Below are 56,021 nucleotides of genomic sequence, written 5' to 3'. Positions count from 1 at the left end.
GAATTACCTCTGGCGGATCGCCAACCGGATCCGGTGAGCCGTTTGGCGCAATAGGATCGGGATCGCTAACAGGCGGTGGTGGCGGATCCGGATCCACCTCGGGCGGCGTCGGCGTATGAGCCAGGCCGCCGGAATGACCGAACAGATTCGCTATGCGCATGGTGATGTCCTCACGAGTCGGAGATACCTCACGCAGCATATGCCGTGCCGACAGGTTGCCGAGGCGATATCCCCGTCCGTACCGTCACCCAAGCCATGCACGGAATTCATCCTGCTTTAAGCGTATCAAAGCCGCAGCAGTTCATCTTTCATCCACTCGTGGACGGCCCGACTCAGTTCCTGCTGTGACAGGTCCAAAGGAGAGAATGCGGGGCCGACAACCACACGAATTTGTCCACGGCCGCTGGGCCAGCCTTTCGCCGGCCAGACTTTGCCCGCGTTGAGAACCACAGGAACAGCAGGTACGCCAGTCGCGCAAGCCAATCGAACGCCTCCCGATGTCATCCTCAGCGGAGCATCGTGCGGCACCCGGGTCCCCTCCGGGAAAATGACGACGACATCGCCCTTCGCCAGCCTCTCAGCGCTTTCCTGCGTCACCGCCTGATGAGCCTGTCGAGCGGAGCCGCGGTTCAGGCTAACCATATCGAGGCCACGCAGCACCCATCCAAAAAAGGGAATGCGAAGAAGCTCCTCTTTGAAAACAAAACTGATGCGCCGGGGAAAAAGTGCAAGAAATGCGAGTGTTTCCCAGGTCGATTCGTGACGGCACAGTAGTATCGCTGGCCCTTCAGGAATATGTTCAAGCCCTTCTACCGAACATGAGACCCCCGGCAGCCAGCGCATCACCGCCACCAGCGCACGACACCATTGTTTTGCCAACCAGTATCGTCCAGCCCTGCCGACGAAAGGAAACAGGAGCAGTATGGCCATTGAATACAGCGTCCCGCTACCGAGAACGTATACGATGAACAGCCATTTAGTAAAAATCGAGCGCATCGGGGCCTATTCAGATTGGTTTGCGGCGGAGCATTTCACCGTTGACGGGTGAGACTATGCCATGAACGATGCGTTCGTCCCCCAGACCGAAATCGGCAACGCCGCACCGCGATGTCGGCGAGTGAGGCGCGAATGGCAAGACGCACCCGAATAGTGGCAACGAAACCCGACGTTCAACCGAACGCCAACCACCTCCTACCAAGTACGCAATGAACGAACATACCGCGATGGACGACCGATTTGACAGGCGAGAACTTCTGCTTCATCTCGGCGACGTGCTCGAAGCTTTGAACTGTTTAGCCGGGACAAGCAGGCCGACCGCATCGGTGGCGCACCTTATCCAGGAAGAGGATTCATTACAGCACTTCGAGTTTCTCCGGGCGCTGGCGCCAAAAATGACAGTAGCCGAATTCACCAGACACGTCGCCAGCGCGTTCGCCCTCTGGCCAAGGGCGCTGCTCGAGGCGGAGCTCAACCGGGACGCATTGGCGTCAACCGTTGAGCACAACCTTTTCGACGGTAACCCTGACGGCTGGGACGTGTATATCAGCCACGTCCAGAAGAAAGTGAAGTGGTTTGGGACCGGGATTTCGAATGTTAAAAAACACGCGCTGGCTGAGCCGTCGCACGATGCCACCGATAAGGCTAGGCCAGTCGAGGCGCCGGTCGCGGCCGTGCCGCCCGTGAAGGCAGATGTGCGCAACGAGAAGAGAGGCTGGCCTTGGCCGGAGCCGAAGCCGAAGTCGTGACGCTTGCAGCGCGTGCCGAATACAGGGAGAACATCTCCGACTCAGGCTTGACGGTTGCGAAAGTGGCGGAGGCTTCGGATATGTCTAATCGCCGGGCGTCAAATGCGACGTGAGCGACTCCGAAGTCTCCACCGTCAGCATCGTCATCGCCCGGTGCAAAGCCTTTGCCTGGTCAGCCGACAGACATGCACCCGGCTCGCGCGTGATTGACGCGCCACCACTAGTCAATACACGCCGGACACGCTATCGCCTCCGCTGCCACCTTCTGCTCGCGCCGCCCGAAACTCGCGAGTGCCGCGAGTCCCAGCAGCGCCAAACCGCTGCCGAAGCGAAAGTCCGCGGAAATGCCGACATGGTCGACCACAACGCCACCAATGAGCGATCCCAGCGCAATGGCAACCTGAATGATGCTGACAAACAGCGCCGAGCCCGCCTCCGGCGAATCCGGCATTGCGCGTTGAATCCAGATGCTGAAACACAGCGGCAGCGCCCCGAACGACACACCCCACGCGAGTACGAGCGCTGCGACGCCGATCGGCGAATGTTGCAACAACGGCATCGCTAACAGCGCGAACATGAGCAGAGAAACCATCGCGCCAACCGACATTTTCAGGTTACGCGTCACCGTCGATGAAACGGCGAAGTTCGAGAAGAACCCAATAATGCCGAAGCCGAGCAGCAGCCACGTAATCGTCGACATCGTGAAATTCGCGTTACGCAGCAGGAACGGCGTGATGTACGTGTACGATGAGAAATGCGCGCCGAATACGAGCGCCACCATCAACATGCTTCTACGCGGATGCGGGCGGCGCAGCAGCGCCACCAGATCGCGCAGCCGCAATGCGGCGGTCGACGGCAAGGACGGCACGAAGACGAACTGCGCGACGAGCGCAATAGCGACGAGCACGCCGGTTGCCATAAACGAAGCACGCCACGACGCGAAGCTGGCGATGAATGTGCCGAGCGGCACACCGATCACCGTCGCACAAGTCACGCCCGTCAGGATCGTCGCCATGGCTTTGGCCGAATCCTTTGGCTGCACGAGGCGCCCCGATGCAGCCGTCGCCAAGGTCCAGAATCCGCCCAATGCCGCACCGAGCAGCGCGCGCCCGAGCAGCATGAAGAGAAAATCAGGCGCAAAAGCGGAAATCAGATTCGACGCCAGCAGCAAGGCCGTGAGCAACAGAAATACACGCCGGCGATCCATCCGTCCGGCCACCAGCATCAAACCGGGCGCGGAGATGGCGGCAATCACACCCGGCACAGTGACCATCAATCCGGCGGTGCCCGGCATCACGCCCAAATCTGCCGCTATACGCGGCAGCAGTCCAACGGGTAAAAACTCCGTGGTCACGAATGCAAAAGCACCGATTGCAACGGCCACGACAGCGAGCCACGAGCGCAGAGACGACGAGGCGCTATCGACCGGCGAGGCAGCGCTCGCCGGCAGATTATCTTTCATTAACATAGGTTTGTTTGCGAGTAACTAAACAACGGGTGGGATTGGAGCAGCCGCACCGGACTAATTAGTTCACGGACGGCAAATCATGAATAAAAAAGCAGGCGGTATTGGCCTGCTTATGCTTGCGATAGGAAGAGACAGCGGGTGAAAACCTGAACAGAACACACCTTAACATCGTATTAAATCGCCCGCTGACCACTCCGCAAAATTGCAGTTGAGCGTGTGGGTATTCCGACCAGGGTGCCGTGGCGCGAATGGTTAGAGGCGGTGCATGCTGCTCCCCCACCGCCTCCTGAACTGCCGGCCTGCTATTGGCCAAAATAGATCCTGCATTGCGGCCCGGAAGAGCACGGCCGCTCCTGTCGGCCTCCCGCTTCCGTCGCGCCTGCGGCCACACCGCCATAGGAAACGTTCTGCTCCGGTTGAGCGGCCGGCATGATGGTCCGCCCAGTTTCACCAAACGACATGTCGGTGGTGTCTTGCGCTGATTCGTTCGCGTTCTGCATCAACACCTGGCCCGACACGGCTTCGCCTGGGTGGTTGCCCTGTGCGCCGGCTGTATTCGGCGCCAGAAAGAGAGCGGCGCTTGCCAACGCCATCAATAAACGTAGTTTCATGTCCAGACTCCTCGAATCCGGCGCAGCAGTTCTCATCTCCTTCAAAAAGAATTGATCCGCGAAAAAACGTCATGTCACCAAATCGAACTGACGGACGGGCGAATGCCTATGCGGGACTGCTGCGGCGAGTCACCGAACTAAACGAGTAAATAATTGCCAGACCTGAGACCGATGTCGGGCGTGCACGTATGGTTTGCCGGAATCAGTCGCCATCAGGCTGGAAACGCAGATTATTGCTCCGCTGTTTCGTTATAGGTCGGCCACTCAGGATTTCAAACCCAGCGGTGCGGGCTGTCAGCGGCGTCGGTTGCAGCCCGGTCCGGGACGGACGACAACAAAAATCAGCCACGCTGGCGCGTGCTTTACCCGCACAGTGCGCTATGATGCTGGAATAACCCACAAAATCAGCCCTACGCGAGGCACCGGCGAGAGACGGAGCGTGGGCGTGAGACCGGCGATTCGCAATCAGTGCATCGTCATTACCGGTTTTTCCATAGCGGCCGTCAGGCTTACCAGCCATACCTGCCGCGCGACGGAGCGCTTGGGTATTCATTGATTGGCGCGGCTCGCCGTATAGGCAGCCTCGCCGGGTATATGTAGTAACGCAATTTATGAGGCACCGTTTTTTGACGCTGCCAATGGGATTTCCTTCGATCAATCACCTTACCGCGGGCGGACCCCATTCACATGGGCTCAATGCTTTCGTGGCTTCCCCTTGCAATCTGTAACTGGCAGAACGCCAGACGCTTTAGAAGGACGAATATCTTATGGACGAAAGAAAGCGAGATAGCATGATTGCGTATCTCCGCCATCGCATGGAAGAGTTTGGTATCGAACCAGAAGACCTCGCCGCGGTGCTAGCCGCCGAACCGAAGGGGCAAAAGGCTGAGCGCTACCGCAGCGCAACAGGAGATAGCTGGGACGGCCAGGGTGAGATGCCCCAATGGCTTAAACAGGCAATTAGCGCAGGTCAATCAATCGACCACTTTGAATTATCGGCCACGCCGGCACCCGCCCCCCAGCCGAGAAAACAGGTGGATTGGCTAAACGACCCGTTCGCGGGAAGTCCGCTCGCGCGCCCGCAAAACCGCTAAGCCGTCACATCGTTAAACCGCTAGCGTGAAGGCATAACCCTGACGCATCACCCCTTACTTTTCCGGTGGCAACAACAGGTTCGACACGTTGGTCGACGCGGGCGTGCTCGCGCCACTTACGCTGGCGAAGAGCAGTTGCGCGCCAACGGTTTGCATCCAGACGACTGAGCCCACCGTATATCCGGTCAGAGCAACGCAATAACGCGTTGCATCTTAAGGGGCCGGTCATGAAAGGAAAATTGGTTTTTGCTGCGGCTGCTTTGTCGATTGCCACCTCCAGCGTATTCGCTGCAGGTGAAACCGTCGTGGTAGGCGGACAGGCGATGTACCCCAGCAAGGACATCGTCGACAACGCGGTCAACTCCGCGGATCACACTACGCTCGTTGCCGCGGTCAAAGCGGCGGGTCTCGTCGATACGCTCAAGGGTTCGGGCCCGTTCACCGTTTTCGCGCCAACCAACGAAGCGTTTGCGGCATTGCCGGCCGGCACGGTCGACACGCTCGTCAAGCCTGAAAACAAGGCAACGCTCACCAGTATTCTCACCTATCACGTGCTTCCCGGCCGTTACGACTTCAGCAAGCTGGATATGGCGATCAAGGCTGGCGGCGGCAAGGCGTCTATCAAGACGGTCAACGGCGAGCTGCTCACCTTCACGGAAAACGGGCCGCGCAATATCGTCGTCGCCGACGCAGCGGGCCACACCGCGGACATCTCCACCTATGACGTCTACCAAAGCAACGGCGTCATCATGGTGGTCGACAAAGTGCTGATGCCGAAGTGATGGGCAGCGACCCTAATGGACCTAATGGACCCTAATGCCTGATGAGTTCGCAAGGAGAAATATCATGCGCAATTCCACGCTTAAAATCATGCTCGCTAGCGCCGTTCTTTCAATGGCTTGTGGTGGGGCGTTCGCACAAGGTGGCGGCAACGGTCAGGGTGGCACGGGTGGCGGCAATGCGCACAGCGCCGCGACAGCAGGCCTCACGTATCACGGCGACCCGGCCACGAGCCCGATGGCAATGTGGCCCGGAAACCCGTCAAAAATGATGGATTCGGGCAGCACCGACATGCACTCGATGTCGTCCAGCGACGCAATGAATCCCCCGAAAACCGAGCAGTGAATCGCCCCCCATTGCGCGTCAGGCGTCGCTCAGCCGGTTGACGCGCCGGGGCCGCTCACACGCCGCACTGTATGACGGGGCTCGTTGAGCCGCTCATTGATGCGCACGATGCGTCGCGGGTGCAAGCCGGTGCCGCCGCATACTGCGGCAATTCGATAAACGTGCTGACCTGCCGCACGATTTGCCAGAACACCTTTTCAAACAAACGGACTTGCTCCGGCTCGGCTATGCCGTCCGTGAGCGGATCGGCAAAGATCCAGCTAAACGACGACGGCTCTCCGGGAAAGAGCGGCGCATGATGCCCGGCGACGCATTCGTCCATGGCGATGACGAGGTCCATCCGCGGCGCCCATTCGCCGGTGAATTCCAGCCAGCTTTTTGGGCTGAGCACCCCGAGGTCCGATATACCCGGCCGCAATTGCGCGATCGCAATGGGATGAACCCGCGGGGCCGGCTCCGGGCCCGCGCTGAATGCGTCGAACCGGTGTCCAGCCAGTTCGCGCAGTAAAGCTTCGGCGATGATGCTGCGTGCTGAATTCTCGCGACAGAGAAACAGCACCTTGTATTTTCTGGTCACGCTCACCCCGTACCCTTGTTTTTTTAGCTCTTTGTGTCATTTTGCCAGCCTGGTCTTGCGCCCCCGTGACACTACGATGACTTAATTTGTTGCGCCACGAGAATTTTCACCAGGGCGGGCAATCCACGGGCATCGCGCATTGCATTTGCGGCGAAGTGAAGCAGCGCGAAGTCGAATCTTTCATTCTACTGTCAGCCGCGCGCCGACCACGCGGCTTCAGTGGCGCATGGGTGGCGCCTGGGTGCCGCGTGAATAATCGCTTTAGTACCGCGTCAATACCCCTTTAATGCCGCCGCGCTTCATTTCGGCGTTCGGACGACACAGGTCGCGGACGCATGTTTGATTCTGGAAGCGGATATCCACCCACTGAAGGCCGCTCCCCATATCAATTCGGTCTACGTCTCGGGTCTACCGGCCAAATCGTCTATTCAAAACCGCAAACCGTTCAGGAACTGAAACCAGAGTCCCCCCAGTGCGCCGGCCGGGTGGGCATCGCTTGCACTTTCTTCGCGCTTGCTCTGGTTGCCGTGATTAGCCGGCGCGCCACGATTGGCGGCGTCGGCGTTCACGGCAGTCGCCTCGGCCTCGGCTGACACGTCAGGGACGTCCGCCGCTTTTGCAGCCGCCTCCGCAGCAGCCTCCGCCTTCTCCGCCTCGCGCCGCGACGCCTGCAAGGCCGACACACTGTCGGCGATCTGCGCCGCCCGCCGCGCTTCGCATCGACGTCCTAGCAGCACGCCGAACAGCACATCGCGATTGTGACCTTCGTCAGCGAAACGCATAGCGAGCGACACCATTTCGGCGTAAGCCGCTTCGTCCGCAGCGCGCGCCGCCGCCTCGCGTTCGGCTTGGGCCTTTTGCTGGCGCGCACGCTGCGCTTCCCAGCCGCGCATCTGTTCGGTATAGACCGCGTCGTACACCTTGCGCTGCGCGGCGTCGGAGAGGATCGCGTATGCGTCCTTGATTTCCTGGAAGGTGGCGCGCGCCACTTCTTCGGCACCGCTGTTGCGATCCGGATGCCATTTCATCGCGGCCTTGCGGTAGGCCCGCTTGATTTCTTCGTCCGTGGCGTGCATGGGCACACCGAGCGTGTCATATAGAGTTGTCATTGCTTGCTCGACCTCGCCGGGAATTGCTTCGCGGACCATCGTAGCATGCGAAAACCGGCTTTATCGTGAAGCGGCCAGCGCTTACGCCACTGAAAGGCCAGACGAAAAAAAGGCCTCGCCACTGGCGTAGCGAGGCCAAATCCCATGTCAAGGAGATGTCATGGAGGAGACGACTCGATCATAGCCGTGCGTTATCGCGCCCCCAAACAATGGTTCGCCATATGCTTATCCGGCGCGGCTGCAACTGCATTGCACCGGGCAGCGCATCTGCTTCGAAGCCCGCCAGGCAACCCACCGGACCGCCAATAACCCCGCGCGGTTATATCGTTAGAACAAAAAGTCGCTTCGCCCGGGTCGCGGCGGTCATTAAGATGACACTTCAAAGTCCGGTTCGCCCCGGTTCATCTGCGCGCAGCCCCGCGCCAGTGTCCCGTGAGCCGCTACCGAAGGAGCATTTCGTTGACCAGTTTCGATCATCAGCGCCGGCCACTCGTCATCGGCATCGGCGGCACGACACGCGCGGCGTCGTCGACCGAGCGCGCGCTCGGCTTTGCGCTGCGTGGCGCGGAAGCCGCGGGCGCGAACACCCGCCTGTTTGGCGGCACCTTCCTGCATAGCCTGCCCCACTACGCACCGGAAAACCCTCAACGCACCGACGAACAGTTGGAACTGATCGAGGCCGTGCGCCACGCGGACGCGTTGATCATCGCGACGCCCGGCTATCACGGCGGCGTCTCGGGCCTCGTCAAGAACGCGTTGGACACGCTCGAGGAGTTGCGCGCCGACGAGCGGCCGTATCTGGACGGCCGCGCGGTCGGCTGTATCGTCACCGCTTATGGCTGGCAAGCTGCCGGCTCGGTGCTGACGTCACTGCGTTCGATCGTCCACGCGTTGCGCGGCTGGCCGACGCCGTTCGGCGCCGGGATCAACACGCTGGAAACGCGCTTCGACACCGTCGACACCTGTTCCGACGCCAAAGTTGTCGATCAGCTCGCCACGGTCGGCCAGCAGGCCGCGCAATTCGCCCTGGCGTTCAACGCGCATCGCACACCGGCGGCCGCGCCGCTCGGCAATCCAGCCAAGGAAGCGCAACCCGCCCGCTTGCTGCACGCGGTTTAAGCGCGAATCGTATGACATCGTGGACCGCGGCTTGCGGTCCACGACCCCTCCTGACCGGCCGGTTTCCTCGACGCGCCGCGCCTGCTCCGCTCCAAACCGTGCGCCACATAACAGACCATCCACCAACAAGGCTGGATAGTGTTCTTCACGCTCAGCAACTAAGGTCCGATCCGGCCTCCTGAAGACCGTTCCCGAACCTCGCTGATTTGCTTACGACGAAAGATTGGTTCACCCGCTGCGTGGCGCGGCCTACGCTTGATCCTGCCCGCTCACCACCGGTTGCCTGACGCACAGGGTTGCGTCCCGCGTGCCGGCTCTTTAGCAACACACTCGGGCACACTGACTGCCACGACCATGAATTCACATATCCGCTACAAAGGCTACGAAGTCGCACCGGCCGCGCAACGACTGCCCAACGGCCTGTTCGCCGCCAACCTGACCATCGAGAAAACCACTGCAAGCCAGGGTCAGGCCTACTCGTTCGACGCACTCGATTACTTCTTCGACGAAGAACACGCGCTCGCCTATGCGTTCCGCTGGGGACGCATGTGGATCGACAGTCACCAGTAACGTAACGCCGGCAGGCGCATCCGATAGCGCCCAGGCAGTCACCCCAGTCGCGCGCGCAGAACCCGGAAGGCAACGCGCGCTACTGACCGGCACCCCGGCAAACGCATCTCAGGCAAACGCAGGTCACCTTGCGCCATTTGGCGTCGATTTTTAAACGGCTGTGCCAGAATAGGCGACACTTCAGTTCAAGGAGACGCCTGCAATGACATGGCCCGTCGATGAACAGCTGGCCCTAACCGCCACGGAAGCGGTCGCCGCGATCCAGTCCGGGCGCCTCAAAGCCGCCGACTACGTGGCCACGCTGCTGGCGCGCGCGGCATCGCTCTCGAGCCTCAATGCGCTCACCACGCTCGACCTCGATGGCGCGCTGGCCGCGGCGCAGCGCATCGATGCGTTGCCGCCCGAAGCGAAAGCGCAATTGCCGCTTGCCGGTTTGCCCATCGTCGTGAAGGACAACATCAACACGGCCGGCTTGCAGACCTCGGCAGGCACACCCGCTCTCGAGGGCTTCGTGCCGAAGACGAACGCGCCGTCGGTACAACGGCTTCGCGATGCCGGCGCGGTCGTACTCGGCAAAGCCAACATGCACGAACTCGCGTTCGGCATCACCAGCACGAACCTCGCCACGCATGCCGGGCCGGTGCGCAATCCGTACGCCCCCTCCCTGATCCCTGGCGGTTCCTCGGGCGGTACTGCCGCCGCGATCGCCGCGCGCATTGTGCCCGCCGGCCTCGGGACCGACACCGGCGGCTCGACCCGCATTCCGGCCGCATTGACGGGCATCGCGGGGTTTCGTCCGTCGGTTGGTAACGGCGGCGCCGAGCGGCGCTATCACGACCCGAATGCTGTCGTGCCGATCAGCCATACACGCGACACCGTAGGTCCGATGGCGCGCACGGTCGCCGATATCGCTTTGCTCGACGGCGTGATCACCGGAGCTGGACCGTTGCCCGTGCTCACCTTGAACGGCTTGCGCATCGGCTTGCCCGCGCCGCTCTGGGAAGGACTCGAAAGGCAGGTGGAAGATGTCGCGCGCGCCGCCTTGCGCCGGCTCGAAGCAGCGGGCGTCACCTTCGTGCCCGTCGCGATGAACGAACTGGAAAACCTGAACGGCCTGGTGGGTGGTCCAATTGCGATCCATGAGCCGCGCGAAGACGTGCTCGCCTGGCTCATCGTCAATGATGCGCCGGTCAAGAGCGTGGCTGAAATGGCGGCCCGCATCGCGAGTCCGGACGTGCGCGCGATCTACGACGGCGTACTCGCCGACGTGCTCGGCGCCCAATACGACGCGGCACTGCTGCAATGGCGGCCGCGCTTGCAGCAGTATGTCGCGGCGACTTTCGCCGATGAGCGTCTCGACGCGCTGCTGTTCCCGACCACGCGTCTCGTCGCGGTGCCGATCGACGAGCTGAACGGCTCGTCGACGGTATCGATCGATGGCGCCCCGTCGATCGATACGATGGACGCGTTCCTGCGCAATACGGATCCGGCTAGCACGTCCGGCATTCCGGGCTTGTCGCTGGCGGCAGGGATGAGCGCCAGCGGCTTGCCGGTCGGCCTGGAACTGGATGGACCGCTCGGCGAGGACCGGCGGCTACTGGCGATCGGCGTCGCGTTTGAACAATTGCTCGGCGTGCTGCCGGCGCCGGTGCTCTGACGGCTTTAAAGATGCCGTCGAAGGCGTCATTGAAGATGCCGTCGAAACCTCCAATAAAAAAGTACCAATCCGCATGCCGATGACACTGCGAAAACCAACCCGCCTTCGGCAAACCATTCTGCGCACCGCTGCCGCCTTGGCGGTCGCCCTCACCGCCACTGCCTGCGCGCGCCTTGCCGCAGTCGATTCGAACGCGCTCTGGAAGATCGTCGATTTGCGCTGTGTGCCGTCGCAACAGGCCACCGGCACGCCGGGCCAGTGCACGACCGTCGACCTCGAGAAACGCTATGTGATCCTGAAGGACATCGTCGGCCGCTCGCAGCATCTGCTGATTCCAACCGACCGTGTCACCGGCATAGAAAGCCCATTCGTACTGGCGCCGAATGCGCAGGACTACTGGGACGACGCGTGGGCATCGCGGCTTTACGTCGAGAAGTCCGTCAAGCGAACCTTGCCCGACAATCAACTCGGCCTCGAGATCAACTCGCAATACCGTCGCTCGCAAAACCAGCTGCATATCCATATCGATTGCATGCACGGCGACGTGAGCGACGCACTCGCGCGTCACGCGAAGGACACACCAGGCGAATGGCGCTGGGATACGCTCGACGGCCAGCGTTACCGGATCATGCGCGTCACCTCGCTCACTCAGGCGAACAACCCGTTTCGCATCGTCGCGCATGACAACCTGGACAGCCAGGCGATGGCCATGCAAACCATCCTCGTGACCGGTGCGGGGCCATCGGCTGAAAAGGACGGCTGGCTCGTCGTGAATAGTGGCCTGGATATCGACAATGGCAGCGGCACGGCGGAAGGTTTGCTCGATCATGCTTGCCGCGTGGCGGACGGTGGTTGAGCGCCTATTGCGTATTACCCGGATGGGATCCGCGAGGGCCTTGCAAGGCGTTCTGAGTGCCAGGTGATTTTTAGGCGATCGCGGCTTGGCGCTGCGTAAGGGCCGGCGACGTGCCCCCCCGCTTTTGCACATATGCGCAGATGCATTGCTGAACAAAATGGTTCTAGTCGCGTGAATTGGTCCGTAGGATCGGTCTAAACCTGCATTCCGACCGATCCAGCCGATGGCGATTTACCTCGACGACACGCAACGCAACGTACTCGCCCGCGAGGCTGCAAGCTGGACATGGCGCACACAATGGCCGACATGGCTGCTGATCGTCACGATCTATGGCGGATGGTTCGGCGTAGCGACACATGCGCGCTCGCTCGGCCTGCCACTGACCACCGCGCTGCTGGCGTTGCTTGGCACGTGGTACATGTCCCTGCAACACGAACTGCTGCACGGTCATCCGACGCGCTCGCCGCTCTTCAACGCACTGTTGGGATTCGCGCCGCTTGCGGTGTGGTTTCCGTATGGCGTCTACCGTGATTCGCATCTTCAGCATCACGACGATCCGCATCTGACGCGCCCAGAGCGCGATCCCGAAAGCTATTTCGTAAGTCGGCGTGTATGGCAGCGCGCGGGTTTCGCGATTCGCGCGCTGCTGACCTTCCGCAATACGTTTGTCGGCCGCCTGCTGGTTGGGCCGGCTTTTGCCATTGCGGCAACGGGCGTGGATGCGCTCGGCAAAATCAAACGCGGCGATTGGCGCGATGTGCCAATGTGGCTCGCGCATCTGGCCGCACTAGCCGCACTGACGGTGTGGCTTCAACGCGTCTGCGGAGTCCCGGCGTGGGCATTTATCGTCGGCGCGGGTTATGGATCGTTGTCGTTGGGCTCGATCCGCTCGTTTCAGGAACATCGCGCGGCACATGCTCACGAGCATCGCACCGTCATCAACGAGGCCGCGTGGTTCTGGCGGTTGCTGTTTCTGAACAACAACTATCATCTGGTTCATCACGACTTGCCGCATGTGCCGTGGTTTGCGCTTCGGGAAGTTTACGAAACGTCCCGCCAGCAATACATAGAACGCTCCGGAGGCTTTCTCGTAGACGGTTACAGCGAATGGGCGAGGCTCTATGCATTCACTCCAGTGACTCATCCGGTGCACGGCGATCTGTCTGACTTCATCCCAATAGATTCGCCTGCATCTGCCAAACTTGCGGCTAAATAACGGGTAAAACCAAGGGGAATCAGGTGATCTGAAGCCCCCCGTGAAACTCACGCACCCGCTGCCCTGGATCGCGCAGATCCAGGAAGTGATCGATGCCTCTCAACAGGTGCTCGCGACCGACGTGATTAGATAGATTCGGGCGCATCGCCGCCGCCTCTCTCCTCGCGCGTTCACTCACGATCACCGTTTGACTAGTGGTCCGACGGGCTGTCCGCGCCCTTACCCCGCGACTTCTTCACTCGGCGCAGCGCCGCTCCGATCTGCCCGCCGACGCCTCGGATAGACGAGCGCATGTACCAGGGCCACCACGCCAGGTGATAGAACCACACGAACGCTGCGCGATACCCCCGGAGCCACTCCCGGCGCATGCCGGTTGAGGGAAAGCTCTCAAGGGAGCGGTGTCCGAGCGCCATCACGCCGATCGTCATCCAGACAACAGCAATCACAAAGGTTGGAACGGACAACGCGCAGGCAGCAATAAACAGTGCGAGCGGCAAGCAGACGGTAAGTGGCGAGCGATTTTTCATGTCCTTCTCGCGCCAGCATAGTCATTTCGATTTTTCAGCTTACAGCATTTCGCGGGGCGCAACCGACCAGGGTTTTTGCCATTTTTAAACCGCTAGGCGCGGATGTCCTTCGAAGGGCTATTCTGCCCTTCGAAAGCCATAGGCTCATTTACAATTGGCTCTCTAGAACACGGAAGCTTCACGCCGCATGCGATCTATTACGCGCATCACACAGCACGCCATTTCGCGTCCGCCACCACGAGCTTCTTCGGAATCAGCTTCAACTCGGTGAAGATATCCGCGACCTGTTGCTGGTAATCAAGCGTGGCTGCATCGATGGGCTGCACGCTATAACTCGCGCGATTCAATGCCAGTTCGAGCGTCGGCGCGTCGAGGCCGACGAGCGGCGATAACTGGCTGGCAACAGCCGGAATATGGTCGCGGCTCCAGCGATCGACCTGATCGAGTTCGGCAAGCAGTTCCCGCAACAGCTGAGGCTGCGCATCGGCAAACTTGCGCGCGGCGAGATAGTACTGCGTATTGCGCACGAGGCCTTCGCCATTGACGATCACCCTTGCATTGGCCTGTCGCTCGATAGCGGCCAGATACGGATCCCAGATCACCCAGGCATCGATGCTGTTCTGCACGAACGCCGCACGCGCGTCCGCAGGCGTCAGAAAAACCGGGGTGATATCAGCATACGAAAGCCCCGCATGCTGCAAAGCCTTGACCAGCAGAAAATGCACATTCGAGCCCCGATTCAGCGCGACCTTCTTGCCGCGCAAATCCGCGACCGAGCGAATCGGCGAATCATGCGGCACGACGATCGCCTCACCCTTGGGTGCCGGCGGTTCGTTGCCGATGTAGACAAAGTCGACACCTGCGGCTTGCGCAAAGATCGGCGGTGTTTCGCCGACTGTCCCGACGTCCACCGCACCCGCGTTCAGGCCTTCGAGAAGTTGTGGCCCAGCGGGGAATTCCAGCCATTGCACTGAAGCGCCCTGCGCGGCCAGGCGTTTCTCGAGCGTGCCGCGCGCTTTCAGAACCACGAAGTTGCCGTATTTCTGAAAGCCGATTCGCAAGATTTTGCCGTTGGACTGTGTCTGGGCATGAGCCCGCTGTGGGGAGAAGAGCGTGCCAGCGGCGAATGTCGCTGCGCTTGCCGCAGCGGCCCTCAATAGGGTGCGCCGGCGTGGATCAGCCAAGCTGAGGCCTGCCAGTGTGTCCGAAAACTCCGATGCGTCGCGAGAAGCCATAAGCCTGCCAGTAGATGGGTTGAGTGGGCCGAATGCCAAATGGATTGAACTTAACGGGAGGCGCGGTGCACGGCAACCAAGCAAAGCTCATAAGGTTATGAGCCCGTCGCGAGCCCGTGATGAACTCGCAGTGAGCGCGCGCTGAGTCTGGCTCAGCGCGCCGCGCGCCGACGCAACGCGTTGCGCTCCAAATGCACCGCACGGATATGGATAGTCGAGAATCTTGGTTCTGCCACAAAGCAGAAACGGCGACACTGGAAGCTCACTCACGGGTAGGGTCTACTGAGATGAGCAAACTCCACTGGCATTTTTCGCCGCAAACCGCCGCGCGGGCCCCGCACGACATCTCGCCGCCTGAGCGCTCGCGCGCATCGCATGGCCGGCTTGCCGCCGTTTTGCTGATCGCCGCGCTGGGCGCGTGCCTCGAGCGCGAAATCTCCGGTCCGGCAGAGGGCAGCATTCTCCCTGCCGCAGCGAAATATTGGCACGCGGCCAAAGCCGTGATCGCTGCGCCCCCGCGTTAGTCGAGTCGATATTCGCGCGCCTCAAATTGATGCCCTTGATCTATGCTATCGGACCGTTAGTGCTGCACGCCCCAACGCCGAACGGTCACGCGCTCGAGCGTATCGAACACCAGATGCTCGATCAGCAAGCCAATCACGATGACCGCGGCCAGCCCTGCGAAAACGCGATCCGTGTATAACTCGTTGCGATTCTGGAAGATATACCAGCCAAGCCCACCACTGCCGGAACTGGCACCGAATACGAGTTCGGCGGCGATCAGCGTGCGCCACGCAAAAGCCCAGCCCACCCGCAAGCCGGCCAGAATCGCCGGCAACGCCGCCGGCACCAGAATTAGCAGCACATGGCGCAGGCCCGTGAGCCCGTAGTTGCGCCCCGTCATACGTAGCGTCGCCGGCACCGATTGAAAACCGGAGTAGGTATTCAGCGCCAGCGGCCACAGTACCGAATGGACCAGCACGAACAGCAGACTGCCGGTACCGAGTCCGAACCAGAGCAACGCGAGCGGCAACAGCGCGATGGAAGGCAACGGGTTGAACATCGCCGTCAGCATCGACAGGACATCACGGCCCAAGCGCGTCGACACGGCAAGCGATGTCAGCAGGAACGCGAGTGCGGCGCCGAGCAGATAGCCGCGCAACAGTACGGACATGGATACAGCCGTTTTCTGCAGCAGCTCGCCGGACCACACGCCTTGGACGAACGCGCTGAACGTCGCCCCGAACGTCGGCAGCAGGAGATCGTTGTCGATCATGCGCGCGGCGATTTCCCAGATTGCGAGTAACACCAGCGCTATGAGTGTCTTGCGCAACCAGCTTTGCGCGAAGATGCGTTTGCCGAGCGGCAACGGCGCCTCCAGCACGAGTTCGCCCAGTGGTTCGAGCGGACGCTCGTACTCCTCGCGAACCGGCGGCAACAAGGTGGCGGGGGAACTCATTGCACGGCCTCCGTCTGCTCGAACAACAGATGATGAATACGCGCGACGCTGCGCTGAAAATCGCTGCGTCCAAAACTATCCTGCGAATACTGATGGCTGTTCAGCTCGGCACGCACACGTCCCGGATGCGGCGACAACAACAGGATACGGTTGCCGACCACCAGCGCCTCTTCGATCGAGTGCGTCACGAACAGCAACGTGAAGTTGACTTCTTCCCACAGACGCAGCAGTTCTTCGTGCATTTTGCGGCGCGTGAGCGCATCGAGCGCGGCGAACGGCTCATCCATCAGCAGCACGCGCGGCTGCATCGCCAGGGCACGGGCAATCGCGACGCGCTGCTTCATGCCGCCCGATAACGTATGCGGATAGGCCTTGGCAAATGACGCGAGCCCGACCTTCTCCAGATAATGCAGCGCACGCTCGTTGGCTTCCGCGCGCGAAAGCTTCTTCGCAACACGCAACGGAAAGGCGACGTTCTGCAGAACCGTCTTCCACGGCGGCAACTGATCGAATTCCTGAAACACGACAATGCGATCGGCACCGGGGCCTCGCACAGTCTGGCCGTCGAGCGAGATACTGCCGGAGGTCGGTTCGATGAATCCGGCCACGGCTTTGAGCAGGGTCGACTTGCCGCAACCCGACGGTCCCAGCAGCACGAAGCGGTCGCCGCCGTAGACATCGAAACTCACGTCATGGGTCGCGCGAACGATCCGCTCGCGCGTGTGGTATTCGAGGTTGACATTCTGGACCGCGAGCAGCCTTTCGCTGGTCGCCGGCGCGGCCTGCTCAGCACCGTTCGGAAATAGCAAGGTAGGATTGGCCACCATCAGATCGCTCCCTGTAAGCCGGCCGCGCAGGTCGATGAATAGCCGGCGATGCGCGAGAAGAAAATCATGCTCAACTGCCTGCCGCGGTTGCCGGGTCGTCGAAGAAATAATCCTTCCATGACTTGGGCTCGTTTTTGATCGCACCGACGCGATACATGAACTGCGCGAGTCCGAACGTGTTCTGCGGTGCGACCTTGAATTGCACCTGCGGATCCTTGATGACCTTTAGCAGCAGATTACGGTCGATCTTCGACTGATTCGTACGGATGTAGATATCGGCTGCGGCATCGGGATTCGCCGAGATAAAGCGTGCGGCATCCGCCAGCGCATCGACGAAGGCGCGGTAGGTTTTCGGATTGTTGTCGCGGAATTTTTCCGTCGCGTACAGGACGGTTGCCGAGCTCGGACCACCCAGCACGTCGTACGAATTCAGCACGATGTGCGCCTTTGGATTGCCGGCGAGTTCCTGCTCTTGAAACGGCGGATTGCCGAAGTGTCCGGTGATTTCCGTGCCGCCCGCGATGATCGCCGCGGCCGCGTCGGGATGCGGCAGCGCCTGCGTGAACTTGTCGAGGCGGTTGTAATCCTTGTCGCCCCAGCGCTTCGCAGCCGCGTATTGCAGCACGCGCGATTGCACCGACACATTGACAGCCGGCACCGCGATGCGGTCCTTCTCGGTGAAGTCGGCGATCGTCTTGACATTGGGATTGTTGCTGACGAGGTAATACGGCACATTACCGAGCGACGCCACGCCCTTCACGTTCTGCTTGCCGTGCGTGCGGTCCCAGATGGTCAGCAAGGGGCCGACGCCCGCACCGGCGATATCCACCGCGCCGGAGAGCAGCGCATCGTTGACGGCGGCGCCGCCCGAGAGCTTCACCCAGTCGACCTTGATGTCGAGCCCCTGCTTACGCCCTTCTTTCTCGACAAACTGCTGGTCACGCGCCACGTTAAGCAGCAAATAGACGACACCGAACTGTTCGGCAATACGGATCTGGCCTTCGGCATGCGCGGGCACGGCTGCGCCGACGCCGGCCATACCCATCGATAAGGTAAGCAGCGTTGCGGTCAAACGACGAGAAAAAGACGACCGTGCAGCGGTCGGGCGAAACCTGGCAAGCATCGGAACTCCGGTCAGCGTGTGATAGTGGTCAAGGCGGGCGAAGTTGCCGTCAGAACGGCACGTCGCCTTCAATTGTTGTGCGATAGAGTTTGCGGCGCAGATGATCTGGCGTGCCGGCCGCAAGATGCATCAATGAGCGGTTATCCCAGAACACCATGTCGTGTTCGGCCCACTGATGCCGGTACAGATGCTCGGGGCGCACGCTATGCGCGAAAATTTCCTCGAGTAATGACTTGCTCTCGTCTTCCGGCAAGCCGATCACGCGGGTCGTGAAATGCTCGCTGACGAAGAGCGCGCGGCGCCCGGTCTCAGGATGCGTGCGCACGATCGGCTGCACCACCGGCTTCACTTGCGCGATCTGCTCCGCCGACAGATTCGGCCGCCACGGGCTGCGCTTTTGCAATTCCGCGTATTTCGCGAGATACGTATGCTCCGCCGAACGCCCTTGCACCGCGCTGCGCAAGTGCTCTGGCAACGTTTCCCACGCGAGGTGCATGTTGGCGAACAGCGTGTCGCCACCTTCCGAAGGCAGTTCCTGCGCGTGCAGCAGCGAACCGAGGCTCGGTTTCTCCTTGTACGACAGATCGGAATGCCAGTAATGACCGGCGTCGCCGAGACCGATCGGCTGGCCGTTCTCGACGATGTTCGAGACGACCAGCACCTCCGGGTAGCCCGGCAACTGGAACTGATGCAGCACGTGAATCTGCAAAGGGCCGAAGCGGCGGCTGAAGGCAACCTGCTGATCCGGCGTGATGCGTTGATCGCGAAACACCAGCACGTGATGGTCCAGATGCGCACGGTGGATGCGTGCGAAATCGTCCTGGCTCAGCGGCTTGCCGAGATCGAGACCCAAAACTTCCGCGCCGACGGGGCCGTCGAAAGCACGAATCTCGATGGGCTGGGTTTGATTGACATGGCCAGCGGAGCTGGCGGTGGTGGGTGCAGAGGCAATCGTCACAGGAAACTCTTCGTCGAATCTGTTCGAAAGACGCCAGCGAGGGCGCAACCAAAAGAATTTACCGGCGCACGCGCGCGACGACAACGAAGCAAATCCGATACAGTTATCTGCTGGAGTGATAAACCCGATGTTTTAACGCGTTGCGGGCAGCGGAGGCACCTTCAACGCCTCCGCTGCGCTGCCTCGCGATGGCTCTGTCACATTGTGGTTTACGCGTTCCTGACAACGCCGATCAAACTCCCACACCACGCCCCAGCGCACGCCCCAGCGTTGCGCCGGCATGCGCCTCCGGCAATTTCGCCCGGCCCTGGCCAAACAACTTCTCGCGCAACGTTCCTTCAGCATAGGCCGTCTTGTACGCGCCCCTTTCCTGCAGCACCGGAATCACCAGATCGATGAAGTCGCTATAGCATTCAGGCGTCACCGTGCGCGCCAGGTTGAAGCCGTCGATATCGGTTTGTTCGATCCAGCCGATCAGTTGATCCGCCACCTGCTCGGGTGTGCCGACGATGGCCGGATATCGTCCGCCCAATTGCAGTTCTTCCCGCAGAATCTGCGCGACCGTGCGTTCTTTACCGGCACCCGTGAGATTCTTCATCACCGATTCGATCGCATTGTTCTTTGCGTAGCGAATCGGTTCGTCCGGGGCATAGCGGGAGAAATCGATGCCACTGGAGCTGGCGTAATGCGCGAGGCCGGCTTCCGGATTGGCGTAGCGGGCGTATTCGGCGTATTTCTCACGTGCCTGCGCTTCGGTCGGCGCGACGACCACGGACAGGCCCATGAAAAACTTGATGTCCGACGGATCGCGCCCCTCGTTGCGCACGGCAGCACGCACGTCGCTGACCAGTTGCCGCAAGGCAGCCGGCTTCTGCTGGGAGACGAACACGCACTCCGCATGGCGCGCCGCGAACTGTTGGCCACGTCCGGATGAACCCGCCTGAAACAGTACCGGCGTGCGTTGCGGCGACGGCTCGGACAGGTGATATCCCTCGACGTCGTAGTACTGCCCACGATGCTCAATCCGGTGCACCTTCGCGGGGTCAGCATAGACGCGCGCCGCGCGATCGGCGCGCACGGCGCCCTCTTCCCAACTGCCTTCCCACAGCTTATAGGCGACTTCCAGGAACTCGTCGGCGCGATCGTAGCGCTCGTCATGCGCGATCTGTTCGCCGAGTCCCATCGCCCGCGCCGCGCTTTCGAGGTAGCCCGTGACGATGTTCCAGCCGATCCGGCCGTCCGTCAGATGATCGAGCGTGGAAAAGCGCCGCGCGAGCAGATACGGCAAGTCATACGTCAGATTGACGGTCACCCCGAAGCCGAGGTGCTGAGTCACGGCGGCCATGGCCGGCACGGTCAGCAACGGGTCGTTGACGGGCAACTGGATCGACTCTTTCAGCGGCAGTTCGACCGATTGCTGGTAGACGTCGTACACGCCGACGATATCCGCAATGAACAGGCCGTCGAACAAACCGCGCTCGAGCAGCTTCGCGAGATCGGTCCAATACGAGAGTTTTTTGTAGTCCACGGAGCGGTCGCGCGGATGCGTCCACAAACCATGGTTGATATGGCCCACGCAATTCATGTTGAATGCGTTGAGCAGAATCTGTTTCGTCATGACGGTAGGGATTCCGGTGTTGCCAAGGGGCGCTGAAGATTCAGGTCGTGCCGCTCTGCGTGGGCAAGCGGCCGTTCAGGTAGTAGTCACCGACCGCGGCGATTTTCCAGCGCACCGGGTCATGCAGCGTATGCACACGAGCGTTGCGCCAGTAACGGTCGAGATCGAGTTCACCCGCCGCCGCTCGTGTACCGGCGAGTTCGAATAGCTTTGTCGACGCAGCGAGCGCGATTTCCGTGGTCAGGGCACGCGCCTCGGCGACGGCAACCACCGCTTCGGCGACCTTGCCCGGTTGCGGATCGACACGCGCGGCATCGAGCTGATCCGCGGCGCGCTCGACCAATGCATCGGCGGCCTCCAGACGCACGGCGAGACGCCCAAACTCGCTGATCGTCAACGGATCGTGCGCGGCTCGCTCGACGTTCGCCTCGATCCACGGCCGTGACTGCGTGGTGACGAAGGCCCGCGTCGCATCATGCGCGCCTCGCGCGAGACCCTGGTCGATCGCCGCATGAATCAATTGAGCGTAGGGCTTGATGGTGGTCCGTGGCTGGTGGGGATCGGCGAGCAGCAGTACCTGGTCCGCCGCGACGCGCACGTTGTCGAACTTCACCGTGCCGCTCGCGGTGCCTCGCTGGCCGAAGCCCGACCAGTCGTCGATCACCTCGACGCCCTGCGCATCGCGCGCGACGATCACCAGATAGGCGTTGCCATCCTCGCCGACCACCGCGGTTGGAATCCATTGTGCGTACAGCGCGCCAGTTGCGTAGAACTTCTCGCCGCTGATGCGAAACGCCCCCTCGCCGTCTGGCACGAGTTGCATCGTGCGTTCGGAGGCGGTGGCGCTGCGGCGCTCCACGAGTGCGTTGCCAAAGCGCTCGCCTGCCAGCGCCCTTGCGAACAGGTCGCGCTTCTGAGCCTCGCTGCCCTGCACGCGGATCACCTCAAGCGTGTAATAGTGGTTTTGCGGAATCTGGCCGAGCGAGCCGTCGGCCGCCGAAATCAGCGCCACGACCTCCGCGAGCGTTGCGCTCGAGACGCCCGCGCCGCCGAATTCGCGCGGCACGGTGATACCCCACAAACCCGACTGGGAAAAACGCGTCAGCTCTTCATACGGGGCACGCCGTTGAGCATCGCGCTGCGCCGCTTCACGAGCAAATGCCTGCGCAAGCGTGCGCGCCACGTCGAGCGCTTCTGCGTCGGAACCGATGATGGTGGCCAGATGAGCGGCCTGCTTATGGATCGTTTGGGTCATGTGATGGTTGGCTATGCCGGCGTCAGATCCACGCATGTCGCTGCGGCAACACGTCGTTAAGCAAATAGTTGCCGATCGCGAAATATTTCCAGCGCACCGGGTCGTGCAGCGTATGTACCCGTGCATTGCGCCAGTGACGATCGAGATTGAGTTCCTCGAGCACCGCGCGCGAGCCGGACAGTTCGAAGAGTTTTTCCGCGCCATTCAGTGCGGCTTCGGTTGTCAGCACTTTGGCTTTGGCGACGGCGATCGACGCTTCAGCTTGCGTCTGCGCCGTGACACCGGCCACGCGAATCCGGTCGAGCGTGCGCGCCGCGCGCTCCAGCACCGCTTCGGCGGCGTGCAGCTCCACGTGCAGCAGGCCTGTGTCGCGAATCACGTAGGGATCGTCGGTCGCTCGCTCGACACCGGCGTCGAGCCATGGCCGCGCCTGCTCCTTCACGAAGCGCACGGTCTCACGCACCGCGGCGCGCGCGATTCCCGCGTCGATCGCGGCCTGGATGATCTGCGAGACGGGGCCGACCAGCGAAGGCTCGCCGGCGGTTTGCCACAGCGGCAATATCGCTTCCGGGTCCACCAACACGTTATTGAACACCACCGAACCGCTGGCCGTGGTGCGCTGCCCAAAGCCCGACCAATCGTCGATGACAGTCAGCCCTGGGCTGTCCCGTTCGATGATCGCGGCGATCAGGCGACCTTGTTCATCGAGCAGCTTGGTGGGTACCCAGTGAGCGAACAGCGCACCGGTCGAATAGAATTTTCGGCCGCTCACACGCAGTTCTCCGTCCGCTGTCGCCAGCCGTGTTTGCACGTCAGTCGTATTGCGCGACCCGCGTTCGGGTCCGGCGTTGCCGAGCCGTTTGCCCGCCAGCACGCCAGAAAAATAGCGCTGCTTCTGCGACGCGGACCCAAGCGTGCGGATCACGTTTAAAAACCCGAAATGATTCTGAGGAATCTGCCCGAGCGAAGGATCAGCCTCGCACAGAATCGCGAACACGCGTGCAAGCGTGACGAAAGAAACGTCTGCCCCACCGTATTCGCGCGGCACGGTGATGCCACCCAAACCGCTTGCGCTGAAGCGGGCAAGTTCATCATACGGAAGACGCCGCTGACGGTCGCGTTCAGCGGCGCCCACAGCGAATTCCAGGGCGAGTTGTTCGGCGACCGCGAGGGCCTCGGCGTCGTCTGCGATGACATGGGCGTCGGCTTGTGGCCGCGCGTGCAAAACACCGGTGTTGGAGATGTCGTTCATGCTACCTCGGCAGAATTGTTCGAGGTTAAAGCGTTGGCGTGCGGCACAGAACTATTCATTTTTCATTTACTTATCTGCTGCAACGCCGCTAACGCCCAAACGACGGCAAAAGCGATCACTCTGCGCTTTGCATGGTCGAATTGCCTGGTTTGCACATGAAGCGGCACCACCCGCGGTGGTGCCCTGTAGGTTTCGCGATGTCGATGCGGTTGCGGAATAACGATGTGAGAATAAATCGGTTCAGTCGCCCTGTTCGAGCCAATAAAGTGATCCGGCATCGCCAGGGGCCTTCGCGGCCCTTCAGCTTGAGCGTCGAATTCTTTCTTTTCAGGAGCAGTCAATGACAGCATCAAATGCACGCACAGCCGAACATCCCATCGACAGGCAATTCCTCAACCGCTGGTCGCCGCGCGCTTTCACGTCCGACCCGATCCCGGAAGCAACCCTGCTGACGCTTCTCGAAGCAGCCCGCTGGGCGCCGTCCTCCTATAACTCCCAACCGTGGCGTTTCGTCTATGCAAGACGGGATACGCCCCACTGGGAACAATTCCTCGGCTTCCTCAACGAATTCAATCGAAGCTGGGCCAGCCAGGCAGCGGCCATTGTCATCGTTCTGTCCAAGAGCACGTTCACGCCGCCCGGCGGAGCGGCTGAAGTCCCTGCTCCCACCCATTCGTTCGATACCGGCGCCGCGTGGGCATACCTCGCGCTACAGGCCAGCCTCTCCGGATGGCATGCGCACGGCCTTGCCGGCATCGAACGCGAGACGATCCGCCAGGCGCTCGCCGTTCCGGACGTCTACTCCATAGAAGCCGCTATCGCAATCGGCCGCGCGGGTGACAAGGCGTCGCTGCCGGAAGCGCTACAAGCGCGCGAAGTACAGAGCCAGCGCAACTCGCTGACCACCATCGCATCGGAAGGGCGCCTCGTTCTCTAACGGTTTCCCGCAAACACCATACGCTGCGTGACGTGCCCCTGGAAAAGCACTTCACGCAGACACGCGCTCAGGATCAGGAATTAGTCGGCCGCTCCCGCTACCGCGCCAGATTTCCCCTAAGGTAACGAGCCGATTGCTTGACGACGTGGAATGGTCAGCGTTCGCCCTGCCAGGCCGTGAGCCGCCTTTCCACCAGCAATACAGCATGATTGAATGCGAGACCGAGTAGCGCGAGCGTGACAATGCCTGCATACATTTTCGGAATCTCGAACGTGAATTGCGAGTAGTTCACGAGGTACCCCAGTCCCGCTTTCGCCCCCACCATTTCAGCCGCGATCAGCACGAGAATAGAGTAAGCACCGGCGACACGAATGCCCGTGAAAACAGTCGGTACCGACGCAGGCAAGACGACCTTGCGACAAAGCTGCAGCGGGGTCAGCCCCATTGAAAGCGCAGAGCGGATCAGCAACGGATCGACGTTGCGCACACCGCTCACGGTATTGAGTACGACAGGCCAGATGCATGAGTAAACAACCATCGAGACCTTCGAGGTCTCGCCCATGCCTAGCACCAGCACAAAGACGGGAAGCAGCGCGAGTGGCGCGGTGTTGCGAAACAACTCGAGGAGCGGATTGAGAATCTCGGCCAGCGTTCGATACCAGCCGATGACAAGGTACTCATGACTCAGACTCCTGCGTTAAGCCGCATGCGCGACCTCCAGACGCGAGGTCGCCCGGCGCTGATGCGTCAATTGCCAGATGTCGTGTCTTAGCCGCACGAATTCCGGTGTCGAGCGCAGGTCTTCGGAGAGGTCATCACGCTTGAGATGCACATCGAGCGCATGGGTGATGCGGCCGGGCGCCGCCGCCATCACCAGGACTCGTTGGCCAAGATAGATGGCTTCGTCGATAGAGTGCGTGATAAACACGATAGTCGTGCCGGTGCGTTGCCAGATGCGCAGCAATTCATCCTGCAACGTCTCCCGGGTCTGTGCATCGAGCGCGGCAAAGGGTTCGTCCATCAACAACACGTCAGGGTCGAAGGAAAGTGCACGAGCGATCGCGTCGAGTTGCTTCTGCTTGAGCAGCTGCGCGAGATTGACCGGCGGCGCTGCGACGAACACCACCTTTTGAATCTCGTCTTTGGACAGGCCGGCCTTCTCGAGATACGCGGTCAGCAGATACTGCTCGTACGCGCCCGGGGTGTTGACGCCGACCTTGCGGCCGATCAGATCGCGTGCGCTGTGGATCGGACTGCCTTGCAGCACAAACAGCCCGCCGTTGGTCTCCTTCTCAGAACACGCCGTCGTGTTCGAGCGTGATGCGATGAATACGGCGGCGGGCCGCGCCGTAGTCTCGCGCCGCGTAATGCTGGACCTGGCGGTTGTCCCAGATCGCGACATCGCCGGCACGCCATTCGAAGCGGGCCTGGACTTCCGGCGTCTTGATCAGGTCATAGAGGTAGTTCAGCAAACTCTGACTGGCCGTCTTCGACACACCGAGTAAATGGCTCGTGTGGCCTTCATTGACGAACACCAGCTTGCGGCCGTTTTCGGGGTGTGTCTTGATGACGGGCACCTCGATGGGCGGATATTTTTGCGAGGCATCGCGCACCCGTGCAAGGCCGGCCTCCACACTCTGCTCGCTCGTGCCTTCCGGTATGTCGTAACCGCTCAACAGGTCGGAAAGTGCGTTCTTCTTGGGCGAAGCAATGAACGTATTCACGGCCTTCAGCTTCTCGAAGTAGCGTGCCAGATCGGGATCCAGCAAGTCGTAGACTGCCGGCGACGAGGCCCAGATCGTGTCGCCGCCGCCCCCCTCAGGAATCTCCTGCGCGTGGAGGACGGTGGCCTTGGGCGGCTGCGGCTGCCACGAAACGTCGACGTGCCAGTTGTCCGTGCCGCCCGATTGGGTTTTGTCGCTGTGGGCAATGACCTCGATCTCCGGGAAGCCCGCAACGGCCGGCAGGTAGATATTCTTGCGGACCGGGTTTCCGAAGATGCGCGCGAGCGCGACATGCTGCTCGGGCGTAAGCGTCTGTTCACGAAAAAAAATTACGCCATGGTCGACCAGCGCCTGCCTCAGCGTTTGCCGGTTTTCTTCGCTAAGCGGCCTCGCGAGATCGACATTCTCGACCACCGCGCCGATCAACGGCTTGTATCGGCGTACGCGAAGCTCCTGATGAGCGGTGGATGGCGACTGCTGATGTTCGAGCACTGCACTCATGGCGTCCTCCAGAGGGTCGATAGCGTGGACCATGAGAGCAGCAGGGGTGAGGTGTCGGCAACCAAGCTTTTAGCGCATGGTTAGTCAGCACTGGGCGATTCGTTTAGTCGCCATCGTGGCAAAAAGAGCCCACAAAACAAGTACTTTGGTTCGAACAAAGGATTATTTCGACGCCCGTTGCGACTTGCCTATAGTCGAAGGTTAGCCGGTTCACGGTGTCACGTTCGCTGCGAGCCGGCCCTGTTCGAGGACGGCAGGTGGTGCCAATGCGGCGCCTCAAAACCACTTCTGAGCATAAGCTTCCCACAATAAGTTCGTAGCGCCGCTGCGCGATGCGCTTAACGTATTGTGCCTACGCGGGATTTCTCGCCCGGAACCTGTTATCGAAGCGATGTTGCCCAATGCCGACAAGCTGGCCCACTGGCTGCTTTCCAGTCTCGAACTGAAAAGCACGATATTTCACGTCGGCCAATATTGTGGGACCTGGCAGGCGTCTACCGCGGGACGCCTGCGGGCGAGCTTCCATCTCGTGCTGCACGGCGAATGCTGGCTGCACCTGCCCGCAGACGCGCACCGCGCGGCTCGCAGCGTGCGCCTCGTCGAAGGCGACGCGGTGTTCCTGCTGCGCGACCTCCCGCACTGCCTGTCACCCGATCCGCACCCGCCCGCGCGCGGTCAGGAAGCCGCGCGCATCGGTACGATGATGCCGCTGACGGCTGAGCCCGACGTCACCACCGCGGCTGACGCCGGGGTCGGCATCGCCTGCGGTTTTTTCGAGTTCGGCTCGACGCTCGACGACATGCTATTGAGCCTGTTGCCCGATCACATCGTCGCGCGCCGCGAACACCCCTCCCTGCAAGGCGCGCGCGCCATCTTCGACCTGATCCAGGCCGAGGCCAGGCTTGACGCCGACAAGCCTTCTCCGCTGCTCGCACGCCTGACCGATCTGCTGTTCATTTACGCGCTCCGTGCCCTGGATGGCCCTCATGACATGGCGCCCTGCTTCTGGGCGCTGCTGTTGCGGGCCGAGTTCGCGCCACTCGTGAGCGCGATTGTCGAGTCGCCCGGCAAGCGCTGGACGACCGACTCGATGGCGGATTTCGTCCATATGTCCCGCGCGCGCTTTTGCAAGCAGTTCGTCACGATTTCCGGCCAGCCGCCCGCCCAGTTTGTCACGCTGATTCGTATGAATCTTGCCGCCACCATGCTGCGCGACGGCGCCCGTACGCCGGATACCGCCGAACATGTCGGCTACCAGTCGGAATCCGCGTTTGCTCACGCGTTCAAACGCATCACCGGCATGCAGCCGGGCGCATGGCGACGCGCGCGAGCGGCCACTGAAGAGCGAAGCGAAGCGGCGCCGGAAGACGCGTACGGCGTCGCCTGATTGCATCCTGATTGCATCGAGCGTCGCTGCGCCTCGCCAACGCGAGACAAACCCGCAGAAATCGCAGACAGCCGCGCATTGTCCGGTCACCCCCGCATGTCCAGAATGAGGGCTTCTTCGTAAGGGATCGATATGAGCCGTCTACCTTTGCTCACCCCCAACAGCGCGCCCGAAGCGAGCCGTCCTTATCTCGAACGCGCGCAGGCCGCCAACGGCTTCCTGCCGAACCTGGTCGCATCGCTAGCCAACGCGCCGACCGCGCTCGAAACCTATCTCACCGTCGCGGAAATCAACGGCCGCAGCGGTTTGACACTAGCCGAACGCGAGACGGTGCAGATCACCGCCGCCGCCATTCACGGCTGCGGCTTTTGCGTTGCGGGCCACACGGCGGTTGCGCTGAAAAAAGCGCAACTCGATGCCCCTCTCGTCGAAGCAATCCGCGCGCAACGCACTCTCACCGACACCCGCCTGAACGCAGTTGCCGTGTTCACCCGGGCGGTGATCGCCACGCGCGGCGCGGTAGCCGATGAGGCGCTGAGCGCGTTCCACGCGGCGGGCTTCAGCGACGCCAACGCGCTCGAAGTCGTGCTCGGCGTGAGCCTCGCGACCCTGTGCAACTTCGCGAACAATCTCGCACAAAACCCGCTCAATCCTGAACTGGCCGCCTACCGCTGGGACGCCGGTCAGTTCGCCGCATGACTACCGTGCCACTGGTCGCGACGACGCCCGAGCTGGCCGCGTGGCTCGACGCGAACGCCGAGGCCATCGACACCACTCAGACTCACGCGCCGGATATCCTGCCGCGCCTCGCACAGGCGGGATTGTTGCGCATCGGTGTCCCGGCGGAATCGGGCGGCAGCGGCGGCACCACGGTCGACGCGATCCGCGCCGTGGCCGGCGTCGCGGCCCATTCGCTCGCGGCTTCGTTCGTATTCTGGGGTCAGCGCACGTTCATCGAATACTTGCTGCACAGTCCCAACCGGGGGTTGCGCGCGCGCTGGCTGCCCGCGCTGCTCGCCGGCGAGATGGCCGGCGCAACAGGTCTGTCGAATGCGATGAAGTATCTGTCGAATATCGAGCCGCTGCAGATGAACGCCGCGCCCCTCGCGCACGACGATACCGGCGCGGTCACCCGTTGGACACTGAACGGCAGTTTGCCGTGGATCACCAATCTGCGGCACGAGGGCTTTATCGCGGCGGCGATGTTCGATCACAACGACGGCGCCGCGCCCTCGATCTTCGCGATTCCGCACGACGCTGACGGCGTCGAACGCAGCGACGATCTCGACCTGATTGCGCTGCGCTCGAGCAATACGGCAGCCCTCAAACTGGCCGGCACGGTACTCGATACCCACTGGCAGATCGCCGTCGACGCACCTGCGTTCATCGCGCAAGTCCGGCCGGCTTTTCTGGGGCTCCAATGCGGGATGTCGATCGGACTCGCGCGACGGGCGCTCGACGCAGTGGCGACCAGCAGCGCCGCGGCGCGCGACGCCGTCTCGGACGAAACCGCCGAACTCTCGCATGAGCTTGACCTGTTGTCTGGCCGCCTCTTCGACGGCGTCGAACACGGCACCTTCCTGAGTGCGCCGACAGCGCTGTTCGAGGTTAGGATCAAACTCGCGGCACTGGTCGACGCCGCGGTACGGCTCGAGGTGCTGAGCGCGGGCGGACGCGGCTATCTGCGCGGCCAGGGCGGATCGCCGCGCCGCACACGCGAGGCCGCGTTCATACCGATCGTGACCCCGAGCATCGTGCAACTGAAAACCCAGCTTGCACAGCATCGACGAGTGCAAGCCGCATGAGCCAGTTCGCACCGGAACACGCATTGCACGGCATGCCGCGCATCGATATTCGCAGTATCGGTCTCGGCTACGGCACGCGGCGCGTCCTGAACGGCGTCGATATGAGCGTACGCCGCGGCGAACTGGTGGCTGTGCTCGGACCGAGCGGCTCAGGGAAATCGACCTTGCTGCGCATCGTCGCCGGCCTGCTTAAGCCCGATGCCGGGTCCGTGATGATCGATGGTCAGGCATTAGCGGGACCGCGCCCCGATATCGCCCTTGCGTTTCAGGATCCATGCCTGCTGCCGTGGCTGTCGGTCGAGAAGAATGTGGCATTCGGGCTCGGCTTCAAACGTCAGCCGCTGCTGTCGCGCAGCGCGAGGCGCGAACGCGTCACCGCTGCGCTCGATGAAGTCGGACTGGCCCATGCGCGCCACCTCGCCCCATCCCAACTGTCGGGCGGAATGGCGCAGCGCGCAGCGCTGGCACGCTGCCTCGCACGGCAACCCAACAGCTTGCTGCTCGACGAGCCGTTTGGCGCACTCGACGAAGTCACGCGCGCCGACATGCAGCGCCTGCTCGTCAAGGTGGTGCGAGACACGCAGGCCGCCACCCTGCTCGTCACGCACGACATCGACGAGGCTTTGCTCGTGTCCGATCGGGTCGTCGTGCTCGGCAACCAGGGAGCGTTGATTCTCGAGCTCCCGGTACGCGTGCCGGCGCCGCGAGAGGCTCAGGTTCAGGCGCTCGGCGCGCTGCGTGTCCAGATTCTCGAGGCGTTGCAAGATTCGATGTCACGCGCGCCGCGTCCCGTTCACGCTTAACAAGGCAAACCGTATGTGCCAGCTTCCGATGTCCCGCCGAGAGTGGCTGAAACTCGCTTCGATGTTTACCGTGGCCGGCGCCGCGCCACTTCTGAGCGCCCTGAACGCCCGCGCCGCGACCGAGCCTGACGCACCGGTGCGCATAGGCTATCTGCCGATCACCGACGCCACGCCGTTGCTCGTCGCGCACAACAACGGCTATTTCGAAGCGGCCGGCCTTAACGCGGAAAAACCCACGCTGCTGCGCAGCTGGGCGCAGCTCGTTGAAGCCTTCCTTTCCGGCCAGGTCAACGTGGTGCATCTGCTCGCGCCCATGACAGTCTGGGCGCGCTATGGCGGCCACGCGCCGGCCAAGGTCGTCGCGTGGAATCACGTGAACGGTTCCGCGCTGACCGTCGCGCCCGAGATCAATTCGCTCGCCGATCTGGGCGGGAAAACGCTCGCCGTGCCGTTCTGGTATTCGATCCATAACGTCGTCGTACAGGACATGCTGCGCGCGCAACAGCTGACGCCGGTGCTAAAGAAAGAAGGCGATCTTCGGCCGAACGAAGTCCGCCTGATCGTGATGGCGCCATCCGATATGCCGCCTGCGCTCGCCTCGAAGCAGATCGCCGGCTTTATCGTCGCCGAACCTTTCAATGCGGCCGCTGAAGGACTGAAGGTCGGCAAAGTGCTGCGCTTTACGGGCGACGTCTGGAAAAACCACGCCTGCTGCGTGGTGTTCATGCACGAACGCGATCTGACCGAACGGGCCGTGTGGTCGCAGCAGGTCGTCGATGCCGTGGTGAAGGCGCAAGTATGGACGCGCGCGCATCCCACGGACGCGGCGCAGTTGCTGTCGAAGAGCGGCCAGAACCACTACACGCCACATGCGGCCGACCTGCTAACCCGTGTGCTGGCTCCATCGGCCGATGACGAGGGCCGCTATCTGGCCGATCGCGCGATCGTGCATGCGGATTGGCATGCGAAGCGGATCGATTTCCAGCCCTATCCCTATCCGGCATACACGGAGGAACTCGTGAAGCGGCTGAAGACGACCCAGTTGGAAGGCAATGCGTCGTTCCTGCGTGATCTCGATCCGGCCTTTGCCGCGCGCGACCTGGTCGACGATCGGTTCGTGAAAAAGAGCATCGATGCAGAAGGCGGCATGAAGACGTTCGGGCTGGCAGAGGGCTTTTCCCGCAAGGAGACGATTCTTGTCTAGCGTTTCTGTGCGCCCCTCTCCATCGTCTGTATCGTCTGATCCCGCCAGTGCCGCCACACGCGGCGCACGCGGATCTGCCGGATGGTTGGCTCGCACCACCTTGGGACTCCTCGGCATTGCGGCCGTGGTTGGGCTCTGGTGGTTCACGATTCGGATCGTCGCCGCACCTGACAGCATGGCCGCCCAGTTCTCGCCGGTGCGTGCGATAGCGACGCTGCCGTCGCTGATCACGGACGACCGCTTGTTCGTCCACATCGCGACCAGCTTGCGCCGCATTGCAGTCGGGCTCGCGTGGGCGCTGCTGGTCGGCGTGCCGCTCGGCTTTCTGATCGGCCGGGTGCGCGTGCTCCACACCGTGTTGTCGCCAACGCTGCAGTTCCTGCGGATGATTTCGCCGCTATCGTGGATGCCGATCGCCGTGATGTCGCTCGGCGTCGGCGATCGTGCCGTGTATTTTCTCCTGGCGTTCGCCGCAGTATGGCCGCTCGTGATGAGCACGGCCGCAGGTGTCGCACAAATCGACCGCCGTTGGCTTCTGCTCGGCGAGAGCCTCGCTGCGACCCAGGCGGAAATCCTATGGCACGTCTATATCCCTGCGCTGGCCGCTCACGTGCTAACCGGAGTACGACTCGCCATCGGCCTTCTGTGGATCGTTCTCGTGCCAGCTGAAATGCTCGGGGTCAGTTCGGGTCTCGGGTACCTGATTCTCGATACACGCGACCGTCTGGCCTATTCGGAATTGACCGCAGTGATTCTGATTATCGGCATACTCGGCTTTCTGCTCGACTATGCCGCCCGGCTCGTTTATCGGCGTTTTGGTGCAGCCGCATAGGGCGGGATGTTCGAAGGTCGCGCGATCTGATGCAATCGCTCATTCACGGCAACGCGACGGTTACCGGTGATCGAATTCCGCCCTATCCACCGGAAGCGGTGCTCGAAGTGGCCGCCGCTTCGGCACGCTTCGCGGTGAAGTTCCAGCGTAGCGCCGTAGCCGTATCGACCGGCGCCGGCAGAAGCCCCGCTCGATAGAAGGTGTCGGCGATCTTTTGCTGCTCGCGGAAATTCTGCGCGTCAACGGCGCGTACCGCATAGCTGCGGCGTGCGTTCGCACGCTCGATTGTCGCAGCGTCCAAGCCCCAGATCGGCGCGAGCAGCTTCGCCGCATCGTCGGGATGGGTGCGAACCCACACACCCGCCGACGTCAACTGCGCGAACACCGTGCTGATCACATCGGGATGAGCGGCGGCGAAGCTGCTGGACGCCAGGTAGTACCGTTGATAGGAGGCGAGGCCCTCGCCGTCGGCGAGGATGCGCACGTCCGGCGCCTTGTCGACCGAAGCGACATACGGGTCCCAGGTAATCCACGCATCCACGCTGCCGCGCTCGAATGCGGCCCGCCCATCGGCCGGCGTCAGATAGCTGATGTGCACGTCAGCAGGTGCGAGACCCGCTTTGGCGAGCGCGGCGAGCAGCAGATAATGGCTGCCTGCGGCCTTGGTCACCGCGATGCGCTGGCCTTTCAGGTCAGCAAGCGTATGCAGCGGCCCGTCGCGCTTAACGATGATGGCCTGGGCGCCAGGCGACGGTGCTTCCTGCGCGACATACACAAAACGCGCATGAGCGGCCTGAGCGAACACCGGGACCGTATCGGCAACATCGGCGCTAAAGTCGACGGCGTCGGCGTTGAGCGCTTCGGTCAGCGGCAAGCCGCTGGCAAACTCGTTCCAGGTAATGCTCACGCCCAGTGGCGCCAGCGCCTGCTCGAGCGAGCCACGCGCTTTCAGGACCGTGATGAGCGTTGAGGACTTTTGATAGCCGATCCGCAGTTTCACCGGCGCCGAAGCATTGGCGGCGGTCTGCGCGTGAGCGGCACTCACGACGAGCAGCGAAGTCAGCGCCGCGCGGGAGAGCAAACGAAAGATAGAAAGGGTCACGGTTCAATATTCCAGTTAGTGCACGTCCAGGTCGACGATCATCGGCAACGTGGGATCGACGGTCCATTCGTTTAACGACCCGTCGTAGATCGTCACGTTGTGAAAGCCACAGACTGCCAATGCCAACGCGAGTCCCGCTGCCGTGATCCCGCCACCGCAATAGGTCACGATGCGAGCGCCACTCGCCACCGGAGCCGCCAGCCGTTCCCGCAACACCTCGACCGGCAACAGCCCATTGGTCGCGGGATCGATCAGTTCGTCGAAGGGCACGCTGAGACTGGAAGGAATCCGCCCAGGTCGCGGATAAGCCTGCTCGGCACCGGAAAACACCGGACGGCGCAACGCATTGCACAGCACGCCGTGCCCGGCGGCATCGAGCATGCGGGACACATAGGCCTTGTCGACGAATGCATCGGGATCGAATTGCGGCTCGAACGGCGCGCCTGTACGCGTCACGGGCTGCCCGGCGCCTTGTTCGAGCGCCCTGCCTTCACTGCGCCATTTTTTCAGGCCACCGTCGAGCACGGCCACCTGATCGTGTCCAAAGGCGCGCAGTACCCACCAGACGCGGGCGGCCCAGATACCGTCAAGCGAGTCGTAGACGACCACCAGGCTGTCCCGTGTGATCCCGTGCGCCGCGGCCGCGTAGGCGATTTGCTGCGATGTTGGCCGCGTAAACGGAAACGCTGCCTGCGGGTCTGAAAACTGATTCACCAGGTCAGCAAAGGTAGCGCCAGGGATATGCCCTTCTGCTTCGAATTCGCGCAACGCCGGGCGCCGCACGAAGCGCAGCTCGCCTAGCGCTTCCTTGATGACCGTGGCGTCGAGCACAACCAGATTCGCGGCGCCAAGATGCGCGGCTAACCACGTGGTCGATACCAGCGGTCCAAAAGAGGATCGGTTCGTCATAGTGTTGAATCGAAACAAGCCGCCACGTTACGGTTGAGTATCACGCCGCTGGACGCGACAGGTTCAGATGGTCGCGCAAGGTAGCGCCGGTGTACTCGGTGCGGAACAACCCACGGGCCTGCAAACGCGGCACAGCGAGACGGACGAAATCTTCCAGACCGCCCGGCAGGAACGGGGCCTGAATCATGAAGCCGTCGCACGCGCCGCTCTCGAACCATAGCTGCAGCCTGTCGACCACCTCGTCCGCTGCGCCGACAAATTCGCGCAGTGGCCCCACGCCGTAACGCGTCCCCAGTTGCCGCAGAGACAGGCCATGCTTGTGCGTCAGTTCGGCGACTTCCTTGTAGTGTCCCTGCACGCCCGGTACGTCGACCTGCGGCAGGACGTCGTCCTGAGGATACTGGCTGAGATCGATATCCAGATGGTAGGACAACGTCGACAGTCCCGCTTCGGGCACAACGAGGCTATTCAGCAGCCGTTCGGTCTCCTCGGCAATCAGGCGCGTTTCACCGACGATCGGCACGATCCCCGGCAACACTTTGAGCTCGTCCGGATTGCGGCCGAATTTCGCGGCGCGCTGCTTCATGTCGCGATAGAACTCCTGCGCGGATTCGAGCGACGAATGCGTGACGAAGATGACCTCGGCCCAACGCGCGGCGAAATCGCGCCCACGCCCGGAGGCGCCGGCCTGAATGAAAACCGGCCGACCTTGCGGCGAACGGCTCACATTGAGCGGCCCCTTGACGCGAAAGTACTGGCCCGCGTGATCGATCGCGGCGACCTTCGACGGGTCGGCGAACTGTGGCGTCTCACGGTCGAGCGTCAAGGCGCCGTCACGCCAGCTGTCCCACAACTTGCAGGCCACTTCGACAAATTCGTCGGCTCGGTCGTAACGCTGATCGCGCGAGAGCTGCGCTTCGAGCCCGAAGTTCGCGGCTTCGGCTGCCTGGAACGACGTCACGATATTCCATGCTGCACGCCCGTCGCTCAGATGGTCGAGTGTCGCGAGCGCGCGCGCGACTGCAAACGGTTCGAAGTACGACGTCGAAATCGTGCTGGCGAGACCAAGGCGCTCAGTTGCCGCGGCGACTGTCGCCAACACGGCAAGCGGCTCGAGCCGCAATGCACCCAGCGCGCCATAACGCAGCTGACTGTCGGTGCTACCCTCATAACGGCTCGGCACGGCCAGGATATCGGCGAGGAACAGCAGATCGAACTTGCCGTCCTCCAGCAATCGTCCAAGTTTCTTGTAGTAACTGCCCGAAAGGAAGTTGGTGTCGGCGGAGGGGTAGCGCCAGCCGCCGTGATTGCCGGACACTGGACCGGCAAGCGCGAACGCTGCGAGGTGCATCTGATCGTTACGTGGGGTCGTCATTCTGTTCGCGATGAGGTGCGCCGTGTGCCGGTGGGCAGCAAGCCAGGCACATAACGCCAATGTGGCGCTCGCCAGACCAACCCTGCGAGCGTCGAGAGAAGAGGTTAATCATAGCTCGAAGCCTACCGGCGGTATAAGCCGAGTCCAGATAACCAATTCAGGAATCGAGATATAGGAAACGAATGCGCGCGGCATAGAATTCGCGCTTATTTTGCGCACCGGTATGGGTGACGTCTTCATGTGCCGGCGCTGCGCAAATTTCATTTCTCGGGGACCCGGATGAGATTCGCTGTCCGATCATTGCCTGGCGCAGCGCTTGCCGCGCTTCTGTTCACATCCTCATTGCCCGCGCTGGCCGACGATTTCAAGGTCGGCACCATTTTGTCGACCACCGGCCCATCGGCGTTTCTCGGCGGGGATATGAAAGACGGCATGGCCATCGCCGTGGACGAAATCAACGCGCGCGGCGGCATCGACGGCAAGCCGATCAACTGGACTTTCTATGACGCGCAGAGCCAGACCGCGACGGCCATCGCGTCGACCCGCCGGCTGATCGCGCAGGACCACGTCGATATCATCGTGGGGGGCGGCAACATGAGCGGCATTGCCCAGGCGATGGTGCCGCTCGCGGAGCAGGCAAAGATTCCGTTCATGTCGACCGAAGGCGCCACCTCGATCGTCAATCCGGTCGCGCAGCGCCAATGGATCTTCAAGAGCACGGTCGACGACAGCGTCGTGTTCGAGCGGCTCGCCGATTACTTCAGGAAGAAGGGCATCACGAAGATCGCGCTGCTGCACGACACCAGCGGCTTCGGTCAGGCCGCCGTGCAGGAGTTGGCCAAAGTTGCGCCGGAGCGTGGCCTGACTACTATCGATGAAGCATTCAATCCGACCGACACGGATCTCACGCCGCAACTCACGCGCATCAAGAGTAGCGGCGCACAGGCGATCGTCTGCTGGACGACAACGCCCGCGGGCGTCATCTTCATCAAGCAGGCGAAGCAACTTGGCCTCGGTGACCGCACTCTGATTCACAGCTACGGTTTCGTGTCGCAGCGTTATATGGAACTGGCCGGTAAAGATGCCGACGGCGTGCTGCTCGTATCGGTGAAGTTTCCGGTCGGTGCTGACTTGCCGGACACCGATCCGCTCAAGCCGAGGATCGCGACACTGACAGCCGCATTTCAGAAGCGCTTCGGCCGCGCGCCGAACCAGTTCGTCGCACAGAGTTACGACGCGGTCTATCTCGCGGCACAAGCGCTCAAAGCCGGCCATGGCGAACGCGGCGCGACGCGCGATGCGCTGGAGAAAATTTCGAAGTACGACGGTGTGGAAGGCACCTTCAACTTTTCGCCGACGCACCATTCCGGGCTATCAAAGGACGATCTCGTGCTGATCGCCTGGAAGGACAATCGCTTTCGCCTCGTCGACTACCGATGAGCCGGCCGCAATCGAGCGCCTCACGTCAGGCCGCCTCACGTCATGCATAGTGCAGCGCTTCTGCAGATCGTGCTGTCCGGTCTCGGCACCGGCAGTATCTACAGTTTGATCGCGATCGGTTTCAACATCACCTACAAGAGCACCGGCGCATTGAGTTTCGTGCAAGGCGAATGGGTCATGCTCGGCGGTCTCGTCGCGGCCACCGGCGTGACGCATTGGCATCTGCCGGTCTGGGCCGCGTGCATCGCCGCGACGCTCATCGTCGTCGCGTTGGGCTTCCTGTCGGAGCGCATCGTGATTGCGCCGATCCGGCATCCGTCGCCGCTCAAACTGACCCTGGTGACGGTCGGACTGGCCCTCGCCTGTAAAGGCCTCGCCATGCTCGTGCTCGGCCGCTCGCCGCAAGGTTACCCCGGCCTGTCCGGCGACGCGATGGTGCACTTCGGGGGGGCCGCGATTAACCGGCAGACGCTCTGGATCATCGGCGTCGCCGTGGCGTCGATGTGTGCGATTCACCTGTTCTTCAACCACACCACCACGGGGATCGCCATGCGGGCAGCCGCGGCCAATCGCGATGCCGCCGATCTGATGGGTGTGCGCCGTGGGCGGATGGTCTCGCTGTCGTTCGCGTTGGCGGCAGGCTTCGGTGGACTCGCCGGCACATTGATCACGCCACTCACGCTGATGTCGTTCGACAGCGGCGCAACAATCGGCTTCAAGGCATTCAGCGCGGCGATGCTGGGCGGCCTCGGCAACCTCTACGGCGCGGGTCTCGGCGGCCTCGTACTGGGTTTGATCGAAGCCCTTGCAGGCGGCTATCTGAGTTCGCAGTTCAAGGACGCGGTGTCGTTCGTGATCCTGTTGCTGGTGTTGATCGTGCGTCCGCAGGGTCTGTTCGGCAAACCCGATATCGTGAAGATCTGACATGCGCGCCTTCCTCCGCCGCGTGCTCGCCAGCGAGTCGCGCATGCTTGCCGTGCTGTGGCTGGTGCTCGCCGCATGGCCGTTCGCGGCGTCGAACGATTATCTGGTGAGTCTCGGCAGCACCTTCCTGATCAATCTGCTGCTGATCGCCAGTTTGAACCTGCTGGTGGGCAATGCCGGACAGATCGGCCTTTCACACGGTGCCTTTTTCGGTATCGGTGCGTACACCAGCGGCATTCTGTCGACCACGCTGGGATGGTCGCCGTGGCTCGGCACATTGGCCGCGCTCGGTGCCGGCGCGTGCGCGGCAATCCTGCTCGGTCTGCCGACGCTGCGCTTGCGCGGCCATTCGTTCGCTATGGCTACACTTGGCTTCAATGCCATCGTCTCGGTGCTGCTCGTCGGCTGCGTGGGTATCACGGGCGGCCCCAACGGGTTGATCGGCGTACCTTCGTACGCGCTCGGCTCGCACCCGCTCGACACGCCCGCGGCCTTCTATCCGGTGGCGTGGATTGTGACCGGCATTGTGATGCTGGGGTTGCTGAATCTCGGACGCTCGCGTGCCGGCCGTGCACTTCGTGCGCTCTCAGCCAGTGATGTTGCCGCGGCCTGCAGCGGTGTGCCGGTGTTCCGCTACAAGCTGATCGCCTTCACGCTCGCATCGACTTTCGCCGCGCTGGCCGGCGCGCTCTACGTGCATCAGAACAATTTTGCATCGCCTGACACGTTCTCGTTTTCCACCTCGGTCCTGCTGCTGGTCATGGTGACGGTAGGCGGTGCCGGGCGTTTTTTCGGACCTGTGTTCGGCGCGTTGATGGTCACCGCGCTGCCCGAATTGATGCGTAGCTTCGACGATATTGAAACACTCGTAATCGGTGTGGCGATGATCGCGGTGGTCGGCTTTCTGCCCGGCGGCATCGTCGCGAGCGTGGCGCGCATTGCTGCGCGTCTGCGCGGGAACACCCCCCTCAGCGACCGGCGGGCCCCATGAGCGATTTCCAACTCGCGGTGCACAGCATTGGACGGCACTTCGGCGGCTTGCGCGCGCTGCACGATGTGTCGTTCGTCGTGCCGCCGGGCCAGATATGTTCCGTGATCGGCCCCAACGGCGCCGGCAAATCTACCCTACTGAACATTCTGAGCGGTGTAACGCCACCGTCTGCGGGCACGATCACGCTCGGAGGCCGGCGCCTTGACCGGCTTCCCGCGCATCGGCGTGTTGTGGCCGGCATAGCGCGCACGTTTCAGAACCTGCAACTGTTCGATGAACTGACGGTGCTCGAGAACGTGATGATCGGGGCGCATACGCGCAGCCGTTCAGGCTTCGTCGCCGGCCTGATCGGCTCGCCCGGTGCCCGACGCGATACCGCCAGCGCGCGGCACACCGCCTTGCAACTGCTGGATCGGCTCGGGCTGGCGGATCGTGCTCAGGCATCCGCACAATCGCTGAGCTACGGCGAAGCGAAGATCATGGAAATCGCCCGCGCGATGGCGTCCGAGCCCCGCATCCTGCTGCTCGACGAGCCGCTTGCCGGACTACCTGGCGGCGCGGTCGAGCGAGTTGCCCAGGTCGTAGTGGATCTCAATCGCAGCGGGACCTCGATCATCCTGGTCGAACATAACGTGCGAGTCGTCATGCAACTCTCTCATCACATCGTCGTGCTCAGCAACGGCGAGCTCATCAGCGAAGGCACACCCCAGCACGTGCAAGCCGACCCTGCTGTGATCGAAGCCTATCTCGGAGAGCCCGCCGATGCTGCTTGAAGTGACGGATCTGCATGCATCGCGCGGGGCGGCGAACGTTCTTAAGGGGATCGACCTCGCCGTCGGCGAGCATGAAGCCGTGTGCCTGATCGGCGCCAACGGCGCCGGCAAATCGACCATCATGCGCGCGATTACCGGCCTGTTGCGGCCGGTTCGGGGAACCGTCCGCTTCAACGGCGCCGAGATTCAGTCCCTTGCCGCTGACGCGATCGTGCGGCGTGGCATAGCGCTGGTTCCCGAAGGACGGCAGGTGTTTGCACCCTTGACCGTTCTCGACAATCTACGCATGGGCGCATACAGCCGAGACAGTTCGGGCAAAAGCGAATCCGAAGCCGATTTAGCCCGCGTGCTCGCGATCTTTCCGAAACTCGCGGATCGGCTGAAACAGCAGGCGGGCACCCTGTCCGGTGGTGAACAACAAATGGTCGCGATCGCGCGTGCCTTGATGAGCCGGCCGCGCATGCTGCTGCTCGATGAGCCATCGCTCGGACTCGCGCCGAAGATCGTCGCCAGCATTTTCGATGTGATTGCGCGACTGGCGCACGAAGGCACCGCGATCCTGCTCGCCGAGCAGAATGCGCACATGGCGTTCAAAGTGTGCTCAAGAGGTTATCTGCTCAGCGAGGGCCGCTGCGTTTTGAGCGGAGCCACAACGGCGCTCGCCACCCACGAGCGCGTCAAGGAAGCCTATCTCGGTGGGTGACGGGTCCAGCTTAGAGCGGTTTGATGTCGGCCGCCTGCTTGCCTTTCGGCCCCTGCTTGACCTCGAAACTCACCTTCTGATTTTCCTGCAGCGACTTGAACCCTTCCGTGCGGACTTCAGAGAAGTGCGCGAACAGATCGTCGCCACCGTCATCCGGCTTGATGAAGCCAAATCCCTTCGCGTCGTTGAACCACTTGACCGTCCCTGTTGCCATGAGCCTTCTTCCTTACGGGTTGTTGGGCTGGACCTCGGCGAAGGCGTTTCGCGCCTGAGGCGCTCCGTTGCTGCCGGGTCCAGGTTGCGTCACGGGATGTTTCACCCGCGTGGCGCAATTTAAACAATACGGCAAGTATTGGGTATTTGAAACAAATGTTTTCTTCGATGTTTATCAGGAGGCTCCGGGCGCGCGAGCATGGCGAGAATGCGCTACACGAGGTAATAGAGCTCCGTGTCGCGCTGCTGTGCCGGCAAACGCTCCGCACAGTGCAGACAGGTGTTGCCCTCGCCCAGTTGCGTGTAGGCGTAACGTACGGCCCGCACGGTCGCCGACCAGCTTTCGTCCTCTTCCGGGAAAAAACGATCTGCCGGATACCATGCAGCAAAGCGCAGATTGTCGAGCACACTGCGCAACGCCGGCCGCAGTCCTGCGAGCAGGACGACAAGCCCACTCTTCTGCGCGTCGCGAAGGAAATGCTCAAGCCGTTCGATACACACCACATCAGGATTGCGGACTCGCTTAAGGCGCAGCACGAGATACCGGACCCCTTGCTGCTGTGCGCGCGCCTTGAGCGTCGCGAAATGACGGTCGAGCTCCGGGGCCGCACCAAAGAAAAATTCTCCTTCGAAGTCCCACACCGCCACAGCGGCACACGACGGATCGCTCGGCAGCCGCTCTCTCACGACGCCTTCCGGGCTCACGACCAGTTCAGTTGCCTTCAACTTTGCCGCACGCGGTACGAACAGGAGAATCGACAGCGCCACACCAATCAGGATCGCGAATTCGACACCGATCAGCAATGCAGCCAGCGTCGTCAACACGATCAGGCCGGCATCGTATCGCGACGCCCGTAGTGTGTAACGCAGGCGCGGTACATCGATCAGGCGCACGGCTGTCACCAGCAACAGTCCCGCCAGCGCCGCCTTCGGGATGTAGCGGGTCAGCGGTGCAAGCGCCAGCATCGCCAGTGCAACTGCCACCGCGGTCACCACCCCCGAGAAGCGCGTCGCCGCCCCGGCCTGATAGTTGATCGCGGAACGCGAGAGCGAACCGGAGCCGGGCAGGCAGCGAAAGAAGCCCCCCACCAGGTTGGCGACGCCTTCGGCCAGACATTGCCGGTTGTAGTCGAGCGGCTGGTGCGTGTGATGTGCGATCGACTTTGCGATGGAGAGCGCCTCGAGCAGACCAAGAAACGCAATCGCCACCGCGCTCGACGACAACTGACCGATCCAGCTCCAGTGAATTTCCGGAATATGCGGCGACGGGAGCCCTGCTTTCAGCGCGCCGATGACGGCAACCGCCGTGCGGCCGCCCTCGCCCGGTTGCGACCAACCCAGCGCATAGGTGGCGCCCGCCACGATCAACAGCACGACGAACATGTCCAGTTGAGGCAGTCGGTAACGCCGCACGGCTCGGCGCAGCAGCAACGCCAGCACCACCGAGGCCGCACTGATCGCCAAAGCCTTCAGATTGACGGGATCGCCATGCACCAACGTCAGCCAGAGCCGGTACAGCACATGCTGGTGACCGGTGCCCTTCTCACGCACGCCAAGCGCATTGCCGATCTGGCCAATCGCCAGCAGCACCGCCGCGCCCGCCATGAATCCGAGGATGACCGACTCGGAGATGTAACGCGTCAGATCGCCTAGCTTGAAGACCGCAATGCCAATCTGGACGATACCGACCATCACGCCGAGGAGGAACATCGCCTCGTAGATATCGGACGTGGCATTCGGATCGAGAAACGCGAGCGCACTGAAGACGACCAGAGAAATCGCACTGGTCGGCCCGTTGATCAAATGTGAAGACGAGCCGAGCAGCGACGCGACCAACGTCACCACCACCGCCGAATACAGCCCGAAGCGAGGATCGACGCCCGCGATCAGCGCGTACGCCATACCCTGCGGCAGCGAAATGGCGGCAACCGTCAGACCTGCGAGCAAATCGCGTTTGCCCTTGCCCCAGTCATATGAGAAGTTACTGGCGAGCGCCATGATGTTATCCCCTGCTTCTTGTATCGCGGGCGGACGAATTCGCCACGCCGTCAGCCGGCCTGAGGACCGTGTCGATGATGCCGTTTTCGTCGAAGAACCGATGGTTCGCGTCGTCCCAGTCGTGGGCGATCGCGGTAACCGGGAACAGCTTGAGCGCAGGCAGGCGTGCCGCGAAGCGCTGCGCGATCGCCGGATTGAACGGCCGGTAGCCGGCTAATGCGATCGTCTGCTGGGCCGCGTCGCTGAACAGAAACGTCAGGTACGCCCGCGCATAACGGTCGCTGTGATGCCGGGCCACATTTGTATCGACCCATGCTACGTAGGGTTCGGCAAGAATGCTGACGGGTGGGTAGACGATCTCGAGTTCGTCGCGTGCGTCGGCCACTTCGCGCAGTGCTTCGTTTTCCCACGCAAGTTGCACATCGCCGACCTTCTCGACGGTGAACCCAATAGCCGCCCCGCGCGCGCCGCTATCGAGCCGGACCGCATGCTGATATAGCGCGCGCAGATAGTCGCCCGCCGCACTCTCGCTGCCACCGCGCGTGGTCACCGCGCCCCAGGCAGCGAGGGCGCTGAGCTTGCCGTTGCCGGAACTGCGCGGGTCGGGTGTCACGATGTCCACGCCCGGTGCGATCAGGTCCGGCCAATCGTGGATATGCTTCGGATTGCCCTTGCGGACCACAAATACGATCGTCGAATAATACGGCTGCGAGTGGTGCGGCAAGCGTTCGGCCCAGTTGGCGGCAATCAGTCCCTGCTTGCGCAGCGCGTCGACATCTGAATAGAGTCCGAGCGTGACGACATCGGCCTGCTGCTCGCCCGCCACCACCGCGCGCGCCTGGCGGGACGAGCCGCCGTGCGACTGCACCACGCGCAGCCGAATCCCGGTTTCCTGCTGGTATGCCGCAACGAACTGGTCGTTCAGGCTGCGATACAGTTCGCGCGTGGGGTCGTACGATACGTTGAGGATCTCATTGCTGGTATTCCCCTGAACATTCTTCACGCCAATCAGCGCCACGGCGATTACGACACCGGCCACGGCGGCAAGGTTGAGCAACGGCAGACGTTTCATTGTTCCTCCGGCGGGCCCGGCAAACCGAACCCACTGCAGCACCGGAACGCTCCGGCAAAGGCGGTGTATTGCGTACCGTCATCCGGAGACGATTGTCTGCCCGTGCGGGACTCGCGGAAAACCAATTTGTTCTGATATGCAAAGCGACGCTAACGAGGAACTGTAGGGTTTTCGCAAGCAGCCGCCTTGACTCGCTGGAATGGTCGCTGCGCGCTATGGCTGGATATACAGGTCAGCAAAATTGCCGCGCAGACCTTCGCCAGTCGGAGCGTAATCCTTCACCTTCTTCGAGACGATTGTGATGTTGGGATTCGCACCGAACTCGACTGACGGAATGTCGTCGTGGACGATTTGCTGGAACTGGATGAATAGCTGACGACGCTTCGCTTCGTCGGTTTCCACCGAGGCCGCTTCCAGCAGACGATCGACCTCCGGGTTTGAATAGTGCGCCGCGTTGGAGAATGGCAGTCCGATCTTGAAGTTTTTCGACCAGAAAACGCGCTGCACGCCGACGGTCGGATCGAACGCGTTGGAGAGCGCTTCGAGCGTGATGTCGAAAGCGCGATCCGTGTAGGCCTTCTTCACATAGGTCGCGAAGTCATAGCTCTCGATCTCACCGTCAATACCGATACGCGCCAGAGACTGGCGGACGAAGTCGGCAGCACGAGGGTCCTGAAACGGGTTGAAGAGCAGTCGCAGCTTGAACCGCTTGCCGTCCTGGCCACGTTTCAATCCGGCGGCATCGAGCGCGGCATTGGCCTCGGCGACGTCATTCGGAAAGTAATGGATGTCGGCATCGTGATACTTCGTATTCGCAGCGCCGATCGCAGCGGCGGAGACCTGGCCGTAGCCGTACCAGACAACCCGGTTCAATGCATTGACGTCGATCGCCTGGGAGATCGCTTTGCGCACCGCCTTGTCTTTCAGGACAGGGGTGTCCAGGTTGAATATCAATTGCTGGTGGTTGCTGACGTAGGGCCAGTTGGTCGTATCCACATTGAAGTTCGGCAGCGCCGTGAACCGCTTCACATCCGATAAGGGGATCGCCTGGTCACCGAGGTTGGCGGCGCCCGATTCGAGCGCCGCTGCGCGAGCCGCGCCGTCAGGGAGGAAGCGCACGATGATCTTGTCGATGTACGGCTTGGGTTTGTCCCAGTAGTCCGGATTGCGCTCGAGAAGAATGTAGCTGCCGTGCACGAACGATTTAAAAATGAACGGGCCAGTGCCGACCGGCGCGCTGTTATACGGATTGGAAGCGATATCCGTTCCTTCGTACAAATGCTTCGGGATGATCGGCGACTCCGAACCCGAAAGCGCCGTCAGGAGAAAAGGTGCCGGCTTCGACAACTCAACGATCGCTGTGTAAGGGTCCGGTGTCTTGACATCGATCACGTTCGCGAACGTGCTGCGTCCGCGCGGATGAACCTGCTTTAACGTCAAGATCGAGAACGCGACATCGGCAGAGGTAAAGGGCTTGCCGTCGTGCCACTTAACACCCTTGCGCAAGGTGAAGCGATACTGCAGTCCGTCTTTGCTGACAGACCATGCTGTAGCCAGCAGTGGCTCGGGATTGAGATCCTTATCGTAGGTCAGCAAGCCTTCCACCACCTTGGGACCGATTTCCGCGTTACCGCCGGCGGTGGTGGTCAAAGGAATGATTGAAGCAGGTTCCGGCGTGACAAGCCATGTCAAGGTTCCCCCGCGGTTGGGGGCCTCTACAGCGGTTACCGGAGTCGTGCCAATCAGTGTGGTCGCGAACAACGCGCCGACAAGGTATGCGCGCAGCCTGTTATGCACGTTCATATCTGCCCTGTTTATTGTAAGAATCGCAGATACTAAGGTGCTTTGACAGGACGGGAAAACAAGCAAAAGAGATTAGCTTTGCACCCTGCCGAGAAGTTCGAAAGGTGCGAGCCAACCTCGCATGCTCAATGCTTCGCCAGCCGCTGGACCACGGCGATCATCCGGTCGACTTCGTCCGGCGTGTTATAGAACGCCAGTGACGGCCGCACCGTAGCCTCCAGACCAAAGCGTCGCAGAATAGGCTGGGCGCAATGATGGCCGGCCCGCACGGCGATGCCCTCTTCACTGAGCGCGCGGCCCACCTCTTCGGGTGTATAGCCGTTCAGAACGAACGACAGCACACTCGCCTTGTCCTGCGCCGTGCCGATCAGACGCACGCCAGGAATCGGCTTCATCAGTTGCGTCGCATAGCTGAGCAATTCGTGTTCGTAACGCGCGATATTCTCAATACCGACGCGCGTAACATAGTCGAGCGCAGCGCCAAGGCCGACCGCATCCGCGATATTCCCTGTGCCAGCTTCGAACCGATGCGGTGCAGGTTGAAACGACGTACGCTCGAACGTCACGTCGGAGATCATGTTGCCGCCGCCCTGCCACGGCGGCATCGCGTCGAGCAGCGCCCGCTTGCCATAGACGACGCCGATGCCGGTGGGCCCGAACACCTTATGCCCCGAGAAGACGAAGAAATCCGCGTCGAGCGCCTGCACATCCACGCGCATGTGAGACACCGACTGCGCACCGTCGATCAGCGCGACGGCGCCGGCCCGATGCGCCAATTCAATGATTTCCTTGACCGGCACCACGGTGCCGAGTGCGTTCGATACCTGCGTGACCGAGACGATCCTGGTCCTGTCGTTCAATAAGCGGCTGTACTCTTCGAGCAGCACCTGCCCCGAATCGTCGACGGGAATCACCCGCAGCTTCGCGCCGGTCAGCGAGGCGAGTTGCTGCCACGGCACGATGTTCGCGTGGTGCTCGAGATGCGACACGATAATTTCGTCGCCTGCGCCGACGTTCTGCACGCCCCACGACTTCGCGACCAGGTTGATCGCTTCCGTGGTGCCGCGTACGAATACGATCTCCTCAGACTGTGATGCGCCGATATAACGCTGCACCTTGCTGCGCGCCGCCTCGTAAGCGTCCGTCGCGCGGCCCGCGAGCGCGTGGGCCGCGCGGTGAATATTCGAGTTCTCGTGACGGTAGAAATATGCAAGACGATCGATCATCGATTGCGGTTTTTGCGTCGTGGCGGCATTGTCGAACCACACGAGCTGCCGCCCGTTCACACGCTCCTGCAGAATCGGAAAGTCGCGCCGGATTGCGTTGACATCGAACGGCGGATGGGCGGACTGAGCCGGTACCACAGGCTCACTCGCACGGCCTGAAGCTGGCGTTCCAGGCGAGCGGATATCGTCGAGAAAGTAGCGCCCGGTTGTGTCTGGCTGCGCTGACGCCGTGTCCGTCATGCCACGCGGCAAGCCGAATGGCGTCGCGTGCGGTGGCGTGGCGCTTTCGGGAACGTCACCCGGCACCGTCGACGGAACCGCGAACAGGTCGAGAGCCGATATCGCGGACGGTGACGCGCCTTCGGGGCTGTACGCGGGCGGCGTAGCCAGATTGAGGAAATAGTAAGGCGATGCATTGCTGCGCCCTGGCAAGCCCTCGGTTGGGACATTAGCCGCCGTGGCTTGGGGCACACCCAGCGCCGTACCGCCATAACGGCTGTCGAGTGCGGGCGCGACCGTCACCAGATTGTCGGGCAAGCCGTTCTGCGCCGTCGCATGAGGCAACAATCCGGGCGCTCGGTTACCGAGCGACAACACGTGTGTCGGCGCAGACGGCGCGAGATTGGCGCCAGGAATTTTGCCTTGTGGAATCGCTACACCAGGCACACCAGTACCGGCGCCGCCCGGCCCTGCCAACGGCGAGCCCGGTGGCACGGGGTTTGTCGAGGAGGGCAACGCGGGCGCTGCCGCCGCGAACTCGGAGGGCGCGCTGCCGGGTACGCCGCTCGTCGGCGCGCTTCCGGGCAACGCCGCAAAGAACTCGTTCGCAAGACGCGTCAGCATCGCTGGATCCGGCAAACCGGCAGGAAGCGCTGAACTCGGATCGGGATAAGCTGACGGCGAACTAGAGGTATTTATCGGCATAGTCATGGTACTTGCCAATCTCAACGTCCTCGAGGACTGCCAGCGCGTCCGGTGTGTGCACGGCGAGCGAGCAGTACAGCGACACCAGGTACGAAGCAATCGCCTGGTTGTTGATTCCCATGAAACGCACCGATAATCCGGGCCCCTGCTCGCCTGCCACGCCCGGCTGATAGAGACCGACTACACCCTGGCGTTTGTCGCCCACCCGCAGCAGCAGGATTTTGGTCTTGCCATCTTCGATCGCCACCTTGTCTGACGGAATCAGCGGAATGCCGCGCCACGTGATGAATTGCGAACCGAACAGGCTGACGGTTGGAGGTGGCACGCCACGGCGCGTGCACTCGCGGCCGAACGCCGCGATCGCCCATGGATGCGTCAGGAAAAACGCCGGTTCCTTCCAGACCTTGGTCAACAGCTCGTCGAGGTCATCCGGGGTCGGCGCCCCGGTGAGCGGCACCTGGCGCTGCTCATCCGCGACGTTCGCCAGCAAGCCGTAATCCGGGTTGTTGATCAACTGGCTCTCCTGCAACTCCTTGATCGTTTCGATCGTCAGGCGCAGTTGCTCCTTGATCTGGTCGTGCGGGCTGCTGTAAAGATCGGAGATGCGCGTGTGCACCTCGACAACTGTGCTCACCGCGTTCAGGAAATATTCGCGCGGCTCTTCTTCGTAAGGCACATAGGTAGTCGGCAACTGGCTTTCGTCTTCGCGCGCGGTGCAAGCCGCGATCACGGCCTCCGGATTCTTCACCTGGTTCAGACGGTAGATACCTGCCTCGACGGGCACCCACTGCAACAGATGCGTGAGCCAGCGAGGGGTAATCGTTGCGAGTTGCGGGACGGTTTTGGTGGCGTTCGCTAACTGTCTTGCTGCCTGGTCGCCGAGCGCGCTGTGGCCTGCTGTTGCCATTGCAATACCCCTTTTTCATGAGAGAAATACGGGACTGCTTATAAGCAAAAGGAATTTACGGAGCGCGTTCAAGATACTGCGACTTTATGGCAGTTGCAAGTCTTCGATAACGTCGGTTACCGCCGCCGAAGGAGGCTGGAATGGAATTGTCGCCTTGCAGCGTCTTCCCGAAGGCATGTCCGTAGAAGAAGCTGAATGAGTGATGGCTGGCCGTCTTCCAGGTCGCGCCGATGGTCGCCTGGTCCTGCACCCCACCCCGCGCAAGCACATTCAGGAAGGTCTCGCGCCCGGCAAACTAACTATGCCAAGGTAGTTCAAGCACGCCGCAACGGCCTGTTATCGATCCACATGCGCGCCCAGCGAGCCGCATAGGCCAGGGCAAGTTCCGACTCGAAGAAGTAGTCGAGTGCGTCGAATACGAAAGCCGGCTTCAACAGCGACACCTCGTCCTGAATGACAAGATTGGCTGCGAACAGTCCGCCGGTTAACGCTTGCGCTGCCGGTGAGACTTCATAACCTTTGTAATGCATTGCCGATTGACCTCCGATACATGACACAGCTAAAAGCAACGAGTCGAGGTTAGTCGGCTTACCGAGGCAGGAGAAATAAGCATTTGGCAAATGCAAATCTGGATCTGCTGGTCGTTGGATATGATCGCTTGCGCGATGCGTTGACCGTGCTGGGTTTCGAGTTGCGTTGATGGCCACCGCCGCGCTCGAGCCAGGTGCGTGGGGCATATTTGCTATCACGAATAAGTCATTTGACTTCCCTACTCGCGGCACCAAGAATGGGCTTCATGTTGCGACGCATCACGTTCGCACCATGTGTTCGAAGTCGCCGCCAATGCACGTCTACCCCGGAGCATAGAGATGACCCAGTTTTCTCAGGAACAGTTTGCCGCAGCACAAAAAAACCATGTCGACGCGTTCTTCGGCCTGGCAAATAAGGTGTTCGATGGTGTCGAAAAGCTGACCGCACTCAACCTGCAAGCCGCTAAGTCGATAATTGCCGAAACTCAGGAAACCACCGAGCAAGCGCTGTCCGGCAGAGACCCGCAGGATCTGCTCAAGCTTCAGAACTCGCTGACGCAGCCGACCGCCGAAAAGACCCGGGCATACAGCCGTCACGCCTATGAGATCCTCACGGCAACTCATGCGGAATTCGTTAAGTTTGCCGAAACGCAATTTGCCGAATACAGCCGGAACGCGCAAACCTTTCTCGATAGTCTGGCAAAGAACGCGCCGGCTGGTTCGGAAAGCGCAGTGGCCCTGCTGAAGTCGACAATCACCGCCGCCTTTACCGCTTACGACACCGCTAACAAGGCCACCCAGCAGGTAGTCGAAATTGCGGAAAGCAATTTCGACGCAGCGACTGCCGCTGCGTCGAAAGCGACCAAAGACAACGCTGCACACGCGTCGCGAGCCACCGCGAAGGCCGCCTGACGAAACAATGCCCGGCGCACGGTTAGGCACCGCGCGCCGGGATCGGTTGTTCCAGGTCACCGTCAAGCGCGCCTTTGAGTGCCGCCCTTGCGGCCCTCAGCAGACCCGACGGAATAAAACGCCGAATGCCTGCTGAGGCACAAACCTCGAATGATGAAGCAATCAGATTTTGCCCACCAGGTCGAGCGACGGCGTCAGCGTTTCAGCACCGGGTGTCCACTTCGCCGGGCAGACTTCGCCGGGATGTGACGCAACGTACTGAGCGGCCTGCACCTTGCGAAGCAGTTCCTTCGCATCGCGGCCGATACCGTTGTCATGCACTTCGTAAAGTTTGATCTGGCCTTCGGGGTTGATCACAAAGGTACCGCGCAAAGCCAATCCCTCTTCCTCAATCAACACGTCGAAGTGACGGGCAAGCGTCGCTGTCGGGTCAGCGACGAGCGGGTACTGCACCTTCGCGATCGTGTCCGACGTATCGTGCCAGGCTTTATGTGTGAAATGAGTATCTGTGGACACGCCATAAATCTCGACGCCAAGCTTCTGGAACTCGGCATAGTGATCGGCGAGGTCACCCAGTTCGGTCGGGCACACGAATGTGAAGTCAGCCGGATAGAACACCACCACCGACCATTTGCCCTTGAAGTTCTCGTCGCTGACCGGCACAAACTTGCCGCCATGGTATGCCGTTGCTTCGAATGGTTTGACCTGTGTGTTGATGAGAGACATGCATTTTCCTTGATCAGATTGAAATGGCGTGAGCTGTAATTAGCCGTTGACGCGCAGTGGGCCCAACTTTTCTCCGATCGATCGGATGGTGGACTCAACGCGCGCGGCGTGGATCCAAACCGGACATTCGGTACTGCGTATCGGTCTGATTGGGATCCGGCTGAATCAATCACAGAGCCTAGTCGACCCGTGAGTTCGAAGGAACCGATTTTTTCTTGTATGAAATCCGCGAGGGATGAAAAGACATGTGTCCATGGCGCCCGATAGACGGATAGGCGGCAAAGCAACGTTGAACGACGGGCTGATCTTCGTGATTACTGCGGTGCTACTGGCGTATCGCACGAAGACGGCTCGTCACCCTGTGATTTGCATCAGCCGTTGTTGGCCGTCACGCGCTCATACGGAAACGTCGAGCGGCAGCGTGAAATCAGCCGCCCACTCCTGCTCAGGTGCGCCGCCAGGCTGCCGCCCGTCTTCGGTTGTGAAAGTCTGCAACGGCGGGAGTTCGAGATTCGACCTCAGATCGCCGCCGCGATAGTCCGTGTCGATCAGGTTGCGTCGGCGGAGTTCCGGTAGCAGCCCGTTCAGCAGCAGGTCTTCCTGGTCCGGCTGACCGAGCCCATGCAGCGACACGATATCGACCAGCCCCGCGCGATACCGTTCTTCGATCGCGTCGGCGAGCTGCTCCGGCGTGCCGGCGACGGACCAGTGCCCGGTGTCCTGCGCGCGGATGATCAGCTCGCGCAACGTGAGCCCTTGCAACGCGTAACCGCGGAAGATCGCGACGCGCCCGCGCCGCCGGTTCACGCTGTCGACCGCCGGCAGCAGCGACTCGGGCAACGGACGGTCAAGCGCCAGCTCGGTCAGGTCGATCCCGCCGCCAAGCATGTCGGCGAGCTTCAGCCTTCCCTGCTCGTAGTCGATCCGCTCGTGCTTGTCACGCAGCCGCCGCGCAACATCCGCATCGGACTCGCCAATCACCGAGTGAAACGAATTCATCACGAACGGCAATCGGTTCGCACGACCGAAGTCGACCGCCTGCCGATGCAACTCGGTCACAAACGCGCGCGCCTCGTCGAGCGTCGGCTGCGACGTGTAGACGACTTCCGCATAGCGCGCGCCGAGCGTCACGCCGCTCGCCGACTGCCCAGCCTGGAACAGCACCGGCCGCTTTTGCGGCGGCGGTGGCACGTTGAGCGGCCCCTGCACCTGGAAATGCTCGCCGCGATAGTCGATCGTGCCGAGCTTGCGCGGATCGACCGATACGGAGCCCGACGCCGTGCGCCGCGAGGCCGCCGGATCGTTCGCGTCGAGCAGCGCATTGACGATCTCAACGAACTCCGTCGCGCGCGCATAGCGGCGCTCCGGATCGGGCAGTGTGCCGTCACCGAAATTCTCCTCGCCGACCGACGACGTGACCGCGTTCCACGCGGCACGGCCGCCGCTCACATGATCGAGTGTGCCGATCAGCCGCGCAATGTTGTAGGGATGATGGTAAGTGGTCGACACGGTCGCGACGAGCCCGATATGTGACGTCGCCTGGCTTAGCGCGGCAAGCGCGACGATCGGCTCCTGGCTACCGGTGCCGCCCGCCAGTCCAGCCGGGTCGGCCTGCAGCAGGTCTGCCGTGAAAAGGCCCGTGATCTTTTCCGCCTCCGCGGTGCGCGCTAACGCCGCCGCGCGTCGAATGCCCGTTGCGGCGTCCGCGTCGCCGCTCGCGTACAGCACGTTGCCCGCGCCGACCAGCGTCTTCAACCGCCTGCGCGCGACGCTCATGCTGCGGTCCAGCCGTTCAAGCGGCACTGCGCCGCAAACTTCGACATCACGATACGGGCACCATCACGTGCGGGCCGCGGCTCTTTTCTCTCATGCATAAGGATTCCTTGTTGACTCGATAACCATACCGCAACCCACCCCGCCATCCGGAACAAATATTTTCGGCTTTCCATATTCTTCTTGATTGTTTGACCGCCCGATATGTCACGAAAAATAATGTCGGATACCGAATCGAATCGCCGATTTCGATTTATCTGCCCCATATTCGATTCCCATGCAATGACATATCAAGCCAGCCAGCCCGATCACGTCGCTGCGAAGCCGGCTTTCAGGTTGAGCGTACTCGACAAGAGTCCAATCGCGTTTGGCGAAAGCGCGGCCGACGCGCGGCACAGCTTGGCTGGGACTTCATCTACGCGGCGCACATCAATGCGGCGCCTGCGGACATCGAGCGCGCGTTCGATCGCTACCGGTCCACGTCCGGCGGACGCGTGCCGCTACTCGCGATTTCGGTCGTCGTCGCAGACACGCGTACCGAAGCTGCACGGCTCGCCGACGGTTTCCGGCGCTTTCGCGTGCAGGTCGGGGATGCTCAGGCCGTCAACGTCGGCAGCCTCGAACAGGCCGACGCATTTGTTCGCCAGTCGGGTGGTGGCGCGCATCGGATCGAAGAACGCGAGACCCATATCGTCCACGGCACACGCGACGATGCGCTGCGCGAACTCGGTGAGCTGCAGCGCCGCTACGGCGTGGCCGAGTTCATCGTCGATACGCCGATCACCGAGGCCGCGCCGCGCATCGCGTCGCTCCGCCTGCTCGCTGGCGGCCGCGACGACACGCACACCGCGACGGACGCAAACGTGGCCCGCGCCCATCATTCCCTAGCTGTGGCAGAAAAATGACCGACACCATTCGCATCGCCGGTGAAGACGATGTCCCGGCTCTGTACGATCTGCTTCAACAAGCCTATGCGCCGCTCGCTCGTGAGGGCGTTCACTTCACGATCACACGCTCGCCGATCGAACGGGTTCAGCACACGGTCGCGAGCCACACCACATTCGTGCTCGAACGCGAGTCGGCGGCGAGCGGTGGCAAGGCGCTTGCCGCGACGCTGACAGTCCGTTTCCCATGGACACCGGAAGACCGGCATCTGACGCCGCATCCGTTCATCCACTGGTTTGCGGTTGCCCCAGATTACAAGCGGCAGGGGCTCGGCAACACGCTGCTCGAACACGTCGAGGAGACGTTCCTGAAGAAACAGGTCAAAGCGCCGGCAACCTATCTCGCGACGGCCGTCGAGCACCCGTGGCTAAAGCCGTACTACGAACGGCACGGATACGTGGCGTTCCATCGCTCGACGAATGCACTCGGCACGCCGCTCGTCTGGTTGCGCAAGATTCTGCTTCCAGAACTCTACCGGGACACGCTGGCGGCATAAGCCACAACACCCGCCGGCGTCCACGGGACCGCGTCATTCCGGGCACGCGGCGCGACACCGCTTTTCATTCCCTGCTCCTCTCCTGAAGGCATTCGATCCATGACATTTCCGTTTCCGGCGCTGCAGTCCGCCCACCGAGCATCGCGACGCGCCGCATCGGCCGCCATCCTGCTCGCGCTCGCGCTGCCACACCTGACGTTCGCGCAAGGCACGCCGCTATCCGGCGGCACGCTAACCTGGGGCGTCGAAACCGAGCCGCGCACGCTCAATCCCCAACTGAACGGCCAGGACAAGGTCGAGCTGCTGCTGCGTAACGCGTACGAGAGCCTGCTCGCCCAGAAGCCCGACGGCAGCTTCGTGCCGTGGCTCGCCACCGGCTACAAGGTGTCCGCCGACGGCAAGACGTACACGTTCACGCTGCGCGACGGCGTCAAGTTCACCGACGGCGCGCCGTTCGATGCGCAGGCCGTCGCACGCAACTTTCTCAATGCGCAGAACCTCGCATACTCGGCTGGCAGCAACCTGTCGCGCCTGATCTCGCACGTCAGCGGCGTGAAAACACCGGACGCGCGTACCGTCGAGATCACGCTCGACGCCCCGTACTCGCCGTTTCTCACATTCGCCGGGCGCCTGCCGTTGCTGTCGCCCAATGCGTTCGACCGGCCGAGCCTGAAGTCGGGCGGCCCGGAGATCGCCGGCACCGGACCGTTCATCCTGCGTAAGTATGTGAAAGGCCAGGAGATCGAATTCGTCAAGAATCCTGACTATCGCTGGGCGCCGTCGACGGCAGGCCACCAGGGTCCCGCGTACCTGGATGGCGTCGTCTACCGGTTCCTGCCGGAATCGTCGGTGCGCACCGGCGCGCTGCTGTCCGGACAGGTCGACGTGATCGAGGGCGTGTCGGGCAACGACGCCGCGCTGATCCGCAAGAATCCGGACCTCAGCTACCAGCACGCGCTGAACACCGGCACGCCGTACTCGCTGTTCCTGAATGTCACGTACGGCCCGACGCAGGACGCGGCGGTGCGCCGCGCGCTGCTTGAAGGGCTCGACGTGACGGGCATCATCCAGTCGATCTACCGCGGCGAACGCACCCGCGCATGGGGGATCACGTCGCCGATCGATCCGCTGTACGACAGCAGCGTCGAGCGCACTTACGGCAACGATCCAAAGCGCGCGAACGCGCTGCTCGACGAAGCCGGCTGGAGCGCGCGCGATTCGGGCGGCTTCCGGACCAGGCAAGGCGAACGGCTGACGATTACCGTGATCCAGGCGCAGGCGACAGTGCGCGACCAGCGGGACGTGCTGTTGCAGGCGCTGCAGGCGCAGGCGCGACAGCGGCTCGGCGTGGATCTGAAGATCCAGTACGTCGATGACGGCACGTACGTCGACAGCCGCAAGAGCGGCAAGTACGGGGCGATCGCGAACTCGAACACGCCGCCTGACGGGATCGACATCGAAGGCCACTACCTGCCGATCGATCACGGCGGTGCGCTGAACTACAGCCGCGCGACGGCGCCCGAGTTGAGCCGTTGGCTACAGGCGGCCGCGCAGACGCAGAACGTCGCGGAACGCAAGAAGCTGTATGGCGAGCTGCAGCGCTTCGCGATCAACCAGCAGGCGTACGCGGTCCCGCTGTACGAGCCGGAAGATCAGATCGCCGCCGCAAAGGCCGTGCAGGGCAT

Annotated in this window: 55 protein-coding genes and 1 pseudogene (2 of these 56 running past the window's edge); 27 read left to right on the top strand and 29 right to left on the bottom strand. The window is 62.0% G+C overall.

What is annotated here, in order from left to right:
* Positions 1 to 54, top strand: partial view of a hypothetical protein gene (locus HHL24_RS43590; protein WP_206002733.1) — the end only. It extends 345 nt beyond the left edge of the window; only the last 54 of its 399 coding nucleotides appear in the window; its start codon lies beyond the left edge, outside the window; it ends in the stop codon at positions 52 to 54.
* A 231-nt stretch (positions 55 to 285) separates the two neighbouring features.
* Here the strand turns inward: HHL24_RS43590 and HHL24_RS06085 are convergent, their stop codons facing one another.
* Positions 286 to 996: a lysophospholipid acyltransferase family protein gene (locus HHL24_RS06085; protein ID WP_169484602.1), complete on the bottom strand. Its 711-nt coding sequence runs from the start codon at positions 994 to 996 to the stop codon at positions 286 to 288.
* Positions 997 to 1,223: 227 nt separating this feature from the next.
* Between HHL24_RS06085 and HHL24_RS06080 the strand changes: the two genes are divergently transcribed.
* A complete protein-coding gene (locus HHL24_RS06080) occupies positions 1,224 to 1,745 on the top strand; it encodes a hypothetical protein (RefSeq protein WP_169484708.1) in 522 nt (173 codons plus the stop codon).
* Between the two features lie 220 nt (positions 1,746 to 1,965).
* Here HHL24_RS06080 and HHL24_RS06075 read toward each other — a convergent pair whose 3' ends face one another.
* On the bottom strand, positions 1,966 to 3,213 hold the full coding sequence (locus HHL24_RS06075) for an MFS transporter (protein ID WP_169484601.1): 1,248 nt from the start codon (positions 3,211 to 3,213) through the stop codon (positions 1,966 to 1,968).
* A 302-nt stretch (positions 3,214 to 3,515) separates the two neighbouring features.
* Positions 3,516 to 3,824, bottom strand: coding sequence for a hypothetical protein (locus HHL24_RS06070; RefSeq protein WP_169484600.1), 309 nt, complete (start codon positions 3,822 to 3,824; stop codon positions 3,516 to 3,518).
* Between the two features lie 767 nt (positions 3,825 to 4,591).
* Here HHL24_RS06070 and HHL24_RS06065 point away from each other — a divergent pair.
* From HHL24_RS06065 to HHL24_RS06055, 3 genes are all read left to right on the top strand, one after another.
* Positions 4,592 to 4,918, top strand: coding sequence for an H-NS histone family protein (locus HHL24_RS06065; RefSeq protein WP_169484599.1), 327 nt, complete (start codon positions 4,592 to 4,594; stop codon positions 4,916 to 4,918).
* A 227-nt stretch (positions 4,919 to 5,145) separates the two neighbouring features.
* Positions 5,146 to 5,700: a fasciclin domain-containing protein gene (locus HHL24_RS06060; RefSeq protein ID WP_169484598.1), complete on the top strand. Its 555-nt coding sequence runs from the start codon at positions 5,146 to 5,148 to the stop codon at positions 5,698 to 5,700.
* 64 nt (positions 5,701 to 5,764) lie between these two features.
* Positions 5,765 to 6,043 carry a hypothetical protein gene (locus tag HHL24_RS06055; RefSeq protein WP_169484597.1) on the top strand — a complete coding sequence of 93 codons (279 nt, stop codon included), beginning with the start codon at positions 5,765 to 5,767 and terminating at the stop codon, positions 6,041 to 6,043.
* Between the two features lie 55 nt (positions 6,044 to 6,098).
* Here HHL24_RS06055 and HHL24_RS06050 read toward each other — a convergent pair whose 3' ends face one another.
* Both HHL24_RS06050 and HHL24_RS06045 read right to left on the bottom strand, forming a co-directional pair.
* Complete coding sequence (locus tag HHL24_RS06050) at positions 6,099 to 6,620, bottom strand: arsenate reductase/protein-tyrosine-phosphatase family protein (RefSeq protein ID WP_169484596.1); 522 nt, start codon at positions 6,618 to 6,620, stop codon at positions 6,099 to 6,101.
* Between the two features lie 428 nt (positions 6,621 to 7,048).
* A complete protein-coding gene (locus HHL24_RS06045; RefSeq protein ID WP_169484595.1) occupies positions 7,049 to 7,729 on the bottom strand; it encodes a J domain-containing protein in 681 nt (226 codons plus the stop codon).
* A gap of 459 nt (positions 7,730 to 8,188) precedes the next feature.
* On the opposite strand from HHL24_RS06045, the gene HHL24_RS06040 reads away from it, so the two are divergent.
* From HHL24_RS06040 to HHL24_RS06020, 5 genes are all read left to right on the top strand, one after another.
* Positions 8,189 to 8,848 (top strand): NADPH-dependent FMN reductase, encoded by a 660-nt coding sequence (locus HHL24_RS06040; RefSeq protein WP_169484594.1) that lies wholly within the window; start codon positions 8,189 to 8,191, stop codon positions 8,846 to 8,848.
* A 354-nt stretch (positions 8,849 to 9,202) separates the two neighbouring features.
* Positions 9,203 to 9,418, top strand: a complete 216-nt coding sequence (locus HHL24_RS06035; protein ID WP_169484593.1) for a transcriptional regulator — start codon at positions 9,203 to 9,205, stop codon at positions 9,416 to 9,418.
* Positions 9,419 to 9,620: 202 nt separating this feature from the next.
* Positions 9,621 to 11,075: an indoleacetamide hydrolase gene (iaaH, locus tag HHL24_RS06030; protein ID WP_169484592.1), complete on the top strand. Its 1,455-nt coding sequence runs from the start codon at positions 9,621 to 9,623 to the stop codon at positions 11,073 to 11,075.
* 79 nt (positions 11,076 to 11,154) lie between these two features.
* Positions 11,155 to 11,931 carry a CDP-diacylglycerol diphosphatase gene (locus HHL24_RS06025; RefSeq protein ID WP_206002732.1) on the top strand — a complete coding sequence of 259 codons (777 nt, stop codon included), beginning with the start codon at positions 11,155 to 11,157 and terminating at the stop codon, positions 11,929 to 11,931.
* Positions 11,932 to 12,154: 223 nt separating this feature from the next.
* Entirely contained in the window at positions 12,155 to 13,147 is a 993-nt protein-coding gene (locus tag HHL24_RS06020) for a fatty acid desaturase (protein ID WP_169484590.1), read from the top strand.
* A 191-nt stretch (positions 13,148 to 13,338) separates the two neighbouring features.
* Here HHL24_RS06020 and HHL24_RS06015 read toward each other — a convergent pair whose 3' ends face one another.
* Together HHL24_RS06015 and HHL24_RS06010 are read right to left on the bottom strand one after the other, a co-directional pair.
* A complete protein-coding gene (locus tag HHL24_RS06015; protein WP_169484589.1) occupies positions 13,339 to 13,674 on the bottom strand; it encodes a hypothetical protein in 336 nt (111 codons plus the stop codon).
* Positions 13,675 to 13,880: 206 nt separating this feature from the next.
* On the bottom strand, positions 13,881 to 14,909 hold the full coding sequence (locus HHL24_RS06010) for a sulfonate ABC transporter substrate-binding protein (protein ID WP_169484588.1): 1,029 nt from the start codon (positions 14,907 to 14,909) through the stop codon (positions 13,881 to 13,883).
* A 287-nt stretch (positions 14,910 to 15,196) separates the two neighbouring features.
* On the opposite strand from HHL24_RS06010, the gene HHL24_RS06005 reads away from it, so the two are divergent.
* On the top strand, positions 15,197 to 15,433 hold the full coding sequence (locus HHL24_RS06005) for a hypothetical protein (protein ID WP_169484587.1): 237 nt from the start codon (positions 15,197 to 15,199) through the stop codon (positions 15,431 to 15,433).
* A gap of 56 nt (positions 15,434 to 15,489) precedes the next feature.
* On the opposite strand, the gene HHL24_RS06000 is transcribed toward HHL24_RS06005, so the two are convergent.
* The 7 genes from HHL24_RS06000 to HHL24_RS05970 all read right to left on the bottom strand — a co-directional run bounded on the left by HHL24_RS06000 (position 15,490) and on the right by HHL24_RS05970 (position 23,401).
* Positions 15,490 to 16,368, bottom strand: a complete 879-nt coding sequence (locus HHL24_RS06000) for an ABC transporter permease (protein WP_169484586.1) — start codon at positions 16,366 to 16,368, stop codon at positions 15,490 to 15,492.
* Entirely contained in the window at positions 16,365 to 17,195 is an 831-nt protein-coding gene (locus tag HHL24_RS05995; RefSeq protein WP_169484585.1) for an ABC transporter ATP-binding protein, read from the bottom strand. Before HHL24_RS05995 ends, HHL24_RS06000 begins: the two co-directional genes overlap by 4 nt.
* A 70-nt stretch (positions 17,196 to 17,265) precedes the next feature.
* Positions 17,266 to 18,318, bottom strand: a complete 1,053-nt coding sequence (locus tag HHL24_RS05990; RefSeq protein WP_169484584.1) for an ABC transporter substrate-binding protein — start codon at positions 18,316 to 18,318, stop codon at positions 17,266 to 17,268.
* A gap of 49 nt (positions 18,319 to 18,367) precedes the next feature.
* Positions 18,368 to 19,276, bottom strand: coding sequence for a TauD/TfdA dioxygenase family protein (locus tag HHL24_RS05985; protein WP_169484583.1), 909 nt, complete (start codon positions 19,274 to 19,276; stop codon positions 18,368 to 18,370).
* 232 nt (positions 19,277 to 19,508) lie between these two features.
* A complete protein-coding gene (locus HHL24_RS05980; protein ID WP_169484582.1) occupies positions 19,509 to 20,894 on the bottom strand; it encodes an LLM class flavin-dependent oxidoreductase in 1,386 nt (461 codons plus the stop codon).
* Positions 20,895 to 20,934: 40 nt separating this feature from the next.
* Positions 20,935 to 22,149 (bottom strand): SfnB family sulfur acquisition oxidoreductase, encoded by a 1,215-nt coding sequence (locus HHL24_RS05975; RefSeq protein WP_169484581.1) that lies wholly within the window; start codon positions 22,147 to 22,149, stop codon positions 20,935 to 20,937.
* Positions 22,150 to 22,171: 22 nt separating this feature from the next.
* The gene (locus HHL24_RS05970; protein WP_169484580.1) at positions 22,172 to 23,401 is read right to left on the bottom strand and encodes an SfnB family sulfur acquisition oxidoreductase; all 1,230 of its coding nucleotides are present in this window, start codon (positions 23,399 to 23,401) and stop codon (positions 22,172 to 22,174) included.
* A gap of 340 nt (positions 23,402 to 23,741) precedes the next feature.
* On the opposite strand from HHL24_RS05970, the gene HHL24_RS05965 reads away from it, so the two are divergent.
* Positions 23,742 to 24,338, top strand: coding sequence for a nitroreductase family protein (locus tag HHL24_RS05965; RefSeq protein WP_169484579.1), 597 nt, complete (start codon positions 23,742 to 23,744; stop codon positions 24,336 to 24,338).
* Between the two features lie 154 nt (positions 24,339 to 24,492).
* On the opposite strand, the gene HHL24_RS05960 is transcribed toward HHL24_RS05965, so the two are convergent.
* The 3 genes and pseudogenes from HHL24_RS05960 to HHL24_RS05950 form a co-directional block, all read right to left on the bottom strand.
* Positions 24,493 to 24,987 (bottom strand): ABC transporter permease, encoded by a 495-nt coding sequence (locus HHL24_RS05960; RefSeq protein ID WP_268966689.1) that lies wholly within the window; start codon positions 24,985 to 24,987, stop codon positions 24,493 to 24,495.
* 48 nt (positions 24,988 to 25,035) lie between these two features.
* Positions 25,036 to 25,635, bottom strand: a pseudogene (locus HHL24_RS43870) (ABC transporter substrate-binding protein); the annotation flags it as partial.
* Positions 25,631 to 26,563 (bottom strand): TauD/TfdA dioxygenase family protein, encoded by a 933-nt coding sequence (locus tag HHL24_RS05950; protein WP_169484578.1) that lies wholly within the window; start codon positions 26,561 to 26,563, stop codon positions 25,631 to 25,633. The gene HHL24_RS05950 and the pseudogene HHL24_RS43870, both read right to left, overlap by 5 nt.
* Before the next feature lie 391 nt (positions 26,564 to 26,954).
* Here HHL24_RS05950 and HHL24_RS05945 point away from each other — a divergent pair, with 391 nt between their 5' ends.
* The 6 genes from HHL24_RS05945 (at position 26,955) to HHL24_RS05920 (ending at position 32,594) form a co-directional block, all read left to right on the top strand.
* Positions 26,955 to 27,950 carry an AraC family transcriptional regulator gene (locus HHL24_RS05945; protein WP_169484577.1) on the top strand — a complete coding sequence of 332 codons (996 nt, stop codon included), beginning with the start codon at positions 26,955 to 26,957 and terminating at the stop codon, positions 27,948 to 27,950.
* A 132-nt stretch (positions 27,951 to 28,082) separates the two neighbouring features.
* Entirely contained in the window at positions 28,083 to 28,649 is a 567-nt protein-coding gene (locus tag HHL24_RS05940) for a carboxymuconolactone decarboxylase family protein (protein WP_169484576.1), read from the top strand.
* On the top strand, positions 28,646 to 29,755 hold the full coding sequence (locus HHL24_RS05935; RefSeq protein ID WP_169484575.1) for an acyl-CoA dehydrogenase family protein: 1,110 nt from the start codon (positions 28,646 to 28,648) through the stop codon (positions 29,753 to 29,755). The genes HHL24_RS05940 and HHL24_RS05935 overlap by 4 nt, the downstream gene beginning before the upstream one ends.
* Entirely contained in the window at positions 29,752 to 30,558 is an 807-nt protein-coding gene (locus tag HHL24_RS05930; RefSeq protein WP_407947477.1) for an ABC transporter ATP-binding protein, read from the top strand. Before HHL24_RS05935 ends, HHL24_RS05930 begins: the two co-directional genes overlap by 4 nt.
* Before the next feature lie 13 nt (positions 30,559 to 30,571).
* Positions 30,572 to 31,762 (top strand): ABC transporter substrate-binding protein, encoded by a 1,191-nt coding sequence (locus tag HHL24_RS05925; protein ID WP_169484574.1) that lies wholly within the window; start codon positions 30,572 to 30,574, stop codon positions 31,760 to 31,762.
* Positions 31,755 to 32,594 (top strand): ABC transporter permease, encoded by an 840-nt coding sequence (locus HHL24_RS05920; protein ID WP_169484573.1) that lies wholly within the window; start codon positions 31,755 to 31,757, stop codon positions 32,592 to 32,594. Before HHL24_RS05925 ends, HHL24_RS05920 begins: the two co-directional genes overlap by 8 nt.
* An 82-nt stretch (positions 32,595 to 32,676) precedes the next feature.
* Here the strand turns inward: HHL24_RS05920 and HHL24_RS05915 are convergent, their stop codons facing one another.
* Genes HHL24_RS05915 through HHL24_RS05905 form a run of 3 tightly spaced genes read right to left on the bottom strand, consistent with a single transcriptional unit; the run spans position 32,677 to position 35,980 of the window.
* A complete protein-coding gene (locus HHL24_RS05915; RefSeq protein ID WP_407947476.1) occupies positions 32,677 to 33,696 on the bottom strand; it encodes an aliphatic sulfonate ABC transporter substrate-binding protein in 1,020 nt (339 codons plus the stop codon).
* A 15-nt stretch (positions 33,697 to 33,711) separates the two neighbouring features.
* Complete coding sequence (locus tag HHL24_RS05910) at positions 33,712 to 34,605, bottom strand: sulfurtransferase (protein ID WP_169484572.1); 894 nt, start codon at positions 34,603 to 34,605, stop codon at positions 33,712 to 33,714.
* Positions 34,606 to 34,645: 40 nt separating this feature from the next.
* The gene (locus HHL24_RS05905) at positions 34,646 to 35,980 is read right to left on the bottom strand and encodes an LLM class flavin-dependent oxidoreductase (RefSeq protein WP_206002730.1); all 1,335 of its coding nucleotides are present in this window, start codon (positions 35,978 to 35,980) and stop codon (positions 34,646 to 34,648) included.
* Positions 35,981 to 36,259: 279 nt separating this feature from the next.
* On the opposite strand from HHL24_RS05905, the gene HHL24_RS05900 reads away from it, so the two are divergent.
* Genes HHL24_RS05900 through HHL24_RS05880 form a run of 5 tightly spaced genes read left to right on the top strand, consistent with a single transcriptional unit; the run spans position 36,260 to position 40,811 of the window.
* Positions 36,260 to 37,420 (top strand): ABC transporter substrate-binding protein, encoded by a 1,161-nt coding sequence (locus HHL24_RS05900; protein WP_169484571.1) that lies wholly within the window; start codon positions 36,260 to 36,262, stop codon positions 37,418 to 37,420.
* 42 nt (positions 37,421 to 37,462) lie between these two features.
* Positions 37,463 to 38,344, top strand: a complete 882-nt coding sequence (locus tag HHL24_RS05895; RefSeq protein ID WP_169484570.1) for a branched-chain amino acid ABC transporter permease — start codon at positions 37,463 to 37,465, stop codon at positions 38,342 to 38,344.
* A 1-nt stretch (position 38,345) separates the two neighbouring features.
* Positions 38,346 to 39,335 carry a branched-chain amino acid ABC transporter permease gene (locus HHL24_RS05890; protein WP_169484569.1) on the top strand — a complete coding sequence of 330 codons (990 nt, stop codon included), beginning with the start codon at positions 38,346 to 38,348 and terminating at the stop codon, positions 39,333 to 39,335.
* The gene (locus HHL24_RS05885; protein ID WP_169484568.1) at positions 39,332 to 40,108 is read left to right on the top strand and encodes an ABC transporter ATP-binding protein; all 777 of its coding nucleotides are present in this window, start codon (positions 39,332 to 39,334) and stop codon (positions 40,106 to 40,108) included. The genes HHL24_RS05890 and HHL24_RS05885 overlap by 4 nt, the downstream gene beginning before the upstream one ends.
* Positions 40,098 to 40,811 carry an ABC transporter ATP-binding protein gene (locus HHL24_RS05880; RefSeq protein ID WP_169484567.1) on the top strand — a complete coding sequence of 238 codons (714 nt, stop codon included), beginning with the start codon at positions 40,098 to 40,100 and terminating at the stop codon, positions 40,809 to 40,811. The genes HHL24_RS05885 and HHL24_RS05880 overlap by 11 nt, the downstream gene beginning before the upstream one ends.
* A 10-nt stretch (positions 40,812 to 40,821) precedes the next feature.
* On the opposite strand, the gene HHL24_RS05875 is transcribed toward HHL24_RS05880, so the two are convergent.
* The 7 genes from HHL24_RS05875 to HHL24_RS05845 all read right to left on the bottom strand — a co-directional run bounded on the left by HHL24_RS05875 (position 40,822) and on the right by HHL24_RS05845 (position 49,484).
* Positions 40,822 to 41,025: a cold-shock protein gene (locus tag HHL24_RS05875; protein ID WP_083083486.1), complete on the bottom strand. Its 204-nt coding sequence runs from the start codon at positions 41,023 to 41,025 to the stop codon at positions 40,822 to 40,824.
* A gap of 212 nt (positions 41,026 to 41,237) precedes the next feature.
* Positions 41,238 to 43,022: a SulP family inorganic anion transporter gene (locus HHL24_RS05870; RefSeq protein ID WP_169484566.1), complete on the bottom strand. Its 1,785-nt coding sequence runs from the start codon at positions 43,020 to 43,022 to the stop codon at positions 41,238 to 41,240.
* Positions 43,023 to 43,026: 4 nt separating this feature from the next.
* Positions 43,027 to 44,094 (bottom strand): sulfate ABC transporter substrate-binding protein, encoded by a 1,068-nt coding sequence (locus tag HHL24_RS05865; RefSeq protein WP_169484565.1) that lies wholly within the window; start codon positions 44,092 to 44,094, stop codon positions 43,027 to 43,029.
* A 213-nt stretch (positions 44,095 to 44,307) separates the two neighbouring features.
* A complete protein-coding gene (locus HHL24_RS05860; protein ID WP_169484564.1) occupies positions 44,308 to 45,897 on the bottom strand; it encodes an ABC transporter substrate-binding protein in 1,590 nt (529 codons plus the stop codon).
* A gap of 125 nt (positions 45,898 to 46,022) precedes the next feature.
* On the bottom strand, positions 46,023 to 48,053 hold the full coding sequence (locus HHL24_RS05855; protein ID WP_169484563.1) for a family 2A encapsulin nanocompartment cargo protein cysteine desulfurase: 2,031 nt from the start codon (positions 48,051 to 48,053) through the stop codon (positions 46,023 to 46,025).
* Complete coding sequence (locus HHL24_RS05850; protein ID WP_169484562.1) at positions 48,028 to 48,954, bottom strand: family 2A encapsulin nanocompartment shell protein; 927 nt, start codon at positions 48,952 to 48,954, stop codon at positions 48,028 to 48,030. Before HHL24_RS05850 ends, HHL24_RS05855 begins: the two co-directional genes overlap by 26 nt.
* A gap of 314 nt (positions 48,955 to 49,268) precedes the next feature.
* Positions 49,269 to 49,484 (bottom strand): hypothetical protein, encoded by a 216-nt coding sequence (locus HHL24_RS05845; RefSeq protein WP_169484561.1) that lies wholly within the window; start codon positions 49,482 to 49,484, stop codon positions 49,269 to 49,271.
* A gap of 339 nt (positions 49,485 to 49,823) precedes the next feature.
* Between HHL24_RS05845 and HHL24_RS05840 the strand changes: the two genes are divergently transcribed.
* Positions 49,824 to 50,396 (top strand): phasin family protein, encoded by a 573-nt coding sequence (locus tag HHL24_RS05840; RefSeq protein WP_169484704.1) that lies wholly within the window; start codon positions 49,824 to 49,826, stop codon positions 50,394 to 50,396.
* A 162-nt stretch (positions 50,397 to 50,558) separates the two neighbouring features.
* On the opposite strand, the gene ahpC is transcribed toward HHL24_RS05840, so the two are convergent.
* A complete protein-coding gene (ahpC, locus tag HHL24_RS05835) occupies positions 50,559 to 51,122 on the bottom strand; it encodes an alkyl hydroperoxide reductase subunit C (protein ID WP_169484560.1) in 564 nt (187 codons plus the stop codon).
* A gap of 396 nt (positions 51,123 to 51,518) precedes the next feature.
* Entirely contained in the window at positions 51,519 to 52,898 is a 1,380-nt protein-coding gene (locus HHL24_RS05830; RefSeq protein ID WP_169484559.1) for an NtaA/DmoA family FMN-dependent monooxygenase, read from the bottom strand.
* Between the two features lie 491 nt (positions 52,899 to 53,389).
* On the opposite strand from HHL24_RS05830, the gene HHL24_RS05825 reads away from it, so the two are divergent.
* The 3 genes from HHL24_RS05825 to HHL24_RS05815 form a co-directional block, all read left to right on the top strand.
* A complete protein-coding gene (locus HHL24_RS05825; RefSeq protein WP_169484558.1) occupies positions 53,390 to 53,800 on the top strand; it encodes a hypothetical protein in 411 nt (136 codons plus the stop codon).
* Positions 53,797 to 54,336 (top strand): GNAT family N-acetyltransferase, encoded by a 540-nt coding sequence (locus HHL24_RS05820; RefSeq protein WP_169484557.1) that lies wholly within the window; start codon positions 53,797 to 53,799, stop codon positions 54,334 to 54,336. Before HHL24_RS05825 ends, HHL24_RS05820 begins: the two co-directional genes overlap by 4 nt.
* Positions 54,337 to 54,435: 99 nt before the next feature.
* On the top strand, positions 54,436 to 56,021 hold the 5' portion of the coding sequence (locus tag HHL24_RS05815; protein WP_169484556.1) for an ABC transporter substrate-binding protein. Its footprint extends 61 nt past the window's final position; 1,586 of the gene's 1,647 nt are visible here — the first part of the coding sequence; its start codon is at positions 54,436 to 54,438; its stop codon lies off the right edge, out of view.

This window comes from Paraburkholderia polaris (genome assembly GCF_012927345.1).
Taxonomy (GTDB): domain Bacteria; phylum Pseudomonadota; class Gammaproteobacteria; order Burkholderiales; family Burkholderiaceae; genus Paraburkholderia; species Paraburkholderia polaris.
This window is presented reverse-complemented; position numbering and strand designations above follow the sequence as displayed.

Bases quoted from the DNA above. Each gene is read 5' to 3' on its own strand.
- HHL24_RS06085 (WP_169484602.1), bottom strand. From the start codon at position 996: ATGCGCTCGATTTTTACTAAATGGCTGTTCATCGTATACGTTCTCGGT.
- HHL24_RS06080 (WP_169484708.1), top strand. From the start codon at position 1,224: ATGGACGACCGATTTGACAGGCGAGAACTTCTGCTTCATCTCGGCGAC.
- HHL24_RS06075 (WP_169484601.1), bottom strand. From the start codon at position 3,213: ATGTTAATGAAAGATAATCTGCCGGCGAGCGCTGCCTCGCCGGTCGAT.
- HHL24_RS06070 (WP_169484600.1), bottom strand. From the start codon at position 3,824: ATGAAACTACGTTTATTGATGGCGTTGGCAAGCGCCGCTCTCTTTCTG.
- HHL24_RS06065 (WP_169484599.1), top strand. From the start codon at position 4,592: ATGGACGAAAGAAAGCGAGATAGCATGATTGCGTATCTCCGCCATCGC.
- HHL24_RS06060 (WP_169484598.1), top strand. From the start codon at position 5,146: ATGAAAGGAAAATTGGTTTTTGCTGCGGCTGCTTTGTCGATTGCCACC.
- HHL24_RS06055 (WP_169484597.1), top strand. From the start codon at position 5,765: ATGCGCAATTCCACGCTTAAAATCATGCTCGCTAGCGCCGTTCTTTCA.
- HHL24_RS06045 (WP_169484595.1), bottom strand. From the start codon at position 7,729: ATGACAACTCTATATGACACGCTCGGTGTGCCCATGCACGCCACGGAC.
- HHL24_RS06035 (WP_169484593.1), top strand. From the start codon at position 9,203: ATGAATTCACATATCCGCTACAAAGGCTACGAAGTCGCACCGGCCGCG.
- iaaH (WP_169484592.1), top strand. From the start codon at position 9,621: ATGACATGGCCCGTCGATGAACAGCTGGCCCTAACCGCCACGGAAGCG.
- HHL24_RS06025 (WP_206002732.1), top strand. From the start codon at position 11,155: ATGACACTGCGAAAACCAACCCGCCTTCGGCAAACCATTCTGCGCACC.
- HHL24_RS06020 (WP_169484590.1), top strand. From the start codon at position 12,155: ATGGCGATTTACCTCGACGACACGCAACGCAACGTACTCGCCCGCGAG.
- HHL24_RS06015 (WP_169484589.1), bottom strand. From the start codon at position 13,674: ATGAAAAATCGCTCGCCACTTACCGTCTGCTTGCCGCTCGCACTGTTT.
- HHL24_RS06010 (WP_169484588.1), bottom strand. From the start codon at position 14,909: ATGGCTTCTCGCGACGCATCGGAGTTTTCGGACACACTGGCAGGCCTC.
- HHL24_RS06005 (WP_169484587.1), top strand. From the start codon at position 15,197: ATGAGCAAACTCCACTGGCATTTTTCGCCGCAAACCGCCGCGCGGGCC.
- HHL24_RS06000 (WP_169484586.1), bottom strand. From the start codon at position 16,368: ATGAGTTCCCCCGCCACCTTGTTGCCGCCGGTTCGCGAGGAGTACGAG.
- HHL24_RS05995 (WP_169484585.1), bottom strand. From the start codon at position 17,195: ATGGTGGCCAATCCTACCTTGCTATTTCCGAACGGTGCTGAGCAGGCC.
- HHL24_RS05990 (WP_169484584.1), bottom strand. From the start codon at position 18,318: ATGCTTGCCAGGTTTCGCCCGACCGCTGCACGGTCGTCTTTTTCTCGT.
- HHL24_RS05980 (WP_169484582.1), bottom strand. From the start codon at position 20,894: ATGACGAAACAGATTCTGCTCAACGCATTCAACATGAATTGCGTGGGC.
- HHL24_RS05975 (WP_169484581.1), bottom strand. From the start codon at position 22,149: ATGACCCAAACGATCCATAAGCAGGCCGCTCATCTGGCCACCATCATC.
- HHL24_RS05970 (WP_169484580.1), bottom strand. From the start codon at position 23,401: ATGAACGACATCTCCAACACCGGTGTTTTGCACGCGCGGCCACAAGCC.
- HHL24_RS05965 (WP_169484579.1), top strand. From the start codon at position 23,742: ATGACAGCATCAAATGCACGCACAGCCGAACATCCCATCGACAGGCAA.
- HHL24_RS05950 (WP_169484578.1), bottom strand. From the start codon at position 26,563: ATGAGTGCAGTGCTCGAACATCAGCAGTCGCCATCCACCGCTCATCAG.
- HHL24_RS05945 (WP_169484577.1), top strand. From the start codon at position 26,955: ATGTTGCCCAATGCCGACAAGCTGGCCCACTGGCTGCTTTCCAGTCTC.
- HHL24_RS05940 (WP_169484576.1), top strand. From the start codon at position 28,083: ATGAGCCGTCTACCTTTGCTCACCCCCAACAGCGCGCCCGAAGCGAGC.
- HHL24_RS05935 (WP_169484575.1), top strand. From the start codon at position 28,646: ATGACTACCGTGCCACTGGTCGCGACGACGCCCGAGCTGGCCGCGTGG.
- HHL24_RS05930 (WP_407947477.1), top strand. From the start codon at position 29,752: ATGAGCCAGTTCGCACCGGAACACGCATTGCACGGCATGCCGCGCATC.
- HHL24_RS05925 (WP_169484574.1), top strand. From the start codon at position 30,572: ATGTGCCAGCTTCCGATGTCCCGCCGAGAGTGGCTGAAACTCGCTTCG.
- HHL24_RS05910 (WP_169484572.1), bottom strand. From the start codon at position 34,605: ATGACGAACCGATCCTCTTTTGGACCGCTGGTATCGACCACGTGGTTA.
- HHL24_RS05905 (WP_206002730.1), bottom strand. From the start codon at position 35,980: ATGACGACCCCACGTAACGATCAGATGCACCTCGCAGCGTTCGCGCTT.
- HHL24_RS05900 (WP_169484571.1), top strand. From the start codon at position 36,260: ATGAGATTCGCTGTCCGATCATTGCCTGGCGCAGCGCTTGCCGCGCTT.
- HHL24_RS05895 (WP_169484570.1), top strand. From the start codon at position 37,463: ATGCATAGTGCAGCGCTTCTGCAGATCGTGCTGTCCGGTCTCGGCACC.
- HHL24_RS05890 (WP_169484569.1), top strand. From the start codon at position 38,346: ATGCGCGCCTTCCTCCGCCGCGTGCTCGCCAGCGAGTCGCGCATGCTT.
- HHL24_RS05885 (WP_169484568.1), top strand. From the start codon at position 39,332: ATGAGCGATTTCCAACTCGCGGTGCACAGCATTGGACGGCACTTCGGC.
- HHL24_RS05880 (WP_169484567.1), top strand. From the start codon at position 40,098: ATGCTGCTTGAAGTGACGGATCTGCATGCATCGCGCGGGGCGGCGAAC.
- HHL24_RS05875 (WP_083083486.1), bottom strand. From the start codon at position 41,025: ATGGCAACAGGGACGGTCAAGTGGTTCAACGACGCGAAGGGATTTGGC.
- HHL24_RS05870 (WP_169484566.1), bottom strand. From the start codon at position 43,022: ATGGCGCTCGCCAGTAACTTCTCATATGACTGGGGCAAGGGCAAACGC.
- HHL24_RS05865 (WP_169484565.1), bottom strand. From the start codon at position 44,094: ATGAAACGTCTGCCGTTGCTCAACCTTGCCGCCGTGGCCGGTGTCGTA.
- HHL24_RS05860 (WP_169484564.1), bottom strand. From the start codon at position 45,897: ATGAACGTGCATAACAGGCTGCGCGCATACCTTGTCGGCGCGTTGTTC.
- HHL24_RS05855 (WP_169484563.1), bottom strand. From the start codon at position 48,053: ATGACTATGCCGATAAATACCTCTAGTTCGCCGTCAGCTTATCCCGAT.
- HHL24_RS05850 (WP_169484562.1), bottom strand. From the start codon at position 48,954: ATGGCAACAGCAGGCCACAGCGCGCTCGGCGACCAGGCAGCAAGACAG.
- HHL24_RS05845 (WP_169484561.1), bottom strand. From the start codon at position 49,484: ATGCATTACAAAGGTTATGAAGTCTCACCGGCAGCGCAAGCGTTAACC.
- HHL24_RS05840 (WP_169484704.1), top strand. From the start codon at position 49,824: ATGACCCAGTTTTCTCAGGAACAGTTTGCCGCAGCACAAAAAAACCAT.
- ahpC (WP_169484560.1), bottom strand. From the start codon at position 51,122: ATGTCTCTCATCAACACACAGGTCAAACCATTCGAAGCAACGGCATAC.
- HHL24_RS05830 (WP_169484559.1), bottom strand. From the start codon at position 52,898: ATGAGCGTCGCGCGCAGGCGGTTGAAGACGCTGGTCGGCGCGGGCAAC.
- HHL24_RS05820 (WP_169484557.1), top strand. From the start codon at position 53,797: ATGACCGACACCATTCGCATCGCCGGTGAAGACGATGTCCCGGCTCTG.